The following is a 57,671-nucleotide window of genomic DNA, read 5'->3' as shown; positions in this document are numbered from 1 at the left end:
GGTCGACCAAGAGTCGCCTTACGTGGGCCGTTTCGCCTGCGGCTGGCATCGGCTAACCAGGCCGAACCCCGCGAGGGAGTCGGCCCGGCGCAACCACGGACCCGAACGGGTGCCATGTCTGAACGCTAGTCGCTACCGCCTCGGATGTCAGCCAGGAGATCCGCTAAACGATCACTTTGCGTGATCCCGGTTGCCATCTCACCGCCGGAAAATTCGTGGTCATATTCTGGGAATCCCCGCAACCGGAGCATCCACACCTGTGTTGAACAGGCAAGTCGCCCCAGAGTCGGCAGGCGCTCACGTCCCGGCGACACGCCGCGCTCTTACCCAAGGTTTTACGGTCTGTGATATTCGCCAACCCGGCATCTCCGGCGTGTCGCCGCGATGGTCACCGCCGCGGACGGCTCCGCTCCGGCGGCGCGCAGCGCCCTGGCCGCCTCCGCCAGCGTCGTCCCCGTCGTGACGATGTCGTCCACCAGGACCACGTCGGCGGCCTCCAGACAGCCGTCAGACGGCCGTGGGCGCGCCGCCGCGCCCGGCACGACCTCGAACGCTCCCGACAGGTTGACGGCCCGCTCCACCGATCCCAGCCCCGCCTGGTCGGCCACGCGCCTGCTCTGCCGCAGCAGGGGCGCTAGAGCTGCGGGCCTGCCGCGCCGGCACAACTGACGGGCCGCCGCAGCGGCGACGGCGCGGACGGGGTCGTGCCCACGGCGGCGGGAGGCGGCCCGTGCGCTCGGAACGGGCACCAGCCACACCCCGCGAAACACTCCCCTGCCTGCCGCCCAGGCGGTCACACAGGCGCTCACGGAGGCCGCCAGGACCGGCACCAGCGCCGTACGGCCGCGTTCCTTGCAGGCGAGGATCATCCGGCGGGCCGCGCCGTCGTAGGCGGTGGCCGACCAGCAGTCGGGCAGGCCGGGAGGCGGCGGGTCCGGCGGCCGGGGGGCCGGCTCCCGCAGCAGCTCGGCCCGGCAGGAGCAGCAGGCGAGGGCGCCCGGCGCGCCGCATCCGGCGCAGCGCGGCGGGAGGATCAGATCGAGCAGGGCGGACGGCACGCCCTCAGCTTGCCGTCCGCCACCGACAGTTCCCCGGCTCGTCACTCCACGCCGGCTCAGCCGAGGGGATAGACGGGGTCGGTGGCGCCCTTGTCGGCGCGCGGGGTCCAGGCGTGCTTGTCCACGCTGTAGGTGAGCACCTGGCCCTCGTCGGCCGCCGCGAGCACGTGGTCAGGCACGGCCGCGATCGACTTGATCTTCGAGTCGAGCTTGATGGGGCCGTCGTTGGGGACCACACCCTCCATCACCGACCAGGTGGCCAGCTCCTGGCCGCTGCTGCCCTCGGACAGCACGAGCAGGTCGGCGGCGTCCTGCCAGGCGATGTCCTTGATCTTGCGGGCGTCGCGCGGCTCGATCAGCGTACGTACGGACTCGATCCGCGTCTGCTGGCCGTTGCGGACGATCGTGCCGATCTTCACGGAGGTGCCGAGGCCGTCGTCGACGATCGCCGCGACCCGGGCGCCGTCGCGGGAGACCCGCAGTTCGAGGATCCGTCCGTACGACAGCTCGTCGTCGACGTCCACGCGGTGGGCCCGGCCGTTCTCCGCCGTCCAGACCTGGCTCTCGTGCGGGTTCACCCTCTCGGCCGACCAGACGGCGCCGTAGCGGTCCCAGGAGGGCGGGCTCATGTCGCCGCCCGCGATCCACCGCTGCCACTGGCTGCCCGGGGTCATCGGGGCGACGTAGACGCCGTCGCCGTTGAGCAGGGCGGCCACCTGGGCCGGGAACGCGTTGGGGTTGGAGACGGCGGGCTGGGAGAACTTCCCGGTCTGCTCGCCGGCCGCGCCCGGCACCGGGGTGCCGTCGCCCTTCTCCTTGAACTGCAGCAGCCTGCCGCCCTGCATGTAGTAGGCCTGCAGGGAGCCGGTCAGCACGTTCGGGTCATAGCGGGCGTAGTCGGCGGGCCGGAACCGCCTCCCCGACTCGCCGTTCACGCGGATCTCGACGGTGCGGCCGGTGACCAGCTCGCCGAGCGTCCATACGAGCTGCGCCTTGAGCGCGTCGAGGCGGTCGGCGGGCACCGACTCCAGCTCGGAGGAGAAGTCGAGCACGACCGTGTCGCCCTCGACGGTGATCCGGTTGAGCTCCGTGCCCGGCGGGAACGCGCTGCTCACCGCGTTCCTGATGGAGGAGGTCGGCCCGGCGAGCAGGCGGCGGACCAGCGTCTCGGGCACTCCCCTGCTGGGCTCGATCGGCACCCACACCCTGTCGGCCACGAGACCGACCTCACCGGTGGCCGGCGGGTAGTACAGGTCCACCCTCCGGTACGCGCGCTGCAGGTCGTCGTACGACAGCAGGCGGCCGTCGGAGAGCACGTCGATCCGCCACTCGCCGTCCTGCTTGACCAGTGTGAACGGCTCGCCGATGGTGCCGGCGGCCGGGGTCGACCTGCCCTCGGGGTCGATGGTGGCGACCGCCGTGCCCTTCAGCGTCACCGTCGTCCGCATGGCCTTCTGGAGGTCCAGCGTGTGGTCCGACTCGATCTTGCCCTCGTAGATGCGGGTCTGCCGCCAGGGGTTCCAGCGCTTGACCGCGCCGGGGGTGAGGTACTCCCTGGCGATGGTGAGGCCGGGATCGTCGAAGGCGGCCATGGCGGCCTGGAAGCCCCTCACGATGTCCTCGGGCGGGGCGCCCTTCTTGGGCGGGGTCGCGATGAGCCGCACGTACGGCTGGCTGAGCGTGTCCTTGCCGTGGTCCTCCTGGGCGACGCGGGGGCTGCCGCTCGTGGGCACGGTGGCGCACCCCGCCCCGCCCGAGACCAGGACGAGCGCCGTCCCCACGGCCGCGGTCAGGCGGCGGACGCCGAGCCGCTCAGTCCGCCGCATCGAATGCCCCCGCGTCCACGTTCTCCCGCACCCTCGGCGCCGTCTCCGCGGGCGCGGGGGTCAGGACCGGCGTGGCGTGACCGCGCCACGTGCGCCGCATCTCGACCTCCGGGGGCACGAGCGGCAGCGGCGAGCCGCGCAGCGGGGTTCCCGCCACGCGCGGCAGCGACAGGCGGAACTGGCTGCCCTCCCCCGGCGCGCCCCACGCCTGGAGCCAGCCGCCGTGCAGCATGGCGTCCTCCCGCGAGATCGCCAGGCCGAGGCCGGTGCCGCCGATGGTCCGGGCGCGCGAGGGGTCGGCCCGCCAGAAGCGGTCGAACACCATCGTCTCCTCGCCCGGCTTGAGGCCGACCCCGTGGTCGCGTACGGCCACGGCCACCGCGTCGCGGTCGGCGCCGAGCGTGACGACGATGTCCTTGCCCTCGCCGTGCTCGATGGCGTTGAAGAGCAGGTTGCGCAGGATGCGCTCGACCCTGCGGCTGTCCACCTCGGCCATGCACGGCTCGTTGGGCAGGCGCAGCTCGAAGCGGGTGGCCTGCCGCTCGGCGAGCGCCTCGGAGTCGCCCACGGCGCGCAGGACCACGTCGCGCATGTCGACGGGGTCGAGGTCGAGGGTGGCCGCCCCGGCGTCGTAGCGGCTGATCTCCAGCAGGTCGGCGAGCATCGACTCGAAGCGTTCGAGCTGGTTCTGCATGAGCTCGGCGGCCCGCGCGGAGGCGGGGTCGAAGTCCTCGCGCCCTTCGTAGAGCAGGTCGGCGGCCATGCGGACCGTCGTCAGCGGCGTGCGCAGCTCGTGGGAGACGTCGGAGACGAACTGCCGCTGCACCTGGGAGAGCTCCTCCAGCTGGTGGATCTTCACGGCGAGGTTGGACGCCATCTCGTTGAACGAGGTCGCCAGCCGGGCGAGGTCGTCCTCCCCGCGCACCTTGAGCCGCTCCTCCAGCCGGCCTGCGGCGAGCCGTTCCGCCGCCTGGCGCGCGAGCCGTACGGGGGTGACCACCTGGCGGGTGACCAGCGAGGCGACGCCGGCCAGCAGCAGCACGAGCGCGGCTCCCGCGCCGAAGACCATCTGCTGCACCGTGAGCAGCGTCTTCTCCTCGTCGCCGAGCGGGAAGACGTGGTAGATCTCATAGGTCCCGTTCACCCGGCCGCCCACCAGCCAGGCGCTCTCGGGCTGCTTCGCGCCGATGTACCGGATCTTCACGGTCTGGGCCAGGAGCGTCTGCTCGTCGCTGTTCTGGACCTTCACCCGCATGGAGGCCGGGATGCTCGTCCAGTCGATCTGCCCGGACGCCCGGCCCTCGCCGACCGACGCGTCGTTGAAGATGACGACGTCGTAGCGGCCTCCGGAGCGGTCGGTCAGCGCCTTGGCCGCCGCGTCGACGGGGTTCAGCGTCTGCCCCTGGTCGGTGGCGTCCTGCGTGATGTCGGTCGAGTCCGCGGGCTGGGTGAGGTAGCCGCTCGCGGTCGCGATGTTCGCCCGCGACTCCTCGACCGCGGACACCTCGGTGCTGGTCAGCACCGAGGCGACGATCGACTGCATCAGGAAGACGCCGAGGACGACCACCACGGCCATCGACAGCACGAGCGTGCTGGTGACGACGCGGAGCTGGAGCGAACGCCGCCAGACGTGCCGCAGCCTGCCCGCGAGGCGGCGCGCGCGTCTGCGGACCCCGCGGGCGATCTGGCCCGGGGTCCGGCGACGGCGTTTCCTCGCAGGGACCGGCATGACGCTGACGTGCAGCTTACGCCGGGCCGGCCTTGTAGCCCACACCCCGGACCGTGACGACGATCTCGGGGTGCTCCGGGTCCTTCTCGATCTTCGCGCGCAGGCGCTGGACGTGCACGTTCACCAGACGAGTATCGGCGGCGTGCCGGTAGCCCCAGACCTGCTCCAGCAGCACCTCGCGGGTGAAGACCTGACGGGGCTTGCGGGCCAGCGCTACCAGCAGGTCGAACTCCAGCGGCGTGAGGTTGATGGTCTCCTCGGCGCGCTTGACCGAGTGACCGGCCACGTCGATCGTGATGTCGCCGATCTGCAGGATCTCGGGCGTGGGCTCGTCGGTGCGGCGCAGGCGGGCGCGCACGCGGGCCACGAGCTCCTTCGGCTTGAACGGCTTGACGATGTAGTCGTCCGCGCCGGACTCCAGCCCGAGCACCACGTCGATGGTGTCGCTCTTGGCCGTCAGCATCACGATCGGAACGCCGGACTCGGCGCGGATGCGGCGGCAGACGTCGATGCCGTCGGCACCGGGAAGCATCAGGTCGAGCAGGACGAGGTCCGGCCGGGTGTCCCTGAAGGCGTCGAGCGCCTTGTCGCCATCGGACACGAACGACGGCTCAAAGCCCTCCCCGCGCAAGACGATGCCGAGCATCTCGGCGAGAGCGGCGTCGTCGTCGACGACCAGCACGCGTCCTTTCATGGCCCCTCATTCGTACGCGTATGGGAGATTTGGGCGTTTGTCACAGTTTCCCCCGCAGGCTACCGTGGCCACCGCTTTGGTGTTACACGACCACGACAGTGGATGGAGTTTAGGCGCAGCGGACGAAGCGCGCGATGATCTGACCAGATGCGGTCACACCGGCGGGAATCCCGTGGTGCGGTCACGTTCCAAGTGTGCGCCCGCACCCCCCGTTTCGGCCATCCCCCACAGCCCTCCCGTACGACCGCTGCGGCGCGCGCGTACATCATGCCAGGATTGGGACATGACAGACGGCCCCGGCTCCACCCCCGAGCTGCCCTCCGGCTGGGCGGCCGAGCAACCTCCCCCGTACGGCGGGGCCGCCGGAGCGTCCGGGCCTTCCTGGGCCTCTCCCGGCGCCGGCACGCCGCAAGGCGCACCATATCCTTCTGCGCCCGATCCCGCTGCGCCCGATCCCGCTGCGCCCTATCCCTCCGCACCCAATCCCCCTGCGCCGTCCGCGCCGTACGCAGGGCAGTACGGGTACGGATACCGGGCGCCGGACGCGCTGCGGCCGGGCATCATCCCGCTGCGCCCGTTGACGCTCGGCGACATCCTCGACGGCACGATCAAGCTGATCCGGTCGAACCCCAAGGCCACGCTGGGCCTGTCGGCGATCGTGGCGGCGGTGACCGGAATCCCTGCCGCGATCGGGCAGGCCATCTCCTTCGGCTCGCTGAGCGATTTCATGGCCGACCCGTACGCCGACGGCATGGACGTGCCGGTCGCCGGGCTGGCCGCGCAGTACATCGGCTCGATCCTCACCTATGTGATGACGTTCGTGGGCACCACCATCCTCACGGGCGTCCTCACCCGGGTGCTCGGCCGCGCGGTGTTCGGCGGGCGCATCACGGTGGGCGAGGCGTGGCGGCTGGCGCGGGCTCGGGTGCCCGCGTTGTTCGGGCTGGTGCTGCTGCAGGGGCTCATCCTCCTGCTGCCGCTGCTGGCGGTCGTCGCGGTGCTCGTCGGCCTCGCGGCGACCGACGCGTTCGACGGCATGGGGAGCGGCGCCGCCGGAATCGGGGTCCTCCTCGGCCTGCTGTTCATCCTGGCCTACATCCCTTATCTCCTGTTCTTCTACACGCGTCTGTCGCTGGCGGCCCCCGCCGTCGTGCTGGAGGGCCGCGGGGTCACCGACGCCATGAGCCGGTCGTGGCGGCTGGTCAAGGGCGACAGCTGGCGGGTGCTCGGCATCCTGCTGCTCACCGCCATACTCGCGGCCATCATCAGCGGCGTGCTGGCGATCCCGTTCACGCTCGGCGGCTCGCTCATCGGGATGCTGAACGGCGACAGCGCGGGCGGCACCGTGATCGCGGCGCTCCTCCTGGCGGTCGGCCAGGTCGTCGCCTCCATGATCACCTATCCCTTCCAGGCGGGTGTGGCAGGGCTGCTGTACGCCGACCGGCGGATGCGGGCCGAGGCGTTCGACCTCGTGCTGCAGACGGCGGCGGCGCAGAACCAGTCGCAGGGCTGGGTCCACGCCGGGGTCGACGACCTGTGGCACCCGAGTTACGCCGCCGGGACCGCGCCGGGCTCCGGGCCCTATCACGGGGCTCCGCCATACGGGCAGTCCGGGCCGTACGGGCCATACGGCCCGCAGGCGTGACGGCCGTGCGGGCGGCGGCGCTGCTCGCCTCGCCGATCGACATCGGCCGCGAGCAGGCCGCCCGGGAGGCCGCGCGCGAGCTGTCCGGTGCGGGCTACCAGCACGAGCCGCTTTTCGACCGGCTGCAACGGGAGATCTCCCAGTTCCTCGGCGACCTCATGAGCGGCGGCGGCACGGGCGTGGGCGGCGTGACGTCGCTCGTCGTGATCGCCGTCGTCCTCGCCGTCCTGGCCGTGCTGCTCCTGTGGGCCCTGCGCCGCTTTTCGCGCGACCCGCGTACGGAGAGCGGCGCGGTGTTCGGGCAGCGTGAGCGGACGGCCGCCGAGCATCGCGCCGAGGCCGAGCGCCTGGCGGCCGAAGGGAGCTGGGCCGGGGCCATCCAGGAGCGGCTGCGCGCCATCGCCCGCGAACTGGAGGAACGCGCGATCGTCGGCCCGATGCCGGGCCGCACCGCCGTCGAGCTGGCCGAGGTCGCCGGGCAGGCGCTGCCGCCCCACGCGGCGGACCTGCGCGCGGCGGCACGATTGTTCGACGACGTGACCTACGGCGGGCTGGGCGGCACCCGGGAGGGCTACCTCTCGCTCACCGCCCTGGACGAGCGCCTGCGGTCGGCCCGGGCGAGCGTGGACGCATGACCGTCGGGATCGCCGGGACCGCCAGGACGCCGGGACGTGTGCGGCAGGCGGCCTGGGCCGCGGCGCTGGTGCTGCTCGTGCTGATCACGGCGGTGCTACCGCTGCTGCTCACCGGGACGCAGTCCGGCGGCCGCACCCTCGATCCCTCCGACACCTCGCTGGACGGCAGCGCCGCGCTCGCCCGGCTGCTCCAGACGCACGGGGTCGAGGTGGTCCGGGTGGAGACCCCCGGCGCGGCCGTGTCCGCCGCCGGGCCGTCCGCCCTGCTGCTCGTCACCGAGGCGAGCTTCCTGGACCGCGGCGACGCCGGCCGCCTCGCCGCGGCTTTCGGCGACCGGCTCGTCGTCGGCTCCGTGCCGTACCTCGACGTGCTCGCCCCCGGCGTACAGAGAGAGGGCCCCGTACGCGCCCGGTCGCGGGCCCCGGAGTGCACGCTGCCGGAGGCGGTGCGGGCCGGAGACGCCTACACCGGTGGCATGTCCTTCACCGGGCCGCGCGGGTCCACCGGCTGCTACCCCGCCGGCGACGGGCACGCCCTGGTCCGCTACACCGCGGAAGAGCACACCGTGACCGTGCTGGGCGACGCGTCGTTCATGACCAACCTGCGCCTCGCGGAGGACGGCAACGCGGCGCTCGCGCTGAACCTCGCCGGGGCGCGGCCGAGACTCGTCTGGCTCGCCGCGCCCGACGACTCCGACGAGGCGGGCGGCGGAGGGACCGGCGGGGAGGCCCGCTCGCTCGGCGACCTCATCCCCGGCGGCGTGAAGTGGGCGGTCCTCCAGCTCGTCGTGGCGGTGGCCCTGGCCGCCCTGTGGCGCGGACGCAGGCTCGGGCCCGTCGTGGCCGAGCGCCTGCCCGTGGTCGTGCGGGCCGCGGAGACCGTCGAAGGGCGCGGACGCCTCTATCGGTCCCGCCGGGCCAGGGACCGGGCGGCCCTCGCGTTGCGGGCCGCCGCGGCCGACCGGCTCGCCCCCCGCCTCGGGCTGCGCCGCACCGCGACCCCGGATGAGGTCGCCCTCGCCGCCGCCGCGCGCACCGGCCGCGACCCCGAGCCGGTGCTGACGCTGCTGTGCGGCCCGCCGCCCGGAAACGACACCGCGCTGGTGGCCCTCGCCGCTCACCTGGACACACTCGAAAGGCAGGTACGAGACTCGTGACCACACCTGAATCGGACGCGGACGCCGCCCGCGAGGCGCTCGCGGCGCTGCGGGCGGAGGTGGCCAAGGCGGTCGTGGGCCAGGACCCCGTCGTCACCGGCCTGGTCATCGCGCTGCTGTGCCGGGGTCACGTGCTGCTCGAAGGCGTGCCCGGCGTGGCCAAGACCCTGCTCGTACGCACGCTGTCGGCCACGCTCGCCCTGGACTTCAAGCGGGTGCAGTTCACCCCCGACCTGATGCCGGGCGACGTCACGGGATCGCTGGTCTACGACGCCAGGACGGCCGAGTTCGAGTTCCGCGAGGGGCCGGTATTCACCAACCTGCTGCTCGCCGACGAGATCAACCGCACGCCGCCGAAGACCCAGGCCGCCCTGCTGGAGGCCATGGAGGAGCGGCAGGTCAGCGTCGAGGGCGCGGCCCGCGCGCTGCCGGATCCCTTCATCGTCGTGGCGACCCAGAACCCCGTCGAGTACGAGGGCACCTACCAGCTCCCCGAGGCGCAGCTCGACCGGTTCCAGCTCAAGCTGACCGTGCCGCTGCCGGCACGCGAGCAGGAGATCGCCGTCCTCGAACGGCACGCGCTCGGCTTCGACCCGCGCGACCTGACGGAGATCAAGGCGGTGGCGTCCGCCGCCGACCTCGCGGCAGGGCGCCGGGCGGTCGCGCAGGTGCACGCGAGCCCCGAGGTGCTCGGCTACATCGTGGACGTCGCCCGCGCCACCCGGCAGTCGCCCTCGCTCCAGCTCGGCGTCTCGCCGCGCGGGGCGACCGCGCTGCTCGCCGCCGCGCGGGCGTGGGCATGGCTGTCGGGCCGGTCGTACGTGACGCCCGACGACGTGAAGGCCCTGGCGCGGCCCGCCCTGCGCCACCGTGTGGGGCTGCGCCCGGAGGCCGAACTGGAGGGCGCAACCCCCGACGGCATCCTGGAGGGCATCCTGGCCGCCGTCCCCGTGCCCCGGTGAGGGCCGCGTGGCGCTGACCGGACGCACGGGACTGCTCGCCGCCCTCGCCGCGATCGTCGTGCTCCTCGCCCCCGAGCCCGGCCTGGTCGTCCTGGCCGCCGCGCTCGTGCTCGCCGTGCTCGTGACGGCCGACCTGCTGCTCGCGGGCGCCGTACGCGGGCTTCGCTTCCAGCGCGACGGCGAACGAAGGGTGCGCCTGGGACAGTCGGCGACCATCGGTCTGGTCGTGGACAACCCGGGTGGGCGGCGCGTGCGGGGCGTGCTGCGCGACGCCTGGCAGCCCTCGGCCGGGGCCGAGCCCCGGCGGATGCCGCTCGACGTGCCGGCCCGTGAGCGGCGGCGCCTGGTCACGACGCTGACGCCCACCCGCAGGGGCGACCGGGAAGCCGTGGCCGTGACGGTCCGCTCGGTCGGGCCGCTGGGCCTGGCCGCGCGGCAGCGGACGTTCCACGTGCCGTGGACCGTCCGGGTGCTGCCGCCGTTCCTCAGCCGCAGGCATCTGCCGGCGCGGCTGGCCCGGCTGCGCGAGCTCGACGGACGGCACCCCGCGCTGGTGCGCGGCCAGGGCACCGAGTTCGACTCGCTGCGTGAATACGTGGTGGGCGACGACGTCCGCTCCATCGACTGGCGGGCGAGCGCCCGGCGCAGCGATGTCGTCGTACGCACCTGGCGGCCCGAGCGCGACCGCCGGGTGCTGATCGTGCTCGACACGGGCCGCACCTCGGCGGGCCGGGTCGGGGAGGCGCCGCTGCCCGGCTCCGGGCCGTCCGGGTGGCCTCGCCTGGACTGGTCGATGGACGCCGCGCTGCTGCTGGCCTCGCTCGCGGCGCGGGCCGGCGACCGCGTCGACTTCCTCGCCTACGACCGTGCCGTACGGGCCCAGGTGTCCGGTGTGTCGCGCACGGAGCTGCTGTCGTCGCTGGTGAACGCGATGGCGCCGATCGAGGCGGAGCTGGTCGAGGCCGACGCCGCGGGGATGGTGGCGGCCGTGCTGTCCAGGGCCAGGCGGCGCTGCCTGGTGGTGCTGCTGACCGACCTGAACGCCACCGCCATGGAGGAGGGCCTGCTGCCCGTGCTGCCCAGCCTGTCGTCCCGGCACATGGTCGTGGTGGCCTCGGTCGCCGACCCGCGCGTCGCCGGCATGGCGGCCGGGCGCGGCACCGCGGAGGCCGTCTACGACGCCGCGGCGGCCGAGCGGCTGCGCGGCGAACGGCGTGGGATCACCGCGGTGCTGCGCCGCCACGGCGTGGAGGTCGTGGACGCCCTGCCCGAGGACGTCGCCCCGGCGCTCGCGGACGCGTACCTGGCGCTGAAGGCCGCCGGCCGGCTCTGAGTCCTCTTAGGCGGTCGGTACTTAGGCGGTTGGCGCGAGATCGGGGGCGTGTTCGATGTCGCCCGTCTCGTTCGCGCGTTCCGCCCGGCGGCCGAAGACGACCACGTACGCGATGAACAGCGCCTCCGCGAGCGCCCCGATGGAGATGCGCGCCCAGGTCGGCAGCCCCGACGGGGTGACCCCCGCCTCGATGAGCCCGGAGACGAGCAGCACCACGACCAGGCCGAGCGCGACGCTCATCACGGCCCTGCCCTGCTCGGCCAGCGCCTCCGCGCGCCGCCTCGGGCCGGGGTCGACGGCGGTCCAGCCCAGCCGCAGCCCGGCGGCGGCCGCCAGGAAGACCGCGGTCAGCTCCAGCATGCCGTGCGGCAGGATCAGGCCCCAGAACACGTCCGCCTTGCCGTGCGCGTGCATCAGGCCGCCGAGGAGTCCCACGTTGGCCGCGTTCTGGAACAGGATGTAGGGAATGGGCAGGCCGAGCAGGATCGCCGAGACCACGACCTGCATGGACAGCCAGGCGTTGTTCAGCCACACGTGGCCGGCGAACGACACCGCCGGATTCTCCGAGTAGTAGTCGGCGAAATCGTGCTCGACGATCTGCCGGATCTCCTCCGGCGTGCCGATGAGGCTCTGCACCGTGGGATCGCGCGCCACCCACACACCCACGACGTACGCGACCGCGAGCGAGGCCACCGTGACGCCGATCCACCACCGGCGCGCCCGATAGGCCACCACGGGGAAGGACACCGTGAAGAACCGGGCGACCTCCCGCCAGGCCGGGCTGTGCGCGCCCGTGACGGCCGAGCGCGCCCTCGCCACCAGCGACGACAGACGTCCCACGAGAAGGGCGTCGGACGACCCCGACCGCACGATGGACAGGTGGGTCGCCGCCCGCTGGTAGAGCTCGACCAGCTCGTCGACCTCCGCGCCGCGCAGCCTGCGCTGTCGCCGTACGAGGTCGTCCAGCCGGTCCCAGGACGGCTTGCTCGCGGCGACGAAGGCATCGATGTCCACGGATCGGACCCTATCGACGCGACGCAGTAGGGTGCGCAGTGTGTCCGAAGTCGTGACCGGCGAGGCGGTCGTCGTAGAGGTTCGCGTCGCCCAGCTCCCCAGCCGCGCCCTGGCCTTCCTCATCGACTGGGCCGTCCAGTGGGCCGTGCTGATCCTGACCGTCGTGCTGGTCACACAGGCGTCCCTGGTGACCGACGACTCGCTGGCCACCGGCCTGTTCATCCTGTTCCTCGTGCTGGTCACGGTGGGCTATCCGGTCGCGTTCGAGACGATCAGCAGGGGCCGCTCGCTGGGCAAGCTCGCCCTCGGCCTGCGCGTGGTGAGCGACGACGGCGGGCCGGAACGCTTCCGGCAGGCGTTGTTCCGCGGGCTCGCCGGATTCCTGGAGTTCTGGACGTTCGCCGGCGCTCCCGCGCTCATCACGTCGCTCCTCAACCAGCGCGGCAAGCGCCTGGGGGACGTGTTCGCGGGGACGACCGTCATCGGGGAGCGCACGCCGCAGCAGGCCCCGCCGCCGGAGATGCCTCCGGCGCTCGCGTCGTGGGCCGCGACGCTGGAGTTGTCCGGGTTGTCCGACGACCTGGCCAACACGGCCCGGCAGTACCTGTCCCGCTGGCACCAGCTCACCCCTCAGATGCGGGACGAGATGGGGATGCGCGTGGCCGCGCAGGTCAGCGCGCGGGTGGCGCCGCCGCCCCCGCCCGGCGTTCCGCCGTACGCCTATCTGGCCGCCGTACTGGCCGAACGCAGACGCCGCGAGGAGATGCGGCTCGCCCGGGCCCGTTCCACGCCCCCGCCGTACGGTCCCCAGGGGTACGGCGCTTATGGACACGGCGTGCAGGGCCCCGGCTCTTATGGACAGGGCGCTCATGGGCACGGCGCTTATGGACCTTATGGGCAGGGCGCTCATGGGCAGGGCGGGCCGGCGCCGGCGCCGCCGACGGCGGCCGAACCGCCGCGCGGAGATGCTCCGCCGACATCGGGGGGATTTGTTCCGCCCGTTTAGGTGTAGAGCCCGATATGCGGGGCACCTGTGGTCATTGCAGGTCATGGGGCATACCTGCAGTGGGGTTGAGGCGGGCATCGCCGGTGCGTTGAGGGAGAGGCCGCACCGGAGATGCCCGCCTCCTTCCATACCTCTAGTGCCTGCTGGGCTCGCGGTACGAGCCCTGACTCTGCACGTTGAGGATGTCCATCTTCACGCTCTTAGCCTGGTTCGTACGCGGGTCGTTGATCCGCAGGACGTCGAATCCCTGGTTGAACTCGCTGCCGTAGATGTAGCCGTTGTAGTAGTAGGCCGACCAATAGCCGGCGCTCAGCGGCTCCGACCACGGGCCGCGCTCGAAGTAGCCGATCTCCTGCGGGTGCGCCGAGTCGGTGAAGTCCCAGATCGAGACGCCGCCCTGATACCAGGCCTGCACCATGATGTCGCGGCCCTTGACCGGGATCAGCGAGCCGTTGTGCGCGACGCAGTTCTCGGTGTCGTCCTGGTAGCGGCTGATCTTGAAGTAGCTCCGGAAGGTGAGTTTGTTGCCGGGGGCGATGTCATAGATGGCGTCCGCGCCACGGTTCGGGCCGATGGCCTCGTTGCAGGTGGCCGCGCCACCACCGCCGAGCTCGTCGGTGAAGACCACCTTGGTGCCTTCGTTGTTGAACGTCGCCGAGTGCCAGAAGGCGAAGTTCTCGTCGTCGCGTACGACGTCGAGGACCTTCGGGCGCTCGGGGTCGCGGATGTCCAGCAGGATGCCGTCGCCCATGCAGGCGCCCGCCGCCAGGCCCTTTTCCGGGTACGCGGTGATGTCGTGGCAGCCCGTCGTCGCGGACGTGCCGTTGGGGTAGGGCTGCCCGTCACCCGGGTTGCCGCCGTCCGGGAACAGCACCGGCGTCGCCACCACAGACGCGGCGGTGGGGTTGTTGAGCGGGACCTTGATGATGGAGATCAGGTCGTGCGGCGGCTGGCAGTCGGGGAAGGACGCCGACGGGCTGTAGGAGGAGACGTAGATGTAGACGTTCTTGCCGCTCTTGTCCGGCACGAGGGTGTGGGTGTGGGAGCCGCAGTTCGTCTCCACCGACTTGATGTACTTCGGGTTCGACTTGTCCCTGACGTCGAAGATGCGGACGCCCTCCCATGACTCCTTGACCGACGCCGACTGGGACGTGCTGGCGCACGAGTCGTCGTTGCGGGAGGAGTCGACCGACCCGAACAGCAGGTCGCCGTACACGGACATGTCCATCTGGGAGCCGGGGCAGACCACCGAGCTCTTCACCACCGGCCTCTTCGGGTTCCTGATGTCGAAGATCGTGAATCCGCCATAGTTGCCGACGTAGGCGTAGTCGCCCTGGAAGGCGATGTCGGTGTTGATGGTGCCGGCCAGGGCGGTGGGGGTCGGCACGTTCGCGACGTGGGTGACGTTCGCGCTCATCGCGATCTCGCCCGGAGCCAGCACGTCAGCGGCCTGTACGGGATTGGCGGACAGAGCCAGGACGACCGCCGCGCCCGTGACGGCAAGCGCACGACCGCTGCGGCGTAAGGTGAACAACTTGCTGTCCTCCTCCTATAAAGGGGGCATAAATAGACTGATCGTCACTTCTGACTTGATTGCTTCGCTAGCTGTCAACCTGTCAATAAAACTGGCACATGTCGCCCTTTGTCGTCCCGAACCTGCCGGGTTAGCGTCGTGATCTCGGTACGCTCCGCGGCAGGGAGGGCAGGGGTGCGAAGCGCGCAGGACAGCAGGAAGCGCTCTGCGCGGGACCGCACGTGGGACAGCGGCGGGCGCTTTACGCGGGGCGGCACAGCGTGCTTCGCCCGGGAGAGTAGGACGCGGCTCGCGCGGAAAGGTAAGGCGCGGCTTGGGCGCGTCCTGGTGGCCGGTGTCGCGCTCCTCTTCAGCGCCTGCCTTCTCACCGCCTGCGCGGAGGACGTACGGGAGAGTGCTCCCGTCTCGACCGCGCCCGTGATCGCGCCCGGCCGGCCCGGCGAGGAGGCCAGGACCCTCAGCCCTGCCGAGGCCGCCACCGCGGTCCCCTCCCCCACCGTCAACGCGGCCGACGTGCGGTACGTCCAGAACATGATCGTCCACCACCGGCAGGCGCTGGACATGGCGGCCCTGGCTCCCTCGCACGCCTCCTCCGCCAAGCTGAAGGCGCTCGCGGCCCGCATCCATGACGTACAGGAGCCGGAGATCCGCGTCATGACGTCCTGGCTCGACCGGGAACACCTCCCCCGGCCCGACCACCACGCCGATCATGAAGGCATGCCGGGCATGGCCACCCCGGAGCAGATGAAGGCGCTCAGGGCGGCCTCCGGCGCCACGTTCGACAGCCTCTTCCTCCAGATGATGGTCGCCCATCACGAAGGCGCGATCGCGATGGCCACCACGGCGCTCACCGAGGGCTCACACCTCACCGTCGAACAGTGGGCCACGGACGTGATCGCCGAACAGACCGCCGAGATCCGGCGGATGCGTGAAATGCAGGGCACCCGACCTTCCCCCACCCCCGCCCTGCACCGCGCCTGACCTGCACCCCGCCCGACCGCACGGTGCCCGAGCTAAACCGCACCTGACCTGCACCGCACTCGACCGCACGGCGCCCAACCGCACGGCGCCCGAGCTGCACCGCGCTCCACCTCACTGATCGCATTACCTCTCCGGTAATCGCCGTGCCGCGTGCAGGTGCACAAGAGTCGTGGCATGAGCACTGACACCCATGACGTCGTGGAAGAGCTGCTGCGCCGGATGGCGGAGGGCGATCACGACCGTACGGCGGCGCTGTTCGCCGAGCCCGTCGACTGGCTGCTCTCCTGGCCCGCCGAGGGGCATCCTGCTGTTCCCTGGATCCAGCCGCGCTCCAGCCGGGCCGAGGTGGCGGACCACTTCCGGTCTCTGGAGGCCCACCATGTGCCTGAACTCAACGGCACGTCGGTGACGCGAATCCTGGTCGACGGGACACACGCCGTCGTCCTCGGAGAGATCGTGCAGACGGTCCGAGCCGGGGGCACCGCCTACACCTCGCCTTTCGCGCTGCATCTGACCGTGGAAGACGGACTCATCACCCGCTATCACATTTTCGAAGACAGCCTTACTATTGCCCGCGCCCTCAGCACCCAAATCAGCCCATAAAGGGCCTTTTCTGGGACCCCAGGTGCCTTTTCTGGAACCCCAGGAAGTCGTCCAGCGAACTTGCCTCCCACTTTTCTCGCATGACACAATTAATACACGCTTTCGAAATAACGAGTGGAGGTGCGATGGAACCGTTCGATATCGATCCTGAGCGCCTTCACCGTTCGAATGGTCCTGACGACGGTGAGTGGTGGGACCGGCTGATCGCCAATCCGCCGCTGTGGTCGTCCGACGGCTCGTCCGCCCGCGATCCCTTCCCGATCATCAACGTCGACTCCCGGCAGCGCGCCGACGCACCCGTTGTCGAGAGCGTGGACGCCCCGGGCGCGGACGTCCCCGGCACGCATACCGACAGCGCAGATAGCGACGGCGCGAACGCCTCGCCTGGGGCTGCCGACGGCGCGGACGCTGCTGGCACAAACGGCACTGGCGCGAATGGCACTGGCGCGGGCGGCTCTGGCTCGGGTGCGGGTGCTTCCGAGGGTGTGGGCGGTCATGGTCGGGGCCAGCGCCGTGTGCGGTCGTCGTGGGTGGTGGTGGGGTCGGTTCGTGAGGTGGCCCAAGAGCTGGCGCTGACCCCGCTGCCCGACGACGTGGACATGTGCCTGGCCGAGGCGGAGGAGTTGCTGTTCGCCCGGGATCGGATCACCAGCGCGCTGGCCGACCGCGTCGGCCGGGTCCACCGAGCAGGTCAGGCCAGGCAGCATGGGCATGCCTCCACCCGCTGCTGGCTACGCACCGCCGCCGGGATGACGGTGGGCGGTGCGGGCCGCCTGCTCACCCTCGGCGCGGAACTGCCGCGCCTCCCTACCGTGCGGGAGAAGTTCGCTGCGGGTGAGCTGGCGGCGGGGGTGGTGGAGGCCATCTGCGCCGCTGTCGCCGGACTAACCGACGAGCAAGCCACCCTGGCGGAGCCGATCCTGGTGGACCTGGCCAGCAAAGCGGGGGCGGCGGAAGTCGCCAAAGCCGGCCGCCACCTGCGGGCGGTGCTCGACCCCGACGGGGAAGAACGGGATGAGCGGGCCGATTACGGGCGGCGGTTCCTGCGAGTCCGCCCGGGCAAGGGCGGCGGCGTGGAAGGGGAGTTCTACCTGCCGCGTGAGGCCGGCGCCCGGTTGATGACGTTGTTGCAGGCGTACGCCAAGCTGAGGGCACAGGGTGATGACCGCCCGCTGACGGTACGCCAGGCCGACGCGCTGATCGCCCTGCTGGAGCAGAAGATCGTCACCGAGCTCCTCGTCGTGGTCAGCGCCGAATCCCTCCCCACCGACCCCGACAACACCAACCCAGAAACCACCGACCCCACCGCCGACCCGGCCACCCAAGACCCCGCTGCCCCGGCCACCGAAGACACCGACCCAGCCACCCAAGACCCCGCCGACCCGGCCACCGACGACCCCGCCGACCATGTCGAGGACGCGCGGGACGCCGAGGGCTTCGAGGAAGGCCGGGAGCACACAGGCGACTTTGCTCCCGGCGAGTCCGACGACCTCGACGCGGCCGAGGCCGAGGCAGGTGCCGGTGCGGGGAGCAATGCCGATGCCGACGGAGCCGCTGACGCCTGCACCGAGAGCGCCGCCGACACCGTAGCCCCTGCGCCTGTCGAGGCCGCCGACAACGCCTCCGACGCGATGAGCGGCCCCGGTCACCCGAGCGGCGCGGACGGCCCCGACGGCTTCGACACTCCCGAGGCCGACGACACCAGCGACTACGCCCCCGACGCCACCGGAGGCACCGACGCCCCCCACCAGGCCGACGACGCCGTCTCCGACGTGATAGGCGACCCCGGTGCTGCGGGCGGCACCGACGCCCCCGACGCCGCGGACGGACTCGACAGTGCCGAGACTGAACCTGAGGCCGAGGCAGGTACCGGTGCGGGAAGCGACGCCCATGAATGCGAACCGCCCGGCACCGCAAGCACCGCCTCTCCCGACGGCGACGGAGATTCCCACACAGCACCTTCGGACACAGCACCTTCGGACACAGCGCCTTCGGAGGCGGTGCAGCCGGATCCTCCTCCCGAGGACGCCTCCGCACGTCACACCCACGCCGGGCATCGGCCTGCGGGGGACTGCCGGCATGGCCAGGGCACGCCGGGAGCGCTGGGAACGGCACTGGGATCGTCGCTGCGTGCGTCGTCGGGGATGGTGCCGCCGGGGTTGCTGCTGGCGACCGGGCAGGTGCTGCCCGTCTCCAGCGTGCACCGCCTCGCCCGCACCTCGACTCTGGTGCGGATCGTCATGAACGCCGACGGGCAGGTCCTCGACATGGGCCGAAAAGTCCGCCTGGCCACCCCCGCCCAACGCCGGGCCATCTACGCCCGGTACGCCACCTGCTGGGTCGACGGCTGCCCCCTGCCCGCGACCATGTGCCAGATCGACCACGCCGACAACTGGAGCACCGGCGGCCTCACGGACCTGAAACTCCTCGGCCCGGCCTGCCAGTTCCACAACCGCGACCGCTACCAGCACCCCGACCGCTACACCCGCCGCAACGTCGGCGAAGACCGCTGGGCCTTCACCTACCACCGCCTCGGACAAGCCCGACGACTACACGAGTAAGACGCGGGGGCACACAGGGAGCGCGACGCGGCACCGGGCAACGCGCGGGAGCCCGCACAGCCGCGAGCAAGGCGGGAGGCAGCGGGCGGGGTGGACGCGCAGACAGGCCCAGCGGCTGTGAAGTGAAGCGGGAGGCACAGAGAGAGCCTGCCGCGCAGGCAAGCCCGGCGACGCGCGGACAGGCCCGCACGGCTACGGGAAGGAGACAGGAAGCACAGAGGGGCGTGGCACGCAGGCCGCCCCGGGCGGCGCAACCGCAGGGTCCCCAGCGCGGACCGACCAGCGCGGCTGCCGAAGCGAAGCGGGGAGGCGCAGAGGGAGCGGGGCGCGCGGGCAGACCCGGGGCGGATATGGGAATGAGGCCGGAATGGAGAACTCGGGCCGACGAGGTCAGGACCCGAAGCGCCAGGAGCGGAGATACTCCTCCTGCTCGCCGGTGAGCGCGTCGATCGAGATCCCGGCGGCGGCGAGCTTCAGGCGGGCCACCTCGGCGTCGATGTCGGCCGGCACGTCATAGACACCCGGCGACAGCCGGGCGGACTCGCGGACCAGCCAGGCGACGGCGAGCGCATGAGCGGAGAACGACATGTCCATCACGGCGGCCGGGTGCCCCTCGGCGGCGGTCAGGTTGACCAGGCGCCCTTCGGCGAGCAGCAGCAGCCTGCGGCCGTCTTCCAGGACGTACTCGTCGGTGTTGGGCCGGATCCCGAAGCGCACCTCGCGCGCCATCTCCTCCAGCGCCCGTACGTCGATCTCGACGTCGAAGTGACCCGCGTTCGCGAGGATCGCGCCGTCCTTCATGACGGCCAGGTGCTCGGCGCGGATGACGTCGCGGTTGCCGGTGACGGTCACGAACACGTCGCCGATCTCGGCGGCCACGCTCATCGGCCGTACGTCGTAGCCCTGGAGGGCGGCGTCGAGTGCCTTGACCGGATCGATCTCGGTGACGACGACCCGCGCACCGAGGCCCTTGGCCCGCTCCGCGACGCCCCGGCCGCAGAAGCCGAAGCCGGCCACGACCACGGTGCGGCCCGCGAGCAGGACATTCGTGGCCCGCATGATGCCGTCGAGCGTCGACTGGCCGGTGCCATAGCGGTTGTCGAACATCCGCTTGGTCCGCGTGTCGTTCACGGCGACCATCGGGAAGCGGAGCGCGTTCTCCGAGGCCATCTGACGCAGCCGGATGATCCCGGTCGTGGTCGCCTCGCAGCCGCCGACCACGCCGTCGAGGAGCTCGATCCGCTCGGTGTGCAGGGTGTTGACCAGGTCGCATCCGTCGTCGAGCACGACGTGGGGCGCGATGTCGAGTGCCTGGTGGATGTGCCGGTAGTAGGTCGCCTTGTCCACCCCGGCGCGGGCGTGTACGGCGATGCCGTACGTCCTGAGCGCCTCGGCCACGTCGTCCTGCGTGGACAGGGGGTTGGACGCGGCCAGGGCGATGCGGGCACCGCCCTCCCGCAGCGCCCCGAGGAGCACCGCCGTCTCGGCGGTCACGTGCATGCAGGCGGCGAGGCGCAGGCCGTCGAGCGGCCGGTCGGCGCCGAACCCGGCGCCGACCGCCTGGAGGACCGGCATCGAGCGGGCCGCCCACTCGATGCGCCGCTCTCCGGCCTCCGCGATGTCCGCCGTGATGTCCGGCTGAATCACGCCGTCTGCCTCCTGACGAGGGGCGCGGGCCGGGCCCACGCCCCCGTCGTGCGAGTCGCGATCAGTAGCGGTAGTGGTCCGGCTTGTACGGGCCCTCGACGTCGACGCCGATGTACTCCGCCTGCTTCTTGCTGAGCTTGGTCAGCTTCACGCCGAGCGCGTCGAGGTGGAGGCGGGCGACCTTCTCGTCGAGGTGCTTGGGCAGCACGTAGACGCCGGTCGGGTACTCGTCGGTCTTCGTGAACAGCTCGATCTGGGCGATGACCTGGTTGGTGAACGAGTTCGACATGACGAACGACGGGTGGCCGGTGGCGCAGCCGAGGTTCATCAGGCGGCCCTCGGCGAGCACGATGATCGAGTGCCCGTCGGGGAACACCCACTCGTCGACCTGCGGCTTGATGTTGACCTTCTTGATGCCCGGGATGCGGGCCAGGCCGGCCATGTCGATCTCGTTGTCGAAGTGGCCGATGTTGGACACGATCGCCTGGTGCTTCATCTGCGACATGTGCTCGGCGCTGATGATGCCGTAGTTGCCGGTGCAGGTGACGAAGATGTCCGCGATGCCGACGACCTCCTCCAGGGTGGTGACCTGGAAGCCGTCCATGGCGGCCTGGAGCGCGCAGATCGGGTCGATCTCGGTGACGATGACCCGGGCGCCCTGGCCGCGCAGCGCGTCGGCGCAGCCCTTGCCCACGTCGCCGTAGCCGCAGACCACGGCGACCTTGCCGCCGATCAGCACGTCGGTGGCGCGGTTGAGGCCGTCGATCACCGAGTGGCGGCAGCCGTACTTGTTGTCGAACTTCGACTTGGTCACCGAGTCGTTGACGTTGATCGCCGGGAAGAGGAGCGTGCCCGACTTGTGCATCTCGTAGAGGCGGTGCACGCCGGTCGTGGTCTCCTCGGTGACGCCCTTGATGCCCTCGGCGACGCGGGTCCACCACTTGTCCGCGGAGACCGTGCGGCGGAGCGTGTCGAGGATGACCGCCCACTCTTCGGGGTCGTCCTCACCGGCGACCGGTACGGCGCCGGCCTTCTCGAACTCGACGCCCTTGTGCACGAGCAGCGTCGCGTCGCCGCCGTCGTCAAGGATCATGTTGGGGCCGGAGCCGTCGGGCCAGCGGAGGGCCTGCTCGGTGCACCACCAGTACTCCTCCAGCGTCTCGCCCTTCCAGGCGAAGACCGGAACACCGGAGGGGTTGTCCACCGTGCCGTTAGGGCCGACGACGACCGCGGCGGCGGCGTGGTCCTGGGTGGAGAAAATGTTGCAGCTCACCCAGCGGACGTCGGCGCCGAGCGCGACCAGCGTCTCGATCAGCACGGCGGTCTGGATCGTCATGTGCAGCGAGCCCATGATCTTCGCGCCGCGCAGCGGCTGCGCCGCGGCGTACTCCTTGCGGGTCGCCATGAGGCCCGGCATCTCGTGCTCCGCGAGGCGGATCTCTTTGCGGCCGAATTCCGCAAGCGAAAGGTCGGCGACCTTGAAGTCCATGAGTGTCTCCTCCGTTGTCCGTCGTTGCGAGTTTAGGCGTCGCGGACGCAGGAACGCATACGCGGGGGCACGAACCTGACACAAGAATGTGAGATTCCCCCGCTGACGGGTTCCGGAGGCACTCAGACTGTCTAGCGTGGACCCAGGAACGGGGACCGGAGGCACGATGCGCATCACCGAGGCGGCCAAGCGGCTCGGCATGTCTCCCCGGATGTTGCGCTACCGGGAGGCTCTTGGCCTGCTGCCGCCCGTACGGGACAGGGGCGCCCATCGGCGCTTCGGGCCCGACGAGCTGGAGGCGGTGCGCCAGGCGATGGAGCTGGAGCGGCGGTTCGACGTCTCACCGGCCGAGCTGGCCTTCGCGCTCCGGGCGCTGTCCGAGCCCGCGGTGGCCCAGGCCGTACGGGATCTCGGCGTGCGCATCGGGCGCATCCAGGCGCCGCGCCGGGCGCTGGACTTCGAGAAGGAGAAGGCCCTGCGACTGCTCCGGCACCGGTGAATCAGGCGCTCGGGCAGCCAGAGCTCAGGCGCCGACCACGAGGCGCAGGTCGTCGGCCCGCAGGGAGTCGGCCGTGACATACGGCTGCTCGCTGACGATGTCGGTCATCGTCAGCGGGACGTTCAGGGACGGCACCAGTTTGAGCGCCCTGACCAGCAGGTTCGGGTGCTCGGCGGTGAACTCCTGAGGCACGCCGAGAAGCTTGGCGGTCATCTTCGTGGTGCAGATCACCACGTTGCCCTCGAAGGTGAACGTGCTGCCGCTCAGCGTCGCCGGGCCCATCGTCTGCTGGGGCTGCTCCAGCACGGCCTTGTCCATGGTGAAGCGCAGCATCTTGACCGTGCCGGTCGCGGTGGGCATCTCGACCACGCCGGTGAACTTCATGCCGGTCATGGTCAGCGAGGGTGCGCGTACGGCGGCCGGCTCGGTCGCGACCCGCACCGCCCCGGGCGTCGAAGGGGCTCCCGGCTGGTCGTCCCCGTCCTCGCCGGGTGACGGCGAGGGGCTTTTCCTGCCGGTGAGCGACCCCACGGCGCCCTCCAGATCCGTGGGCAGCTTCGTGGGTAGCTTCGTAGGCAGCGCCGTGGGGAGCGCCGTGGGGAGCGCCGTGGGGAGTGTGCTGGGCAGGACACCGCCGAGGACGTCGGACAGGCCGCTGGGGACGGCACTCGGGAGGACGCCGGGCAGGAGGGAGCCACCCTGCCCGGAACCGCCCTGCCCGGAACCGCCCTGCCCGCCCGTTCCCGGATCGTCCCGCGCCAGGGCCGTCCCGGCCGCCAGGATGACGGGCAGCACGGCGATGGCCAGCGCCTTGGCCCCCGGACCCGGTCCGGTGTCCCCGCGCCCGCCGCCGTCCGGACGTACGCCACCGCCACCGTCGTCGGGGTCCTCATCGGCACCGCCGCCAGAGCCGGGGGCGTCGGGGGCGTCGGGGGCGGGATCGGCGTCGCGCTTGACCCGGGCGACCAGGATGCGCGGGCTCTCGTCCGCGGGTTCGGCGGGCCGCTGCGGCCGGGCGGCTTCCAGGCGCTCGTCGCCGCTGACCACCCGCCGCTCGGTGAAGGTGATGCCCCCGTCCGAGAGCGCGGGAGGCGCCGCGGGCGCGGCCGGAGCCGTGCCGGCCTCGGTGGTCTCCGCGGGCGTCCAGGCGACCGCGAGCGCGCCTCCGACCAGGCCGAGCAGCATGCCGATCAGGAAACCGCCCAGGTTGGCGTAGACGAACGAGGCGATCGAGACCAGTACGGCGACCACGCCGAGGAAGGCCCGCTGGCCGGGCTGGAGCCACACCATCAGGCCCAGGATGATCAGCACCAGCGCGATCAGATAGGTGGCGCCGACCGTGCCCGACTGGATGACGAGCGGCAGGGCCTGGGTCGCGAACGGGATGCTCAGCAGCTCCAGGCCGGCCGCGAGCACGAGCAGGCCGCCCCAGAACGGCCGCGACCGCCGCCATTTCACCGGCCGCTCCATCAGAAGCACTCGTGCCGGCCCGGCTCCACGGCGAGTTTCAGCCCCGGCAGCTTGAACGTGGCCGCGTTGACGGCCCAGGAGACCTGCCGGAAGTCCTTGATGGTGATCCCGGCGGCCTGCTGGCCGAACATGCCGGACGCGCCCTGTCCGTCCGGAAGCTGGTCGAGGGCGCTGGCGTCGCGGCCCGCCTCCAGCTTCGTGAAGACCGCGTTGCCCTCGATCTGGGTGGCGTCGACGATCATGTTCTCGGCGGTCACCGGGTCTTTGCCCGTGCCGGCGGTGATCCGGATGGTCACGGCGCCGACGGGCGACTTCACCAGCACGGTCTGGCACATGTTGGTCAGAGTGGCCTTCCGGATGCCGGAGACGGCGACCGGGATCTTCTGGCCCTTCTTGTTCTCGACCGTGCTGCCGTACTGCACGAAGCCCTGGCCCTGCAGTGTGTCCGCGGAGACCTTGAAGGTGTCACCGGAGACGACGAACGACGCCCCGATCGCCCCCTCCGCGGTCGCACCGACCAGTACGGAGGCGACCGCGAGCGCGGGCACGAAGACGAGGGCGAATCGTTTCCACCGCACGCGTCCCTGAACCACGAGTCACCTCCGGAGTCAACCAGCCGTAATGTAAGGGTAAAGTTACCGACTGGTACCACCAGCGATGAAGTGACCGTGCATCACATTTCAATCACGGTGCGCAAGGAAATCGAACCGCCCGTAACGGGCGTTATGCGCCGGTACGTTGCCCCGAGGCGGCGTCCGCCCGATAGAGGTCCGGCTCCAGGTAGATCACCCGGGCCATCGGAACCGCCTCGCGGATGCGCCGTTCGGCCTCGTCGATGCCGCGAGCCACCTCACCGGCGGTGTCGTCGTGCTCGACGGCGATCTTCGCGGCGACCAGCAGCTCCTCCGGGCCGAGATGCAGAGTGCGCAGGTGGATGACCCGGCTGACCTCGGGCGCGGCCTCCAGCGCGGCGCAGATCTTGTCCTCGACCTCGGGCGTCGCGCTCTCGCCGATCAGCAGCGACTTGGTCTCGGTGGCCAGGATGACCGCGATCACGGCGAGCAGCACGCCGATCACGAGGCTGCCCACGCCGTCCCACGCGCCGTTGCCGGTGACCACGGCCATCGTCACGCCGAACAACGCGAAGATCAGACCGAGCAGCGCGCCGAAGTCCTCCAGCAGCACCACCGGAAGCTCGGGCGCCTTCGCCCTGCGGATGAAGGCCACCCAGGAGTGGTCGCCCTTGAGGGCGCTCGACTCCTTGATGGCCGTACGGAACGAGTAGCCCTCGGCGAGGATCGCGAAGATCAGCACCGCGAAGGCCCACACCGGCGACTCCACCGGCTCCGGGTCCGCGATCTTGTGCCAGCCCTCGTAGAGGGAGAACAGGGCGCCGATCGTGAAGAGCACCACGGCCACCACGAACGCGTAGAAGTAGCGCTCCCGGCCGTAGCCGAAGGGGTGCTTGCGGGTGCTCTGCTTGGCGGCGCGCTTGCCGCCGAGCATCAGCAACGCCTGGTTGCCGGAGTCGGCCACCGAGTGGACCGACTCGGCGAGCATCGACGACGACCCGGTGAACAGGAACGCCACGAACTTCGCCACGGCGATCGCCAGATTGGCGCCGAGCGCCGCAAGGATCGCCTTGGTACCGCCACCCGCACTCACGATGGACTCCTCATTTCAAACGGCCGAGGCGATCCTATTGGGAAATCCTGGCCTGAAGTTCCCTCGCCGCGACGGCCGACGCCGGGTCGATCCCGTACCCGAGAGCGAGGTAGACACTCGCGTAGTCGCACAATCCGGCCAGTGCGGCGAACCGGTCCAGCGGGTGCGCGCCCTCGCCCAGGATCTCGGAGACCGGAATCCCCCGGTCCTCGGCCAGCCGTACGGCGGCCGTGCGCGACCTGGTCACCTGCGGGTGCTCCTCCTCGTCACGCAGCAGCAACAGGCGCAGGCGCGCGCCGTCGCCCGGCTCGTCGGCGAACGGGTCGGCGAAGATGTCCCGCCCGGCGAGGGGTCCGTCGAACGTCGTGATCTGGTTGTGGGCGGCCTCGGGCAGCTCTCCCCAGATCGCCGGATAACCGGCGTCCCCGCTCAGCCGGGCGGCCAGACCGTGGGCCGCCACCGCGGCCAGCGGCGAGGTGCCCCAGATGACCGGGAGCGTCCCGGCCAGTTCCATCGCCAGCGTCTTGCCGGGGTTGATGAACGCCTCGCTCGACGGCCGGCACCGATGGGCCAGGTCCTCCAGCCGTTTGGCCACCGACTCGAACTCGCTCTCCCCGGCCGTCACCAGCCCGAGCGAGGCCGCCGCGAGGATCGGCGGCACCATGAGCGACCACAGCGTGGCCCTCGGCTGCCCGGCCACCCCGGTCGCCCCGCCCACCTGCGCGTACGGCCCGCCGGCCCGCTCGACCAGCGCCGACAGCGGCGTGCCGGGCGCGCCCACGCCCACGAGCGCGCACCCGCGGCGTACGGCCTCGGCGGTGACGGCGACGGTCTCCTCGGTCTTGCCGGAGCGGGAGACGGCGATGACGAGATCGGCGGCGCCGACCCAGCCGGGCAGCCGGTGGCCGCGCACCGTCACCACGGGGACCGGGGCGCCGTATCGGCAGAGCGCCTCGAGCACGTCGCCCACGAGGGCGGAGACGCCCATGCCCGCCACCACGATCGCGCGGGGGCGGCCGTCACGGCCGACCCGGGCCACGCCGTTCTCCACCGCCGACCGGTAGGCCGCCCGCACCTGGGCGGCCGACGACGCCACGGAACGGAGCACGCCGGAGGGGTCGCCCTCCACCAGGTATGCCTGGTCGTCGAGCCGGTCGGGCTCGAATCGGGCCCCTCCGGCACTGCTCATGCCTTGCGTGCCTCGTCGACGAGGAGCACCGGGATGTCGTCGCGCACCGGGTAGACCAGCCCGCACGACTCGGAGGTGCACGCCAGCTCGTCCGCGTCGGGGACGGCGCGGAGCGGGGACTTGCACGCCGGGCAGGCGAGGATGTCCAGCAGCCAGTCGTCGATCTTCAACTCGTCAGCTCCTTACAACGGCGAGAACTTCGTCTCGGACTGCGGCGACCTTCTCCTCGTCGGCTGCCTCCGCGTTGAGCCGGAGCAGCGGCTCGGTGTTGGACGGACGCAGGTTGAACCACCAGTCCGGACCGCTGACGGTGAGTCCGTCCAGCTCGTCGAAGGTAACACCCTCACGGCCCGCGAAGGTCTCACGCACCCGGGCCAGGGCGCCGGCCTGGTCGTCGACCCTGCTGTTGATCTCCCCGGACGCGGCGTACCGCGAGTACTGCGACAGCACCTCCGACAGCGGCCGGTCCTGCTCGCCCAGCGCGGCGAGCACGTGCAGGGCGGCCAGCATGCCGGAGTCGGCGTACCAGAAGTCGCGGAAGTAGTAGTGGGCCGAGTGCTCTCCGCCGAAGACGGCGCCGGTGCGGGCCATCTCCGCCTTGATGAACGAGTGGCCGACGCGGGTGCGTACGGGCTTGCCGCCGTGCTCGGCGACGATCTCCGGCACGCCCTTGGAGGTGATCAGGTTGTGGATGATCGTGGCGCCGGGGTTCTTGGCCAGCTCCCTGACCGCGACCAGCGCCGTGATCGTGGACGGCGAGACGGACTCGCCCCGCTCGTCGATGACCCAGCAGCGGTCGGCGTCGCCGTCGAAGGCGATGCCGATGTCCGCGCCCTGCGAAACGACCGCCTTCTGCAGGTCGCGCAGGTTCTCCGGCTCGATCGGGTTGGCCTCGTGGTTGGGGAAGCTGCCGTCGAGCTCGAAGTAGAGCGGGGTCAGCTCGATCGGCAGGCCCTTGAAGACCTCCGGGACCGTGTAGCCGCCCATGCCGTTGCCGGCGTCCACGACCACCTTCAGCGGCCGGATGCCCGACAGGTCGACCAGCGTCTTGAGGTGGGCGGCGTAGCCCTCCAGCAGGTTGCGCCGGGTCACCGTGCCCGCGCCCGGCGTGCCGCCCAACCCGGTGTCGAGCAGTTCGGCCGCGTGGTCGCGGATCTGCAGCAGGCCGGTGTCGGTGCCCACCGGCACGGCGCCCGCCCGGCACATCTTCATGCCGTTGTATTTCGCCGGGTTGTGGCTCGCGGTGAACATGACGCCCGGCAGGCCGAGGCTGCCGCTGGCGTAGTAGAGCATGTCGGTCGAGCCGAGCCCCGCGTTGATCACGTCGGCGCCCCGGGAGGTCGCGCCCCGCGCGAACGCCTCCGCCAGCGGGCCGGACGAGGTGCGCATGTCGTGCGCCATCACCACCGATGACGCGCCGGTCAGCTCGACGAAGGCCGCTCCGACGGCCTGTGCGATCTCCTCGTCGAGCTCGTCGGGCACCACGCCCCGCACGTCGTACGCCTTGAAGATCCTGCTGAGGTCGGCCACTGCACGCCCCTAAAAGTCGTTAAGTCTTCGCACCTGAGCCTATAGCGCCCTATCGCCCACGCAGCGGGGTGTCAGCGCTCCCTGTTGGGCTGGGCGGACTTGAGCACTCTCAGGTGACCTCGGCGGCCCACCTCGACCGCCTGGCCGACGGGTTCGCCGGCGGCGGGAGCGGGGCGCGCGGCCTCGCGTACCGCGTTCGCCAGGGCCTCCAGGTCGTCCCCGCTGGGGGTGGCGGACTCGGACGGAAGGCGCACGACCTCCCATCCCCTGGGCGCGGTGAGCCGTTCCGCGTGCTCCGCGCACAGGTCGTAACAGTGTGGCTCGACGTACGTCGCCAGGGGGCCGAGGACGGCGGTCGAGTCGGCGTAGACATACGTGAGTGTGAAGACGGCAGGCTGCCTGCAGGCGGTACGGGAACAGCTGCGGACGGGGCTCACGGAGGGACCGTATCCGGTCCGCGTTCACATTGCCACCACCCCGCCGCTCTTATTGAACGTGTCGCCACAATTCCGCGATCTCTGAAGTCGACATGACGTTGTTGGGCAAAGCGGACACGAGCGGACACGAGCCGTCGGGCCCACCGCATCGGCGGGGTGGGCTCTAAGCTGACTGCGTGAGCGATCGGAGCGGTGACAGGCCGGATCGAGGGCGGCGGGTGCGCCGGCGTGACCGGCATGGCCGCGGCATGCGCGGACCCCTCGCGCCCTCGCACGTCCCCATCGCCAAGTCGCGCGGCGAGCGGTTCGACGACCTGGTGCTCGACGCGGTCGACCGGCTCAAGCCTCGGTGGGGCACCCAGCTCGCGTCGGTCGAGTTCGCGGTCGAGGAGGTGCCGCCCGCCGCGGAGCTGCTGGACGGGCCGGCGCGGCTGTCCTCCGACCCGATCCCCCTGGGACGGGCGGAGTCGGCCTCGGGGGACGAACCCGCCGCCGTGGTGCTGTATCGCCGTCCGCTGGAAGCCCGGGCCCGCGACCGCGAGCAGCTCGGCACGCTGGTCCTCGACGTGGTCGTCGAGCAGGTGGCCAGCCTGCTGGGCCTCACCCCGGAGACGATCGACCCCGGCTACGACGACCGGCACTAGCTCCTTAAGGAAGCACGGCGCCCGGGGAGTCGACGGCCGGGGGCACCAGGGCCCAGATCCTGGCCATGGCCAGCGGCTGCGCGGTCACCATCTGACCATCACCGGCCCCCTCGTCGAGGACGCGCCCGCCGTAGACGGGACCTGAACCCGGCTTCGGCCGTACGACGACGCTGAAGCCGCCCTTGCCGCCCTTCGGCGGCGCGAGCTTGAGCTCCTTGGTGCGGGCGGCGGGCAGCTTCACCTCGACCGGGTCCGGCGCCGCCCCCTTCGTCGGCACCATCTGGACCTCCACGGTGGCCGCCGCGAAGGGCGCCGACAGCACCAGCCGGGAGGTCTGCTTGCCCTCCGCGCGACCGTCCGCGACGACGCTGCCGAGGTCGATGGACGGGGCGCCGGCCGTGAAGGCGACGTCCTGCCGCATGCCCGTTCCGGTGATCTTCAGGCCGGCCACGATCGGGACGTCGGACTCCAGCACCAGCGCGGCCGGCTGGCCGCCGATCCCGGTGGACAGGTCGAGCGAGGACGCCGACCCGGCCGGCACCTCGATCGTCTCCTTGTTCTTCAGCGCGTAGGAGCCGTCCTTCAGCACGGCCTTGATCCGCACGGACGTGTCCCGCTCCCCCGGCGCGGCGACGTACAGCTCCCGCTGCCCGGCGGTGCCGGGAATGCCGGGGACGACGACGCGGGTGGCCGGGGCGGCGGCGACGGGCAGCCAGTCGACGCCCCTGCCCTCGCCCAGCACGGCCTTGACCGCGGCGGCCACCCGGCCGCTGCGGGTGCTCACCTGCAGCGCCATGATCAGCGGGGAGGGCGCGAGGTCGCGCAGCCTGATCACACGGTGCTGGCCGGGCTTGACGACGACGCCGTTGCCGCGCTCGCTCAGCACCGGGCCTTCCCCGGAGTAGACCATGAACGAGACGTTGGCCGGGGCCGCGTCGGGGTTGGCGAGGTAGAGGGTCATCTCCGCCGCGGCCGGCCCCGGCCCGATGAACCAGCTCTCCGCGCCCGGCTCGACGCACCGCACTCCGGCGAGCCCCCGCTGGGCGCCCGACGTCTCCCTGGCGGTCTGGGCGCTCTCCAGCCCGGCGGCCATGGAGCCGGTGGCGTCGACCACGAGAGGCCCGCCCCCGGCGGCGATCTCGCGCTGCCACAGCAGGCCCGGCCGGTCGATCACGGCGTCGCCCTTGCCGCCCTTCCCTCCGCTCCTGTCTCCCGGAGCCTTGATCCCCGACAGGGTGGCGCTTCCGGGGGCCTCGGGCCGTTCGGGGTCGGCCGGGGTCACCACGCTCACCCGGCTGCCGGACGGCGCGGGGCACACGGCGGTCACCGACTCCACCGGCGCCCTGACGGCCTGCGGACGCGCCTGCGCGACCGGCGCGGGCCGGCTGACGAAGGCCACGCCATACAACGCGCCCAGCGCGACCAGCACCAGGGCGAGCAGGCCGAAGCGGTTCTCGATCAGTCTCCTCACGCGGGCACCCGATCTTCCTTGGCCCGGCCTTCCTTCGCCCTGCGGCGGTTGCGCGGGGCCTCCTCGGGGGGCGCGTCGATGTAGTCGCCCTCCGGCTCCTTCGTACGGGCGCCGGGCGAGGCCAGGATCAGCACGAGCACGAGCAGCCCGCCCTGTGCCCACAGCCAGCCCCGATGCAGCGTGCCCGCGGTGGCGGGTGGCGGGGGCACGGTCACCTGACCGGCCACGCGCCACAGGCCGCCCGTCTCCGAGAGGCTCACCCTGACCAGGGCGGGCTGGGAGTCGAGCGCCCGTTGCAGGGCGGGGTCGACCGGGCCCGGCACGGTCACGAAGCGGACCCCGGACGACGCGAGCGTCTCGACGTACGTGCTGCCGCGGCCCGAGGCGAGCCCGGCGACGGCGGTCGTGAAGCGGTCGGTCACGTCGCGGGGTGATTCGAGGTCGGACTCGCCGATCAGCGGGCCCCGGCCGCGCATCAGCGTGTAGCCGACCCTGCCGTCCCTGGGACGCAGCAGGAGCGTGCCCTCGCCGGGCTCCGACTGGAGCTCGGCGAGCACCGGCACCGGGTCGCTCAGGTCGCCGCGCAGCGGGCCCTGCGCGCCTCTCATCACCCACAGCGCGGCGGCGGCGAGCGGGGTCGCGAAGGCGACCACGACGATCAGCATCGCGCCCAGGCGGCGCCACCCTCTCGCCGCCCGGAACTCGGCGATCCGGTGCGCCTGATGCGCGGCGGCCACGAGCAGGCCGGTCGCCGCGAACGCCAGCGGCACCCCCGGCCACGCCGCGATGTTCACCCGGCTGACCACGATCGCCACCAGCAGCCCGAAGAGCATGACGCCCCAGCCGATGGCGACGACCATCTGGTGCCGCCGCAGCAGCAGCGCGGCCAGCGCGACCGCGATGAGGCCCGCGGTCGCCCACACGGGCGGCACCCCCGGCCCGCCGGGGCTCAGCATGAGCAGGTGGTCGGCGCCGAGGCGGGGATCGATGAGGCGGGCGTCGTGCAGGCCGGACTCGAGCAGGATCCGGCCCGGCTCCCTGGCGATCTGCACCAGCCACGGGAACAGCAGCACGACCGGGGTGCCGAGGCCGATCACGAGCGACCGCCTGACGCCCCTGCGGATGCCGCCGAAGGACACCGCGGCGAGCCCGCCGAGGATGGCCACCAGCGCGTACACGAGCGGGACGAAGGCCGTGCCCACGGCCAGGAGCAGGCCGAAGCCCCAGGCGGCCCGCCGCGACCCGGCGATCACCCGCGTGGCGAGCGCCGCGTAGACGGGCAGCAGCACGATCACGATCGCGGTGCCGAGCCGCCCGCCCGCGATCACGCCCGTCGTGACCGGCAGCAGGGCGTAGGTGGCGGCCAGCCAGACCCGCGCGGGCGTGTACGAGATCATCCGCTTGGTCGCGGCGTACGCCGAGATCCCGGCCAGCGGCACGCAGCCGAGCAGCACCACGGCCACGGCCAGCCACGTCTTGCCCAGCGCGACCGCCGACAGCCCGGCCAGCACGGCGACGTACGGCGGCGCCCAGGTCTGCGAGCCGAGCCCGGCGGCGTGGTGGTCTTCGACGTAGAGCCGCCACAGGTCGGACGCGCTCCCGGTGACCGGCACCAGAGCGCCGCCGCCCAGGTGCCCGTCGGACGACAGGAGGGCGGGCAGCAGCGTCCTTTCGGCCGCCAGCGTGATCACCGCGAGGATCAGGCAGAGCACGACGCCGGGGCTGCTGAACACGCGCTGGACGCCGCCGGAGTCGGTCAGCAGCTCGTCGCCGTCGTCCTCCTGGCCGGGGTCCGCGGCCGCGTGGTGGCGGCCCGCCGAGTCGACCGGCCCGGCTCCGGCGAGGAAGCCCTGCACCATGTCGGCCAGCCGCCGCAGCGCGGCGCCCGGCGGGGTGAGTTTGCGGCGGATCGCGGGCCAGCCCTGTTTTCTGCCCTTCTTCCTGGCCTTGCGGGCCCGCCGCAGCCGCCAGGGGTGGCCGATGACCGAGCCGAGCGCGGCCAGCTCGTCGAGGGCGTTGGCCGGCTGCTTGGCCAGCAGGAACAGCAGGGCCCGCAGCGTCGACCCGATGACGTTGCGCAGCAGCGCTCGCACGAGCGCGCCGAACGGCACGTTGGCCATCAGGACGAACAGGCCGTTGCGCCGGTCGAGCCTGCGCGGGTGCTGCTCGCTGGTGGCGATCCTGCGCCGCCGCCGCGCCGACGCCTCGGCGTGCCAGGCCACCGCGTCGCTCACGTTGAGCACGCGGTGCCCGGCCGTACGGGCCCGCCAGCACAGGTCGAGGTCGTCGCGGAACAGCGGCAGCTCGGGGTCGAGGCCGGACAGCTCGTCCCACACGTCCCTGCGGATGAGCATGCCCGCTGTGGAGACCGACAGGACGTCGGCGATCCCGTCGTCATGCTGGCCCTGGTCGTACTCCCTGGGCTCCAGGCCGGTGTCGCGCCGTCCCGACCTGCTGACGGTCACGCCCATCTCCAGCAGCACCCGCCGGTCGAGCCAGTCGCGCAGCTTGGGGCCGAGGATGGCGGCCTTGGGATCCTGCTCGGCGGCCCACAGCAGGGCCTGCAGCGCGTGCGGGTCGGGCGCGCAGTCGTCGTGGAGCAGCCAGACCCACTCCTGCGCGGGCGCGGGCGGCAGCCGCCGCAGCACCTCGTGGACGGCCTCGCCGAACCCGGTCGACCTGGGCAGGGTCAGCACGTTGCCCTGCCCGAACGCCTCGGTCAGCAGCTTCCCGCTGCCGTCACGGCTGCCGTTGTCGACGCCGACGACACGGTCGAGAGGCCGGGTCTGCCGCAGCACCGCTGCCAGCGTCTCCTTGAGCCAGCGGGCGCCGTCGTGAGCGACGACGATCGCGGTCACCGAGTGCACGTCGAGTCCTAGGGGGGTCGTACGGCTGAGCGCCGACCACGATACGGCAACCCGGACTCACCCGATCACATCCAGGCGAAACAGGATGTCAACAGCAACCCAGACAAATGCCCGCAGACAGCCGCGTACAGACATGAGTGCGGGGCCGCGCGTCGAACGCACGACCCCGCTCACGTCGCAGTCATGGACGCCTAGACAGCCTGGCGCTTGATCTTGCGTCTTTCCCGCTCAGACAGGCCGCCCCAGATGCCGAAACGCTCATCATGCTGAAGCGCGTATTCAAGGCATTCGGCGCGTACCTCACACGAACGGCACACCTTCTTTGCTTCCCTGGTGGAACCGCCCTTTTCAGGAAAGAACGCCTCAGGATCGGTCTGCGCGCACAATGCGCGTTCCTGCCACCCAAGATCTTCACCATCGAGCGCCTGTGCCATGACCAGATCGGTCATTGCACACCTCCCTGTCGCTCGCCCGCCCACATGGAGCCCCCCATAAAAACGCCTGCCCTATACCCACCCTCGGGAAGGCGTAACAACATGTCTGTAATTACACGCGCGTGGCGCGTGTGGCGTCAAGCGGCATAACGATACCCGGGGAAAGACCTGCTCGCCCCGGTTCGTAACGCCCCGATCTACGGTCCTATCAGCGTTCGGAACCATACCAAGGGAGGTTGGGGTCGGTTCCGCGGCCTGCCTGATCAGGGGCGGAACCTTCCTCATACTTTGCCTGCGACCGATCCGGGGTGTAGATGGCCGTCGGATCGAGCGGCTCCTCCCTGCGCAGGGGGTCGCTGAGCGGGTCTCCCTGATAGCCGGAGGGGTCGAAGCGGAGCGTCTGGTCGGCGGGGCCGGGCATCGGGGGCTGGAACGGCGCGGGCTCGGACTGGGGGTGGCCGAGCGGGTTGTCGTAGTACTCCGGCATGTCCTGCGGGCCGGTGGGGTGGTCGGGCAGGGCGCCCTGCTGGTAGCTCTGCGCCTGCTGGTAGGCCTGCGCGAGCTGCTGCTCCCTCGGGTCGGCCGGGGCCTCGTACGCGGGGGGAGCGTCGAAGGCCGTGCCGCCGGCCGGGTGCTCGCCGCCCGGGCGGGCGAACGCCTGGCCCGAGTAGCCGGAGAACGGCGAGCCCTGCCCGTAGGACTGGTCCTGCCCGTACGACTGGTCCTGCCCGTACGACTGATCCTGCTCGTACGGCCTGGCCTCGGGAGCCGGGCTCGGGCTGTAGGAGGAGGGCTGGCCGTAGCCACCCGAGACGCCGGGGGCGTTGGAAGCGCCGGGGGGAGCGCTCGGGATCTGGCCGTAGCCGCCGGAGCCGGAGTCCGTCTGCTGGCCCGCGTAGCCGTACTGGTCGAACACCGGGCCCTGCGGCGGCGGGGAGTAGTCGGGCCGCTGGGGCGCCGCCGCGGCCTCGGGCTGCGCACCGTAGGCGCCGTAGTCGGAGTAGTGCGCGCCGGTCTGGACGTCCTGCAGCGACGGCCGGGGCGGCTGCTGCGAGTGAGCCGGGAGCGGGGCCGGAACGGGCGCGGGGGCGGCAGCCGGGGTGGGAGCCGGGGCCTGCGCGGGCTGCGGGAGGAACTGCGGGGGCTGCGGCGCGGTCGGGGCGGGGTTGTAGGAGGGCTGCTGCTCGTACTGCTGTTCCTGACCGAACTGCTGCTCGTACTGCTGTTCCTGGGCGTACTGCTGCTGGTGCTCCGGATACCGGTGCTCGGCGGGCGGGAGCTGGGGGTGAGCCGGCACCGGCGCGCTCTGCCCGTACGCGGGCTGGCCCTGCGGCTGATTCTGCGGCTGATTCTGCGGCTGGCCCTGCTGCGGAGTCTGGGGGGCGCTCTGCGGCGCGGCCTGGGGGACGTTCTGGACGGGCGCCTGCTGAGCGGGCATCGGGCCGGGACCCTGCTGGGGAGCGTGCGGAGTGTGCGGGTCCTGCGGGCCGTAAGCGCCCTGCGGCACCTGCGGGCCCTGCGGAGTTTGCTGGGGCGGCAGGCCCGGAGCGTACGGCTGGGGCGGGTAGGCGTCGTCGCGCCTGCCGAAGAAGTCGCCCGCCGGTTCCCTGGCGGGCTGGAGCGCCGACGCCGTGCTCAGCGCGTACAGCGCGCCGAAGACGGCGAGCGCGACCATCGGCAGTCCGGTGATCAGGTATTCGAACCGGTCGCGGAACGTGGGCAGGTCGCCCACGAGCACGCCCAGCAGGGCGATCACGCCGAAGACGATGCCGAGAGCGAGCGACCCGGCCGCGCCGAGCGCCACCAGGCGGGCCCGGGGGGTCGGCGCGCCTGCCTTGGCGACGAGCAGCACGGCGCCGAACGCGAGCGCGGCCGACACCGGGGACACGAGGGAGTAGAGGTTCGCCGCCGCACGGATGCCGAAGGTGCTGCTCACCGTCGATCCGATCAGCATGCGCGCGATGCTGACGAGGACGCTGGTGATCACCACCGCGAGCATCGTCCACGCGGCCGGCTCTCGGAGCCGGCCGGTATCGACCTTGAGCACGACTACCCCCATCGGTCCAAACGGCACTCGGGGAAGTTTTGCACATGACTGACTTAAGCGTCGTCAGACCCAGCAACCTCACAAGCCGAACACACCCTACATATCGCTGTTCGTCCCGTTCCTGGGGTGGGTGTCGGCGATCCCGTGGGCGGCCGGTGGAAGACTGGCGGCATGCGCATCGTGTCCCTCGCCGGAGGAATCGGCGGCGCCCGGTTCCTCCGAGGTCTCAAGGCGGCGGCCCCCGATTCCGAGATCACCGTGATCGGCAACACCGGCGACGACATCACTCTCTTCGGCCTGCGCGTGTGCCCGGACCTCGACACGGTCATGTACACGCTGGGCGGCGGCATCAACGAGGAACAGGGTTGGGGACGGGCAGGTGAAACGTTCACCGTCAAGGAGGAGCTCGCCGCCTACGGCATGGAACCGCAGTGGTTCGGCCTCGGCGACCGCGACTTCGCCACCCACATCATCCGCAGCCAGATGCTGGCGGCCGGTTATCCGCTCTCGCAGGTGACCGAGGCCCTGTGCGACCGCTGGCGGCCCGGGGTGCGGCTGCTGCCGATGTCCGACGACCGCACCGAGACTCACGTGGTCGTCTCCGACGAGGCGGGCAGGAGGGCCATCCACTTCCAGGAGTGGTGGGTGCGGCTGCGCGCCTCCGTGCCTGCCGAGCAGATCGTGCTCGTCGGCGCGGACGAGGCCCGGCCCGCGCCCGGTGTGCTCGACGCCATCGCGGCGGCGGACGTCGTCATCCTGCCGCCGTCGAACCCGGTCGTGAGCATCGGCACGATCCTCCAGATCCCGGGCATCCGGGCGGCCCTTGAGGACAAGACGGTCGTCGGCGTCTCCCCCATCATCGGCGGCGCGCCGGTGCGCGGCATGGCCGACGCCTGCCTCACGGCGATCGGCGTGGAGACGAGCGCCCAGGCCGTCCTGGAGCTGTACGGCTCCGCGCTGCTCGACGGGTGGCTCGTGGCCGAGGAGGACAAGGGCGTGGCGCTTGACGGCGTGGTGGTGGAGGCCCGCCCGCTCCTGATGAGCAATCCCGAGGCCACGAGGGACATCGCCGCCGCGGCCCTCACCCTGGCCCGGTCGCTGAAGTCCTGACGCAGATGGCAGAGGAGCACATGCCCCAGATCACCGTCAACGGCGTGCCCGGCCTGCCCGAGGTGCGGCCCGGCGACGACGTCGCCCTGCTCGTGGCGCAGGCCGCGCCCGACCTGCGGGACGGCGACATCCTGGTCGTCACCTCCAAGATCGTGAGCAAGGCCGAAGGCCGGATCAGGCAGAGCGCCAGCGATACAACACAGCGCGACAGCCGTACGGCCGCGATCGAGGAGGAGACCGCGCGCGTGGTCGCGCGGCGCGGGGACACGGTCATCGCGCAGACGCGGCACGGCTTCGTGATGGCCGCGGCCGGGGTCGACGCCTCCAACACCTCTCCCGGCACCGTGCTGCTGCTGCCCGAGGACCCGGACGCCTCGGCGGGCCGCATCCGCCGGGGGCTGCGCGAGCGGCTCGGCGTGCGGGTCGGTGTGATCGTCTCCGACACCTTCGGCCGGCCCTGGCGGCACGGCCTGACCGACGTCGCCATCGGCGCGTCCGGCGTACGGCCGCTTGAGGACCTGCGTGGCGGCACCGACGGCTACGGCAACCCGCTCAACGCGACCGTCACGGCGCTGGTCGACGAGATCGCGGCGGCGGGCGACCTGGCGAAGGGCAAGCTGTCGGGCGTCCCGGTGGCCGTCGTGCGCGGGCTGGGCGGCCTGGTGACCGACGACGACGGCCCGGGCGGGCGGGTGCTCGTCCGCCCCGCCGACGAGGACATGTTCCGGTTCGGCTCGGCCGACGTCGTCTTCGCCCGCCGCACGATCCGCGAGTTCTCCGACGCCGAGGTGGACCCGGCGGCCGTACGGCGGGCCGTGGCGGCGGCCATCGCCGCGCCCGCCCCGCACCACACCACGCCGTGGCGGTTCGTGCTGCTGGAGACCCCGCGGGCGCGTACGGAGCTGCTCGACGCGATGCGCGACGCCTGGATCGAGGACCTGCGCTCCGACGGCTTCTCCGAGGAGTCGATCGCCAAGCGGATCCGGCGCGGCGACGTGCTGCGCAACGCGCCCTACCTGGCGGTGCCGTGCCTGGTGATGGACGGCTCGCACACCTACAGGGACGACCGCAGGAACGCCGCCGAGCGGGAGATGTTCGTGGTGGCCACCGGCGCCGGCGTGCAGAACTTCCTGGTCCAGCTCGCCGTGCAGGGGCTGGGCTCGGCGTGGGTGTCGTCCACGATGTTCTGCCGCGACGTGGTGCGCAAGGTGCTCGGCCTGCCGCAGAACTGGGACCCCATGGGCGCCGTGGCCATCGGCCATCCCGCCGCGCCGCCGAAGGACCGGCCGCCGCGCGACCCGGCCGACTTCTACGTCGTCAGGTGACCGGCGAACAGGTGGGGTGACACAGCCGCCGGGCCAGCGCCGACAGGAACACGTCGATGATCTGGCCCGGCTCCTGGGCCACGTAGAGCTGGCCGTTGGTGGCCGAGACGATCTCGCCGAGCGCCCGCCGGTCGGCGGCCTTGCCGAACGCGACCACGATGATCTGCACCGGCCTGTCCGGATCCCACTCCTTGCGGAGCTTTCCGACGAGGTCCCGCCGCGACACGCCCTTGCCGTCGTCCACGCCCGCGGTGAGCACCAGCAGGGCGTTGCTCATCTGCGGGTCGTAGCCCTTCGACACCGCACGGAAGCCCGCGTCGATCGCGTCGTACAGCGAGCCGGTCCGGCCGGCGCGCGCCCTGATGCCGTCGGCCACCCGGAACAGGGCGGTCTTGCGGATCTCCTCCTGGCCGTCGTCGGGCTTGCCGATCGGGCCGAGACCGACGAGCTCGCGGTGGTCCGCGCCGCCTTCCAGGTCGCGGGCGAACTCCCACAGGCCCATGTGGGTCTCGTTCGGGAAAAGCTGCAGGCCGAGCTTGGCCGCCTCGACCGCGACGTCCAGCCGGGTCTTCCCGCCGTGCCCGCTGATCGGTTGGGCGTTCTCCTCGGACACGTCGGCGAGCACGAGGAGACGGCTCGGCGGGGCGAGCCGGCTCCACGCCTCCAGCGCCTCGTCGATCACCTGGGCCGTGATCGACGGCCGCGGGCGCGGCACCTCGGTCGAGATGCCCGCGCCGGTGTCGAACGGCGGCTGCCCGTCGGCGCCCCGGAACCCGGCCTTCCGTACGGCCTCCTGCGTCGCCGCCGACCGCAGCCAGGCCGCGAACAGCCGCGAGGCCGCCGCCCGGCCGGGGTCGGCGGCCGTCACGACGTACGGATAGTCGAGGTTGATCGTGCCCTCCTTGGGCTGGAGGGCGACCACGGGCTCGGCGCCGCTCTCGCGGTTGTGCGCCCACACCGACTGCTCGGGGACGATCACCACGGGACGCGACCAGAAGCCGGGGGCGTCCACCGCGCCGAGCATGCTGCGGTAGTCGGGGGCCGACCCCGACTGCGCCATCCGCACGAACGCCGTGAGGTCGCGGTCGGCCCTCTCCCCCGAGCCCACGATGTCACGGGCCGCCGCGACGGTCGCGATGCCCGCCCCCGACACCGACGGGTCGGGGATGCGCACGATGTCGGGCTCGTGCTCGGTGGGCTGGAGGCGTCCCCGCACCGTGGCGGGGAAGACCATGTCCCAGCTCATGGCCGTCCCCCCGGCGGCGAACCGCTCGGCGAGCGAGCGCCGGGTGGCGAAGACCAGCGGGGAGGTCGCGACCACGGTCTCGTCGGCGGCGATGTCCTGCCCGCCCTGCGCGCGGGCCAGCCGCACCCAGACGGACGAGTCGGCGATCCATCCGTCCGGGCGGTCGGGCAGCACACCGGCCCGGTCGCCGATCAGCGTGCGGAGCACCGGCGCCGGGGGCTGCTCGGCCACCTGGACCTGGACGCACCGCCCGTCCACTCCCGCGCCGGAGGCGTTGAACCGCTCGGCCGCGTCCATGACCGGCCGCGCGACGTCCACGGCCGCCGCGACGCTCACGAGGATCGGGTCGCGGGCGGAACACGTTCCCGTCGAGCGCGTGAGGAAAACGGCGATCCCCGCCACGACGATCGCCACGGCCGCCAGGGCCGCGGCCCCGCCCTTCCATCTGGCCTGCCTGCGCCGCCGCTCGACGGCGAAGGCGGCGCGGTGACGACCGGACGGCACGGTGCGGGGTCCCTTCCCAGGCTCATCGACGGCACTGCGATTCTGCCCGCCCACCCCGCGTACGGCGCAAGAGCGAATTAGAACTCGTTATATACAGCGCGTCCAATTACTCGGACCGGGAGGCGGGTGAGATCGTGAGCAGCGGCCTGCGGACCGACTGGCACACCCCGTCGCTGCGCAGGGCCGCCTCGGCCCGCTCCTCGCTCGGCGTGCCGTACGACGTGGTGCGCTGGCGCAGCGGACGGCCGGTCGGCGCGACCATGGCCGCGATCTCGCTGATCGTCTTGTAGGAGCCGTTCTCCGAGCCGGCCATCCGGCTGATCGTCTCCTCCATGAGCGTGCCGCCGAGGTCGTTCACTCCTCCGGCGAGCACGTCACGGCACAGGTCGTCGCGCAGCTTCACCCAGGAGCACTGGATGTTGCGGATCGCGCCGTGCAGCATGATCCGCGCCAGCGCGTGGACGGCCCGGTTCTCCCGCGCGGTCGGCCCCGGCCGGGCGATCCCCGCCAGGTAGATCGGGGCGCTGTGGTGCACGAACGGCAGCAGCACGAACTCGCTGAACCCGCCCGTCTCCTCCTGGATCGTCCGGATGAGCCGGATGTGGCGCACCCAGTGCTCGTGGGTGTCCACGTGGCCGTACATCATGGTCGAGGTCGTCGGGATGCCGACCCGGTGGGCCGTGGTGATGACCTCGATCCACTCCCGGGTGGGCAGCTTGCCCTTGGTCAGCACCCACCGCACGTCGTCGTCGAGGATCTCGGCGGCCGTGCCGGGCAGCGAGTCGACCCCCGCCTCCCGCGCCGCGATCAGCCACTCCTCGACCGACAGGTTCGTACGGCTCGCGCCGTTGACGACCTCCATCGGCGAGAACGCGTGCACGTGGATCTCGGGGCAGCGTTCCTTGACCGCGCGGGCGATGTCGAAGTAGGCCGTGCCGGGCAGGTCGGGGTGGATGCCGCCCTGCATGCACACCTCGGTCGCCCCGGCCTCCCACGCCTCCTGGGCCCGGTCGGCGACCTCGCTCAGCGACAGCGTGTAGGCGTCGGCGTCGGTGCGCCGCTGGGCGAACGCGCAGAACCGGCAGCCGGTGTAGCAGACGTTGGTGAAGTTGATGTTGCGGTTGACGACGTAGGTGACGTCGTCACCCACGGCCTCGCGGCGCAGCCCGTCGGCGATCCGGCACAGCTCGTCGAGACCGGCGTCGTCGGCGCCCGCCCCCGACTGGTCACCGGCGAGGTCGAGCAGCGTCAGCGCCTGCTCCTCGGTCAGCCGCGCCGGGTCGGCCTCCGCCTGCCGCAGCGCCTCCCGCACGTCCGCCCGGACCGTGCGGCTCCGGGCGTCCGGCAGGCGTTCGCGCAGCGCGTCCCAGTCGCCGTACACGCTGTCGAAGTCGGCACGGCGGTCGCCCGTACGGCCCTCGGCGTCGACGGCGGTGTGCAGGTCGGCCCGCCCTCCGGTGACGAGGCCACCATCGGGCTCCTGCCAGGGACGGCCCCGGAGCACCGCGTCCTCCCGGGCGAGCCCGGTGGCGGGGTCGGCCAGCGCCGCGACGTGCTCGGTGAGGCGGGGGTCGAGCCACGGCTCCCCCGCGAGCACATACTCGGGATAGATCGTGAGGCGCTCGCGCAGCGTGAACCCGGCGCCGGCGGTGCGCGCCGCCAGGTCGTCGATCTGCGGCCAGGGGCGTTCGGGATTGACGTGGTCGGGCGTGAGCGGCGACACCCCGCCCCAGTCGTCGATGCCCGCCCGCAGCATCAGCGCGTACTCCTCGCCGATCAGGTTGGGCGGCGCCTGCACGCGGACCTTCGGGCCGAGCACGAGCCGGGTCACCGCGATCGTCGCGGCCAGCTCGTGCAGGTCGGCGTCGGGCATCCCGCGCATGGCCGTGTCGGGCTTGGCGCGGAAGTTCTGGACGATGACCTCCTGGATGCCGCCGTACTCCCTGGCGACGCGGCGGATCGCGAAGATCGACTCGGCCCGCTCCTCGATCGTCTCGCCGATGCCGATCAGCAGGCCCGTCGTGAACGGCACGCTGGAGCGGCCCGCGTCCTCCAGCACGCGCAGCCGTACGGCGGGGTCCTTGTCGGGAGAGCCGTAGTGGGCCTCGCCCTTCTCGGTGAACAGCCGCCGCGAGGTGGTCTCCAGCATCATGCCCATCGACGGCGCGACCGGCTTGAGCCGCTGCAGGTCCTTCCAGGTCAGCACGCCGGGGTTGAGGTGGGGCAGCAGCCCGGTCTCCTCCAGCACCCGGATCGCCATCGCCCGGACGTACGACAGCGTGTCGTCGTATCCGTGGGCGTCGAGCCACTCGCGCGCCTGGTGCCAGCGGTCCTCCGGCCGGTCGCCGAGCGTGAACAGCGCCTCCTTGCAGCCCATCGCCGCGCCCTGGCGGGCGATGTCCAGCACCTCGTCCGGGGACAGGAAGGCGGCGGGCAGCTTGTGGGGCGCGGTGGCGAACGTGCAGTAGCCGCACCTGTCCCGGCACAGCCGGGTCAGCGGGATGAACACCTTGCGGCTGTAGGTGATGACACCGGGCCGGCCGGCGGCCTCCAGCCCCGCGTCCCTGACCCGCGAGGCGTGCGCGAGCAGGGCGTCCAGGTCGTCGCCGCGGGCGCGCAGCAGGATCGCCGCCTCCGCGAGGTCGAGGGCCTTGCCGTCCCTGGCCCGCGCGAGTGCCCGGCGGGTGCCGCTGTCGGAGCTGACGTTCGGGAGTCGCTTCGCCGTCATACGCGCACCCTATGAGGCGTGGGTCCGTCCGGCGCACTCAGCCCCCGGCCGCACGTACGGGAGAAGTCACGGGAGAAGTCATGGCGCAGCCGCGCCGGGGAGTTTGCGGCCGGAGGGTATGAGCGCTGGAGCGAGATCGATGAACGGGCGGGGAATAGATGGCCGTTATCAGGGTGGATGGCGCGTTTTGTCTGGTTGTGGCGTTCGTCGTCGGGTTGTCGGCGCCGCTCGCCGGCACGGCGTTCGGGGCTGTGCAGGCGGGGCACGGCCACGGATCGGGCAAGGGCAAGGGCCACGCCAAGCAGGTCACGGACGGCCGCAACACGGCCAACACGCCCGCGATCGCCAGCGGCCCCCTGCAGATCTCCAGGGGCAGGCGCAACGTGAACGCCGCCGCCGGCAACAACGCCATCGCGTTCACCGGCCTCCAGCAGGTGACGAGCGTCAGCGTCTTCACCGACACCCTCAGCGGCAGGTGCGTGGACGGGATCGACGACTGCGGGATCAACCAGAACGTGAACGCACGTCGTCAGAAGGCCCGGTAGTCCCGCGCGGCCATGCGCGGGCCACGGGCCGGCGGCCTGACGCCGCTGAGCTCGATCAGCCTCACCACGCGGTGGCGGTGTCCCCGGAACGGTTCCAGCAGGTCGAGCATGCCGTCGTCGTCGGTCTTCTGCCCGGTCAGCGCGTAGCCGACGATGCCCGGCAGGTGGAAGTCGCCCACGCTCGGGGCGTCGGGATCGCCGTGGGCCCGCTGGCGCACCTCTGCGGAGGTCCACACGCCGATGCCCGGCAGCGCCCGCAGCAGGCGGTCCGCCTCCTCCGATGACGCCGCCGTGGTCGTGCCCTCTAATTTCCCGGCGTGCCGGGCCGCGTTGACGATCGTCCTGGCCCGTACGGCCTCCGCGCCCGCCCGATGCCAGTCCCACGACGGGATCTCCCGCCACACCTCCGGCGGCGGGATGACGTACATGCCCTCGGGGGCCGGGCCCGGGGCCGGCTCGCCATAACGGCGCAGCAGGAAGCGCCAGGCCCGCCACGCCTCCCTGCCGACCACCTTCTGTTCGAGCACGGCGGGCGCGAGCGCCTCGAAGACCCGCAGGGAGCGCCCCACCCGCAGCCCGGCGGCGCGGCTCGCGAGGCCCGCGACGAACGCGGCGGCGCGGGCCTGCCGGGGGTCGCCCGCGCGGGTGAGCCGCGCGAGCAGGGCGGCGAAGCCCTCGATGTCGTCCTCGGCGCCGAGCAGCGACGGCAGCGTCTCCAGCAGCCAGCCCGCCCCCGGCCCCCACGCCTGCGCGTGAACCTCGCCGCGGCTCGCCGTCACGCGCAGGGTGCCGGGCCCTTCCGGGGTGCGCGAGGTGCGCCAGATCGCCCCGTCCGGCGTACGCCGCCAGGCCGGGTCGCCTCCCCCGCGCCGGTGCGGCGACAGCGTCAACGCGACGTCGAGCTGCGCGGACGGGCGCCAGCGCCGCTCGCTTCGCCGTCCGGTGGAGGCCGCGGGGATCATGTCACACGTCGCTGGAGAAGCGGACGGCGCACTCGGGCAGGTTCACCCCGGGCCAGACGCGCATGCCGGAGGTGAGCTCGTTGCCGGGGCCGATGTGCGCGCCGTCGCCGACGACGACCTCGCGCAGCACCGCGCCGGAGGCGACGCGGGCGCCGACGCCGACGACCGAGTTCACGACGGTCGCGCCGGACGCGACGTGGCAGCCCTCGGACAGCACACTGCCGCGCACGCTCGCGCCGGCCTCGACCCTGGCCCGCGGGCCGACGACCGTGCCGCAGGTGACCTTGGCCTCGGGCGACACGACGGCCCCGTCCAGCAGGAGGCACTCGCCCACCGGGCCCGGCAGCGCGGGCGAGGCGAGCTTGCCCAGCACCAGGTCGGCCGAGCCCTGCACGAACGCCGCCGGGGTGCCCACGTCGAGCCAGTAGGACGTGTCGGCGTAGCCCAGCACCAGCTCGCCGGCCGCGATCAGGCCGGGGAAGGTCTCCCGCTCGACCGACACCACCTGGCCCTCGGGGATCGCGTCGATGACCGAGCGCTGGAACACGTAGCAGCCGGCGTTGATCCGGTTCGTCACGGGATTGGGGGTCTTCTCCAGGAAGGCGCTGACCCGGCCGTCGTCGTCGGTCGGCACGCAGCCGAACCGCGACGGGTCGTCCACCTCTGTGAGGTGGAGGGTCACCGCGGCCCCCCGTGAGACGTGCAGGTCCACCTGCTCCGCGATGTCGTGGCCCGACAGGATGTCGCCGTTCAGCACGAGCACCGGCGCGTCGGGCGGGCAGGTCAGCGCCCGCGCGGCGTTGCGGATCGCGCCGCCGGTGCCGAGCGGGGTGTCCTCGGTCATGTAGACGATCTCCAGGCCGAAGCCCGACCCGTCGCCGAACGCCTCGCCGAACATCGACGCGCGATAGGACGTCGCGAAGACCACGCGGCGCACTCCGTAGGCCCGCGCCTTCGCCAGTTGGTGCGCGAGGAAGGGCACCCCCGCCGTCGGAAGCAGCGGCTTGGGCGTGCTGAGCGTCAGCGGCCGCAGACGCGTGCCCTGGCCGCCCACGAGAAGGATCGCCTCGAGACCGTCAGGCGACCGCACAGAACTCTCCCTCACAGCCGCGAGGGTAGCCTAGGTAGGCCGTCCGCATGGCTCGCCGACGCCGACCGTTGCGCGGACGTTTCATGACACTGGCACGATCTCCGGCCGCCGCGCGAAACTTTCATGATCCATCGTTTTGGTCAGCCCTCGACCGCCCGTTGGTAGGCGAGCAGATGCGCCTCCGCCGAGTGCCGCCACGTGAACTCGCGCGAGCGGGTGACGCCCGCCCGCGCCAGCGAGGCGCGCCGCTCCGGCGACTCCAGCAGGGCGCGCAGCGCCCGCGCGATGCTGTCGGCGTCGGGTTCGGTGTAGGCCACGGCGTCGCCGCCCACCTCGGGCAGCGAGGCGCGGTGGGTGGTCAGCACGGGCGCCCCGCACGCCATCGCCTCCAGCACGGGCAGCCCGAACCCCTCGCCTCGCGACGGGGAGGCGACCACGAGCGCCCCGCCGAGGAAGCCCGGCAGGTCGGCGAAGGGCAGGAAGCCGGGACGCACGACCTTCACCCGGGGCGGCAGCGCGGCCACGGCGGCGTCGACCTCCTCGTCCCAGGCGGGGCCGCCGGCCAGCACGAGCGCGGGCGGCGAGGACAGGTGGGCGACCGCCCGGCCGAACCCGGTCACCAGGTTGGGCACGTTCTTGCGCGGCTCCAGCGCGCCCAGATAGGCGACGTACGGCCGGCCGTGCAGGCCGATGCGCCCGGCCACCCGGCGTACGTCCTGCGGCGTGGGCGGGTGGAACAACGCGGGGTCCACACCGTGATAGGCGACGTCGATCCGGGTGGGGTCGGCGGCCAGCACCCGCACCAGCTCGTCCATGGTGGCCTTGGAGGGCACGATCACCCGGCTGGCGTGGCGTACGGCGGTGCGGGTGGCCGACCGGAAGAAGGAGGCTCTGACGGGGTCGTGCTGGTCGGGGTCGGTGAACGAGGTGACGTCGTGCACGGTGGCCACGGTGGGCAGGCCGGCGCTCAGCGGGATCGAGTAGTAGGGAGCGTGGATCACCTGGGCGCCCGCGTGCCGGGCGAGGACCGGCAGCCCGGTCTGCTCCCAGGCCAGCCGCTTGTTCCGGTTCGTGATCGCGGGCGGTCCTGACAGGATCCGCGCCGAGGGGGCGAGGGCGGCATAGCGCTCGGCGTCCGCGCGCTGGCAGACCACGGCGAGGTCCGCGCCCGCCTCGTGCAGGGCCGCGACCAGTCCATCGACATACCTGATCAGGGCGCCGCGATCGGCGGGGACCGCGGCGGCGTCGACGAGCACCCGGGGTGTCAAATGAATCGCTCCCCTCACTGGGCCCGCACCGGGCCGGGAGGATCGCTCCCCTGCCCGCGCGGTCCCGCTGGTTCCGGCGGTGTTCCGGCAGTGCTTCAGCAGGGCCGGGGGCCCACGCCACGAACTGACGCCTTCCCCCGCGTCCCTGCTTGTCACTCTATTTCCGGCGTCCCCCAAAACGTGAGGGATATCACATGAGGATCATGTCCGCGCGCGGCCGACCCGCGCCGATTCCACGGATTCAGGCCCGGGTTACGGGTTCCTCCCGCGTACGGACCACGCGCCGGGAGGCCAGACCGGCGACGCCGGCGCACACGAGGTCGCCGACGGACACGATGAGCCGGGAGCACAGCGCGGCGGCGATGGCAGCGGGCCGGTCGAGCACCGGGGCGAGCGCGGCCACCATCGCGACCTCCCGCACACCCGCGCCCGCCGGGGCGATCACGAACACGAACCCCAGGCACCAGGCGAGCGCGAACGCGCCGAAGCTCAGGATCACGGCCGAGGGCCCGCCCGCCCCGAGGCCGTGCACGACGAGCGCCAGGTGCACGCCGTACGCCGCCCAGCCCACCAGGGCCCAGCCGCACGAGACGAGCACGCCGCGCCGGGTGAGCGGCCGTTCGAGCGGCGGGCGGCGCAGCACGCGCAGCCCGAACGCGATGACGCCGTTGACCACCTTCGGATGCAGGGCGGCGGCGACCACCGGCACGAGCAGCAGCAGCCAGGCGTATCTCATCACCGACTGCCCGGCGAGCACCGGCAGCGTGACGACGGCGACCAGCAACCCGGTGCCGAGATAGATCGGATAGGTCAGGAAGAAGGCGGCGGCGCTGCGCGGCCGGGGGATGCCGTGGTCGCGGCCCATCTCCATCTGCGCGAGCATCGGCCACACCGACCCGGGGATGTACTTGCCGAGCTGGCCCACGAAGAAGATCTTGGACGCGTCGGTGAACGCCAGCGGGGAGCCCAGGTCGGTCAGCAGCGCCCGCCACATGAGCATCCCCGACAGCAGCGCACCGAGCACCGCCACCAGCGAGCCGGTCAGCTCCACCCATGACAGGCGGGCGAACCCGTCCGCCACGGCGGTCCACTGGCTCGCCACCGCCCAGACGCCGAACCCCAGCGCCACGAGCAGGAACAGCGCGCGTACGGCCTTGCGGCGGGTCATCGGGACGTGCGGACCGGCTCGGGCGACTGCGGGAGCGGCGCGCCGAGGGGACGGCGGGGCGTCTTGGTCGCGACCCACAGATAGGTGGGGACGACCGGCAGCAGCGCCCGCAGGGCCGGGCGCGGCGTCCGCTCCAGCGTGGCCTTGGCGGCGCGGCCGACCGCGCCGGGGAACAGCTCGCCCCCGGCGAACCGCTCGGGCGCGGCCAGCACCGGGAACGTGTAGTCCCACACGTGGAAGTCCGCCAGCATCCGCCGCAGCCCGGGCCGGGTGCGGAAGCGCTCGTAGTAGTGGTCGGCCCGGCCGAACGCCCGCACGTAGCGATCGGCGGCGGCGGGCGGCAGGTAGGACAGGAAGGGCAGCTTGTAGTGCGGCTCCATGATCCCGAGCCGGTTGCCCAGGCCGAGATAGAGCACGCCGTCGTCGGACAGCACCCGGTGCATGTCGGCGATCACGGCGTCGGGGTCCACCACGTGCTCGTAGATGTGGTTGAAGACCAGCACGTCGATCGACCCGTCCGGGAACGGCAGGCGGGAGCCGTCCGCGCAGACGAACCCGACCCGCCCGCCGAAACGGTCGGACGCCTTGCGCAGACCAGGCACATCGATGTCGAGCCCGAGCGTGCGGCGCGCGCCCGCGGCGGCGAGCTCGTCGGCGATGAACCCGGCCGAGCACCCGACGTCGCCGACGGTCAGCCCCGACAGCACCTCACCGGGCTTGGCCGTGTCTCTGCCCAGGAAGTGCGCGAGCACCGCGATGATCTTCGCGGCCTTGCGCCTGCGCTTGTCCTCGTCGAGCATCGCGGCCTGGAACTCGGAGTATTCGAGCTGGGCCGCGCGTTCCGCGCTCATCCTCGCCCCCCGCTCACTCTCGTCCTCCGCTCACCCTGGTCGTCCGCTCACCCTGGTCGTCACGCTGCCCAACAGTACCCGTGCCCGCGCCGCCCCCGTCTCCCGATCGGCCCACCCTGTGGACAACCCGGCGCGGCGGACCTACCCACGAGTAGCTTCAGGCTTTACCCTGGGGCGCGTGCCGCGCCTGCTGAACCGCCTGCGCTCCAGCCCGCTGCTGCGGGTGCTGCTGGCCCTGGTCGCGCTCGCCTTCCTGGCGTACGGCCTGGCCCGCAACTGGACGGAGACCTCGGCCGCCCTGTCGCGGCTGTCATGGTGGTCGCTCGGGGGCTCGTTCCTTGCCGTGCTCGCCGGGCTCGGATTCATGCTGGTCGCCTGGCGCGACATCCTCGCCGGGCTCGGCTCGCCCCTGCCGCTGCGCGTGGCCGCACGGGTGCTGTTCGTCGGCCAGCTCGGCAAGTACATCCCCGGCTCGGTCTGGGCGTTCGCCGCGATGATCGAGCTGGCCCGCGACCACGGCGCGCCGCCGCGGCGGACGTTCAGCGCCACCGCCCTCGGCCTGGTGACCTCCCTGGGCTGCGCGCTCGCCCTCGCCGCGGCCACGCTGCCGGGGCAGATCGCCAGACAGGCGTGGTGGCTGCTCGCGCTGGTCCCGCTCATCCTCGTCGGCCTCCACCCCCGGGTGATGACCTGGGGGCTCAACCTCGCCCTGCGCGTCGCCCGCAGGGAGCCGCTCGACAGGGTGCTCAGCGGCGCGCAGATGGCCAAGGCCGCCGCCTGGACGATGGCCGGCTGGCTCGTCTACGGCGTGCACCTGTGGGTGCTCGTCGGCGGGATGCGGCCCGCCGGCCCGTCCCTCTACGCCGTCGCCGCCGGGGCGTACGCGCTGGCCTGGGCCACGGGCATCCTCACGGTCGTGGTCCCCGCCGGGATCGGCGTGCGGGAGGGCGCGATGGTCGTGGCGCTGGCGCCGGTGCTCGACACGCCCCGGGCACTGGCCGTCGCCGTGGTGTCGCGTGTGATGTTCACCGCCGGCGACGCCGTCTGGGCCGGGCTCGGCTTCCTGCTCGCCCGCGGCCGCGCCGTCCCGGCCGCTCAGCTCTCCGACGCCGCCAGCAACGTGTCGAGGTAGACGGCCCAGTGCGGCTCGGGATCGACGGGCGCCACACCCGCCCGCAGCCGCTCCGGCGTCCCGGGCTCGTAGAACCGCTTGATCGCCTCGGCCAGCGGGCCGGCCGAGCCCGGCTCGACCAGGAGGCCGTCCACGTCGTCGCGTACGTTGTCGGGCAGCGCCCCGACCCGGGTGGCGATCACCGGCACGCCGTGCTCGTGACCGAGCCACACGTTCTGGCTCGCGGTCGCCGACCGATAGGGCAGCACGAGCGCGTCGGCCTCGGCGAACAGCCCGGGCACGTCTTCGGCCGCCACGTATCCCGGCCGGATCTCCACCCGATCGGCCAGGCCGAGCCGGGCGATCAGGGCACGGGTGTCCTCCAGGCCGCCCCAGAACTCGCCCGCGACCGTCAGCCGTACGCCGGGCACCTGCGCGAGGGCCTCAAGCAGCAGGTCGAGCCCCTTGTAGGGCCGCACGATGCCGAAGAACAGCAGCCTGCCCGAGGGCTGTCGGCCCGCGGCCTCCCGCGCGCCGCGCGCGGGCAGGTGCGGTGCGAGTGCGGCCACCCGCACCGGCGCGCCGGTGAGCGCGCGGGCGAGGTCCGCCTGCTGCTCCGAGTGCGCGAGCACGCCGTCCACCCGGCGCAGCAGCGCCGTCATCAGCGGCCTGTCGTACGGCTTGCTCTCGTGCGGCAGCACGTTGTGACACAGCGCCACAACGCGCGCCTCGCGGCACGACGCCACCACGCGCGCCCGGCGGCGCAGGCCGTACAGGATGCCGAGATAGGCGGGCACCTGCACCGGACTGAGCACGGCGAACACGACGAGGTCGGCCGCGCGCAGCCGCCGCCCGCAGGCCACCCAGCCGTCCGGCCGCCGCCAGTCGAGGTCGCGGCGGGTGTCCGGGTAGGGCTCGCCCTCGGGGCTGTCGATCGTCTGCTGCCCGGGGTAGAGGAACGAGGGATACTGTGCCCGCCACGACTCGATGACCACGTCGTGGCCCCGCGCCCGCAGCCGGTGGGCCAGCTCGGTCGTGTGCTGCGCCCCGCCGCCCTTGTACGGATATGTCGGGCCGACGATCGCGATCCTCACACATCACCCCGGGATCGGACGATCAGGTCGGCCAGCAGGGCCACCGACCCGATCAGCATGCCGGAGATGAAGATCACGATGGCGTTGCTGGTGAGGTAGAAGCCGTAGCGGATCACGTCGTACAGGCCCTTGACGAACCCGATGCCGACCAGCCAGAGCGCGGGCGGCATGAGCACCTTGAGCGGGTTGAAGTACATGACCATCCGCAGCACCTGCAGGATGTAGCGGTAGGCGTCGGAGACGAAGTTGAACTTCGACTTCCCGGCCCGCTTCGAATACTCGATCGGCAGGTAGAAGACGTCGTGCTGGTTCGACATGAACGCCAGCGTGATCGTCGTGACGCAGGAGAAGCCGGGGGGCAGCAGCCGCAGGTAGGGCTTGGCGACCGACTTGCGGAAGGCCCGCAGGCCCGAGTTGAGGTCGGGGATCTTCTGCCCGGCCAGCCGCTCGGCCACCTTGCGGATGAACCACTTCGCCGGCACCCGCAGGATCTTGTGCGAGCCCTCCTCGGTGGTGCGCGCGCCCACGACCTGGTCGATCGTCGGGTCCTTGTCCAGGATCTGGACCAGCTCGGGGATGCGCTCGTTCGGGTAGCTCATGTCGGCGTCGGTCCACACGACGATCTCGCCGCGGGCCTCCTGGCTGCCGATCCTGCGTACGGTGCCGGAACCGCCGTTGCGGTGGAACGCCCTGATCCGCATGTGCGGGAAGCGCGGTGCGGCCTGTTCCAAGCGCGCGAGCGTCTGGTCGGTGGAGCAGTCGTCCACGGCCAGCAGTTCGTAGGTGTACCCGCTGGCGTCCATGGCCGCGCAGATGCGCTCCACCTCGTCGATGACGTGGTCCTGCTCGTTGTAACACGGCAGGACAATCGTGACGTACGGGGTTTCTGCGGGAGTCACGGCGCTTCCAGAGGTCTCGGGCGAGGTCACGTCCGGCTAGGGTACTCTGCCCCGGCACATCGCGGTCTCACTTCCCGGACGCCTCCTGCCGGTCAGGTGGGCACGGTCATCCAGACGTTGACGGTGAGCGACCAGGTGCCGTTCGGCGGGTCGACCAGCGAGCGTTCGTCCTGCCGGGTGCGCAGGCTCATCACCCGTCGCGCCGGGCCGTACGCCATGAGCTGCTCGGGCTCGGCGGCGAGCAGCACGGGCACGCGGCCCGTACGGCGGACGGCCTCGGCCAGGCGCAGCACGTCGGCCTGCAGCGGCACGTCGGACTTCTGGGGATAGACCACCCGGGCCGTCGGGAGCCCGCACTGGCCGCGGATGACCTGCGTCAGCCGGTCGCCGGTGACCCGTTCGACGATGAGCACCGAGGCGTTCGCCGGGATCGCCCGGCACAGGCCCGCCACCGCGGCGGCCTCCCCCCGGTTGACCGGCGTGAACGCGGTGCCGATCGACGTGATCGCGGGCGGGATCACCATCAGCAGCGCCCCGGCCGCGACGGCGACCCGCGACCGTGCCGGGCTGGACCAGCTCGTACGCGCCGGCCGTTCCGTAAGCCAGTGCAGCCCCCAGACGGCGAGCAGCACCAGGCCGGGGATGACGACCGGCACCAGCCTGCGCGAGGCGAAGGGGTGGTCGGGAGTGATCGCGGGACGCCAGAGCGTCGTCACCGCCGTCCACCCGATCACGGCCAGCGGCAGCAGCCAGCCGAACTCCTTCGTCAGGCCGCTCTTCATCAGGCGGCGCACGAGCACGGCCGCCGCCAGGGTGGCCAGCACGACGGCGGGAATCCCGACGTACCAGAAGACCCAGTCGAGGGAGTGCTCGTAGTAGAGCCGGGACGAGTCCTTCGCGAGGCCGTTGGCGATCTGCGTCTTCTCGATGAAGTCGGCCGTGAGCCGGTCCTCGGGCGTGACCGCGTGACGGCGCACGGTCTGCACCCAGGGCCGCACGGCGAAGCCGATCATGACCAGCACCACCAGGGCCGCGGCGGCGTCCGGCAGCCATCTCACCCTGGGGAGGCGGCGCGCGCGGACGGCGATCCAGGGCGCGAGAGCCGTGCCGGCGGCCGTGAGCACCACGACGACGGCGCAGATCGCGAGCAGGGGGACGAGCGAGCCCGACAGATATTCCAAATACGGCCGGGCGAGGACATAGCCGCCGATGAACCCCCACAGCGCGCCCACGACCAGGCCGGTCAGCAGGGGCACGCCCAGCCGTCCCTCGGGATAGGGCCTCTCGCGGGGAATCCGCCGCAGCGCGATGAGCAGCCCGGCGAAGGCGAGCACGGGCAGCACGTCGCGCAGGCCGTCGATGCGCACCAGCAGCGCCAGCCCGAACGACAGCCCCGCGAGCACGGCGGACGGGAAACCCGCCCCGGGCAGCGCCGCGCCGAGCCGGGCGCGGGCGTCGAGCAGCAGGTTCATCCCGCCGAACAGCAGAATCAGCGATGGGATCTCGCTGAACGTCGTCCGCGACGTGTAGAGGATCGGCAGGCTGATCGCGAACACGAGCGCGGCGAGGGGCGCCCAGCGCGTGCCCACGAGCCGCGCGGCGGTCCCGGCGACGGTGAGCACCGCGAGCGCGCCCAGCACGGGCGGCACGAGCAGCAGGCCGGGGACGCCGCCCAGCCAGTGGCCGATCGCGTAGGTCATCGGCGGCCCGGCCATGAACTGGGGGACGATCCCGTCGCCCGTCATGTAGACGCCCATGCTGTCGAAGCGGAGCGCGGGATCGGGGCCGCCGAAGTCGCCCACCGGGATCGGCAGCGACCCGTGCCGGGCGAGCCAGACGGCGTACTGCGCGTAGGTCGACGGGTCGCGCCGGACGATCAGCTGCTCGCCGTGCAGGAGCCCGTTGAACACTCCCGATCCGAGCGCCACGGCGAACGTGGCGGCCGTGGCCCACCGGTGCGGCGCGGCGGTGGTCCCGGGCAGGCGGCGCAGGCCGCACACGCACAGCAGGAGGGCGGCGGCGCCGCCGAGCAGCGCCATGGGCAGCGGCCGGAACCACCCGAGCAGCAGCAGCGGCAGCCCGGCGAGCAGCCATCCGCTCAGCGCGAGCGCGGGCACGACGGAGACGGCCGCGAGCGTCCTGCCCGCCGCCTCCCGCTCGGACGGCAGCCGTGTGCGGCCGGATCTGTTCACTGGGATGCCCCCGAGATTAGCGGCCCCCACGCCTTCACCGGGAAGATCGTCCGCTGCGCGCGTCGCGATTTCCACAGGCGCGTGCTCGGCTCGCACGGGGGGTCGTACGGAGCCGGTAGCGTACGCCGGGAGGCAGGCAGGGGGGCCATATGAGGGTGTCGGACGGCCGGGGCTCGGCGCCCTGGCCCGGGTGGGACGGGCCGCGGCACGCGCGTCCCGAGCCTGCTCTGTCCGGCGAGCCGCCGTCCCGGAGACCGATGAGCCGGGCACCGATGAGCCGGGGACCGATGAGCAGGGCTCGCGCGCGTGCGACGCGAACGGAGCTACGCGGGTGGGCGCGCAGGCACCGGTGGTTCCTCGTGGTCTTCGGGCTGGGGACGCTGCTGCGGCTGGTGACCATGCTCGGCTACCGGCCCGCGCTGTGGTTCCCCGACTCCTACACCTACGTCGTGACGGCCATGCGGCCGAGGCCCGACCTCGTCCGCCCCGCGGGCTACTCGATGTTTCTGAGGCTGCTGGAGCCGTTCCACAGCTTCGCCCTGGTCGTGACCGTGCAACACGTGCTGGGGCTGCTCGTCGGCGTGATGGTCTACGTGACCGTCCTGCGGCGCGGCGGCCCCCGGTGGGCGGCCGTCCTGGCCTGCGTCCCGGTGCTGCTCGACGCCTACCAGATCGAGCTGGAGCACCTGCTCGTCTCCGACACGCTGTTCACGTTCCTGGTCGTGGGTGCGGTGTGCCTGGCCATGCGCCGCACCCTGACGCCGCGCTCTGCCGCCGCGCTCGGCCTCGTGCTGGCCGCCGCCACGCTGACCAGGACCGTCGGGCTGCCGCTGATCGCCGTCTTCGCGCTGCTCCTGCTCGCGTACGGCGTGCGCCGCGCGGCCGACGGCGCCCGCCCGGGAAGGGTGGTGGCCCGGCTCACCGTGCCGTTCCTGGTGGCCGCGCTGCTGCCGATCGCGGGTTACGCGGGCTGGTTCTACGCGACCTACCAGCGCGTCGGGCTGGTCGGCTCCAACGGCGTCTTCCTCTATGCCCGCACGATGGCGTTCGCCGACTGTTCGGTGATGAAGCCGCCGCCCGACCTCGCCGTATTGTGCGATCCCCGGCCTCCGGCGTCCCGGCCGGCGTCCCAGGAGTACATCTGGAACGCCGAGTCCCCGCTCGTCCGGTTGCCCGGCATCACGTTCACCAAGGAGACCGACACCCTGGCCGGTCGGTTCGCCTCGCTCGCGATCCGCAGCCAGCCGCTCGACTACCTGCGTGGCATGCTGACCGAGCTCGGCAGGTCGTTCACGCTCGGCCGCCCCGTCTATCCGGACCCGGAGACGTACGGGTACTACGAGTTTCCGGCGACCGTGCCGCCGTCGCCAGGCAGGCACCCCGCGCTCGTCGGCAAGGAGTTCGCGCAGCGTTACGAGCAGGGGTCCATCACGGTGGACGTCGTCGAGCCGTTCGCCGGGGTGATGCGGGCCTATCAGGGCGTCGTACGGCTGCCAGGAACGGCCCTGCTGGTGATCCTCCTGGTGCCCCCGGCCGCCTGGGCCGTACGGGCGCGGTGGTGGCGCGGCGCGGCGCGGGCCCGATGGCAGCCGGGGGCGGCGCGGACGCGACGGCCGGCCGCACACCGCGCACATTCGAACGGCGCGCACTCGAACGGCGCGCACTCGAACGGCGCGCACTCGAACGGCGCGCACTCGAACGGCACGCACTCGAACGGCGCGCACTCGAACGGCGCGCACTCGAACGGGGCCGGCCTGGACGGAGCCCGCCCGGACGCGGCAGCCGCGAGCAGGGCCGCCACGAGCAGGGCCGTCGCAGGCCGGGCCCGCTCGAACGGGTCCGCGTCGAACTGGGGCGTCGCCTGGGCGACCGCCTGGGCCCTGCTGCTCGTTCCGCCCGCCACGGCCCAGTTCGACTACCGCTACGTCCTGCCCGTGGTGCCGCTCGCGTGTCTGGCCGCCGCCCTGTCCGTCCGGGCCTCCCAGACCGGACATGACCGGCTGAGCTGACCAAACAGCGGCTGAAACATCAAATCCCGGTAAAGGGAAACTCAATGTCATACCCAGAATGTCGGTGTTTAGTATGCTCTGCCCCTGGATCAGGGGGACGTGGCACGGCGTGATCGCGGCCCGGATCCTCCCAATCGCGGCGCCCGCAGACGCTCCAGTGACCTAACCTCGGAGCGCCACGTGATCGCCAGGCAAGGAGGACAAGTGCGCGAGCGAACCAGTAATCCTGCCGGCCTCTCGCCCACTAGTCCGGCCGCCCGACCAGGCCGTACGGCCGCCTGCCGGGCGGGCCTGCGATGAGCGAGCACAGGCGCGTCGGCGCGCGTTCCGGCCGTCCGCCGGCTCCGGCCGACCAGAGGGTCTGGGGTCCCCGGGAAGACGGCGCGTACGACGACGCCTTCGAGGCTCCCCGCGGACGCAGGGGGGCTCCCGGGCCCGCCGGATACGCCGACATGCCGGTGGCCGCCGGCCCCGCGGGCTACGCGGAGATGCCGGGGAGACGAGGCCGGCAGCGACCGCCCGAAGACGACTACCCGCCCGATTACCCACCGGAGGCGTACGACGCGGGAGGACGCCGCAGAGGCGGGCGGCGCGCCGAGCCGCCCGAGCCCTTCTTCGAGCCCGGTGATCCTCTCTACGAGGATGAGGAGCCGCCGCGGCGGCGCGGTCGCAGGCGTGGCGGCGACGATGACGGCCTCGGCCCGGCCCCCACCGCCGCGAGCCGAGCCTCCGGAGGCGGCGGGGATCTCCCCCCGGACGACAGGCCATCCCGCCGGCGCGGAGGCGGCGGGGGCGGCGGCCGGTCCGGCCTGGGGATCGGCGGCTGGATCAGCGTGGTGCTCACGTGTGTGATGGTCATCGGCACGCTGACGGCCTACAAGGTCTATCGGAGCACGATCGGCCTGATCAACAGAGGCGCGTCCACCGACGACCTCGACAAGAACCGTCCCGTCAACGAGACCGGCGCGATCAACGTGCTGCTCGTGGGCTCCGACACCCGCGCGGGTGACAACAAGAAGTACGGCCAGCACCTGGTCAACGACGGCGAGCGCACCGACACGATCATGCTGCTGCACGTGTCGCCCAACCGCGACGGCGCGACGCTGCTGAGCTTCCCCCGCGACTCCATGGTGATGATCCCCGCCTGCTACAACAAGAACAAGACGCTCGTCCCGGCGCACCTCGGCATGATCAACTCCGCGTTCTCCGACGGCGGGATGATCTGCACGCGCCGCACGATCGAGACCCTCACCGGGATCCGCATCCACCACTACGTGAAGGTCGACTTCACCGGCTTCAAGAACATCGTGAACGCGCTCGGCGGCATCGAGATCTGCCTGCCGCAGGCCGTCAACGACAAGAAGGCGAAGCTCCAGCTCCCGGCCGGCAGGCAGATCGTGAAGGGCGAGGCGGCGCTCGGCTACGTGCGGCTGCGCTACGGC

The 57,671-nt window shown here is 72.2% G+C and carries 46 protein-coding genes; 17 read left to right on the top strand and 29 right to left on the bottom strand.

Translation table 11 applies throughout. The annotated features are described in order from the left end of the window. Positions 1–335 precede the first annotated feature (335 nt). Genes HCK04_RS15915 through mtrA form a run of 4 tightly spaced genes read right to left on the bottom strand, consistent with a single transcriptional unit; the run spans position 336 to position 5,307 of the window. A complete protein-coding gene (locus HCK04_RS15915; RefSeq protein ID WP_142648109.1) occupies positions 336–1,058 on the bottom strand; it encodes a phosphoribosyltransferase family protein in 723 nt (240 codons plus the stop codon). A gap of 56 nt (positions 1,059–1,114) precedes the next feature. Further along, the gene (locus HCK04_RS15910; RefSeq protein ID WP_142648108.1) at positions 1,115–2,884 is read right to left on the bottom strand and encodes an LpqB family beta-propeller domain-containing protein; all 1,770 of its coding nucleotides are present in this window, start codon (positions 2,882–2,884) and stop codon (positions 1,115–1,117) included. Next, positions 2,871–4,613, bottom strand: coding sequence for an MtrAB system histidine kinase MtrB (gene mtrB / locus HCK04_RS15905; RefSeq protein ID WP_142648107.1), 1,743 nt, complete (start codon positions 4,611–4,613; stop codon positions 2,871–2,873). The genes HCK04_RS15910 and mtrB overlap by 14 nt, the downstream gene beginning before the upstream one ends. 16 nt (positions 4,614–4,629) lie before the next feature. Next, a complete protein-coding gene (gene mtrA / locus HCK04_RS15900; RefSeq protein ID WP_036327899.1) occupies positions 4,630–5,307 on the bottom strand; it encodes an MtrAB system response regulator MtrA in 678 nt (225 codons plus the stop codon). 283 nt (positions 5,308–5,590) lie between these two features. Between mtrA and HCK04_RS15895 the strand changes: the two genes are divergently transcribed. From HCK04_RS15895 to HCK04_RS15875, 5 genes are read left to right on the top strand one after another with little or no spacing between them, the layout of a single operon-like run. Next, complete coding sequence (locus HCK04_RS15895) at positions 5,591–6,952, top strand: glycerophosphoryl diester phosphodiesterase membrane domain-containing protein (RefSeq protein WP_205830307.1); 1,362 nt, start codon at positions 5,591–5,593, stop codon at positions 6,950–6,952. Further along, positions 6,949–7,587: a DUF4129 domain-containing protein gene (locus HCK04_RS15890; RefSeq protein ID WP_260617283.1), complete on the top strand. Its 639-nt coding sequence runs from the start codon at positions 6,949–6,951 to the stop codon at positions 7,585–7,587. The genes HCK04_RS15895 and HCK04_RS15890 overlap by 4 nt, the downstream gene beginning before the upstream one ends. After that, a complete protein-coding gene (locus HCK04_RS15885; protein WP_142648106.1) occupies positions 7,584–8,744 on the top strand; it encodes a DUF4350 domain-containing protein in 1,161 nt (386 codons plus the stop codon). Before HCK04_RS15890 ends, HCK04_RS15885 begins: the two co-directional genes overlap by 4 nt. Next, complete coding sequence (locus HCK04_RS15880) at positions 8,741–9,706, top strand: MoxR family ATPase (protein ID WP_142648105.1); 966 nt, start codon at positions 8,741–8,743, stop codon at positions 9,704–9,706. Before HCK04_RS15885 ends, HCK04_RS15880 begins: the two co-directional genes overlap by 4 nt. Positions 9,707–9,713: 7 nt before the next feature. Next, positions 9,714–11,039, top strand: a complete 1,326-nt coding sequence (locus HCK04_RS15875) for a DUF58 domain-containing protein (protein ID WP_142648104.1) — start codon at positions 9,714–9,716, stop codon at positions 11,037–11,039. A 21-nt stretch (positions 11,040–11,060) separates the two neighbouring features. Here the strand turns inward: HCK04_RS15875 and HCK04_RS15870 are convergent, their stop codons facing one another. After that, entirely contained in the window at positions 11,061–12,053 is a 993-nt protein-coding gene (locus HCK04_RS15870; protein ID WP_142648103.1) for a stage II sporulation protein M, read from the bottom strand. Positions 12,054–12,093: 40 nt separating this feature from the next. Here HCK04_RS15870 and HCK04_RS15865 point away from each other — a divergent pair, with 40 nt between their 5' ends. Further along, complete coding sequence (locus tag HCK04_RS15865; RefSeq protein ID WP_205830349.1) at positions 12,094–13,059, top strand: RDD family protein; 966 nt, start codon at positions 12,094–12,096, stop codon at positions 13,057–13,059. A 133-nt stretch (positions 13,060–13,192) separates the two neighbouring features. Here the strand turns inward: HCK04_RS15865 and HCK04_RS15860 are convergent, their stop codons facing one another. Next, positions 13,193–14,593 carry a hypothetical protein gene (locus HCK04_RS15860; protein ID WP_240971469.1) on the bottom strand — a complete coding sequence of 467 codons (1,401 nt, stop codon included), beginning with the start codon at positions 14,591–14,593 and terminating at the stop codon, positions 13,193–13,195. Positions 14,594–14,920: 327 nt separating this feature from the next. On the opposite strand from HCK04_RS15860, the gene HCK04_RS15855 reads away from it, so the two are divergent. From HCK04_RS15855 to HCK04_RS15845, 3 genes are all read left to right on the top strand, one after another. After that, positions 14,921–15,574 (top strand): DUF305 domain-containing protein, encoded by a 654-nt coding sequence (locus tag HCK04_RS15855; RefSeq protein WP_260617282.1) that lies wholly within the window; start codon positions 14,921–14,923, stop codon positions 15,572–15,574. Between the two features lie 174 nt (positions 15,575–15,748). Then, positions 15,749–16,177 carry a nuclear transport factor 2 family protein gene (locus tag HCK04_RS15850; RefSeq protein ID WP_142648101.1) on the top strand — a complete coding sequence of 143 codons (429 nt, stop codon included), beginning with the start codon at positions 15,749–15,751 and terminating at the stop codon, positions 16,175–16,177. A 554-nt stretch (positions 16,178–16,731) separates the two neighbouring features. Next, the gene (locus tag HCK04_RS15845; protein WP_142648100.1) at positions 16,732–18,738 is read left to right on the top strand and encodes a DUF222 domain-containing protein; all 2,007 of its coding nucleotides are present in this window, start codon (positions 16,732–16,734) and stop codon (positions 18,736–18,738) included. A 390-nt stretch (positions 18,739–19,128) separates the two neighbouring features. Here the strand turns inward: HCK04_RS15845 and HCK04_RS15840 are convergent, their stop codons facing one another. Both HCK04_RS15840 and ahcY read right to left on the bottom strand, forming a co-directional pair. After that, the gene (locus tag HCK04_RS15840; RefSeq protein WP_142648099.1) at positions 19,129–20,385 is read right to left on the bottom strand and encodes an adenosylhomocysteinase; all 1,257 of its coding nucleotides are present in this window, start codon (positions 20,383–20,385) and stop codon (positions 19,129–19,131) included. Positions 20,386–20,446: 61 nt separating this feature from the next. Next, entirely contained in the window at positions 20,447–21,874 is a 1,428-nt protein-coding gene (gene ahcY, locus HCK04_RS15835; protein ID WP_147944041.1) for an adenosylhomocysteinase, read from the bottom strand. 166 nt (positions 21,875–22,040) lie between these two features. Between ahcY and HCK04_RS15830 the strand changes: the two genes are divergently transcribed. Next, a complete protein-coding gene (locus tag HCK04_RS15830) occupies positions 22,041–22,373 on the top strand; it encodes a MerR family transcriptional regulator (protein WP_142622861.1) in 333 nt (110 codons plus the stop codon). Positions 22,374–22,397: 24 nt separating this feature from the next. Here HCK04_RS15830 and HCK04_RS15825 read toward each other — a convergent pair whose 3' ends face one another. From HCK04_RS15825 to HCK04_RS15795, 7 genes are all read right to left on the bottom strand, one after another. Continuing rightward, positions 22,398–23,831, bottom strand: a complete 1,434-nt coding sequence (locus tag HCK04_RS15825; protein ID WP_142648098.1) for a DUF6114 domain-containing protein — start codon at positions 23,829–23,831, stop codon at positions 22,398–22,400. Between the two features lie 11 nt (positions 23,832–23,842). Beyond that, complete coding sequence (locus tag HCK04_RS15820) at positions 23,843–24,421, bottom strand: DUF6230 family protein (protein ID WP_205830305.1); 579 nt, start codon at positions 24,419–24,421, stop codon at positions 23,843–23,845. A gap of 145 nt (positions 24,422–24,566) precedes the next feature. Next, entirely contained in the window at positions 24,567–25,508 is a 942-nt protein-coding gene (locus HCK04_RS15815; RefSeq protein ID WP_142648096.1) for a cation diffusion facilitator family transporter, read from the bottom strand. A 34-nt stretch (positions 25,509–25,542) separates the two neighbouring features. Beyond that, on the bottom strand, positions 25,543–26,697 hold the full coding sequence (locus HCK04_RS15810; RefSeq protein WP_142648095.1) for an SIS domain-containing protein: 1,155 nt from the start codon (positions 26,695–26,697) through the stop codon (positions 25,543–25,545). Then, positions 26,694–26,867, bottom strand: coding sequence for a Trm112 family protein (locus HCK04_RS15805; protein ID WP_076432865.1), 174 nt, complete (start codon positions 26,865–26,867; stop codon positions 26,694–26,696). Before HCK04_RS15805 ends, HCK04_RS15810 begins: the two co-directional genes overlap by 4 nt. Before the next feature lie 4 nt (positions 26,868–26,871). Further along, positions 26,872–28,227 carry a phosphomannomutase/phosphoglucomutase gene (locus tag HCK04_RS15800; RefSeq protein ID WP_142648094.1) on the bottom strand — a complete coding sequence of 452 codons (1,356 nt, stop codon included), beginning with the start codon at positions 28,225–28,227 and terminating at the stop codon, positions 26,872–26,874. Between the two features lie 71 nt (positions 28,228–28,298). After that, complete coding sequence (locus tag HCK04_RS15795; protein ID WP_142622849.1) at positions 28,299–28,664, bottom strand: DUF3499 domain-containing protein; 366 nt, start codon at positions 28,662–28,664, stop codon at positions 28,299–28,301. A gap of 248 nt (positions 28,665–28,912) precedes the next feature. On the opposite strand from HCK04_RS15795, the gene HCK04_RS15790 reads away from it, so the two are divergent. Beyond that, positions 28,913–29,308: a metallopeptidase family protein gene (locus tag HCK04_RS15790; protein ID WP_168065971.1), complete on the top strand. Its 396-nt coding sequence runs from the start codon at positions 28,913–28,915 to the stop codon at positions 29,306–29,308. Between the two features lie 4 nt (positions 29,309–29,312). On the opposite strand, the gene HCK04_RS15785 is transcribed toward HCK04_RS15790, so the two are convergent. The 4 genes from HCK04_RS15785 to HCK04_RS15770 all read right to left on the bottom strand — a co-directional run bounded on the left by HCK04_RS15785 (position 29,313) and on the right by HCK04_RS15770 (position 36,127). Next, positions 29,313–30,779, bottom strand: coding sequence for a DUF5719 family protein (locus tag HCK04_RS15785; protein WP_142648092.1), 1,467 nt, complete (start codon positions 30,777–30,779; stop codon positions 29,313–29,315). After that, on the bottom strand, positions 30,776–33,646 hold the full coding sequence (locus HCK04_RS15780; protein WP_142648091.1) for a glycosyltransferase family 2 protein: 2,871 nt from the start codon (positions 33,644–33,646) through the stop codon (positions 30,776–30,778). Before HCK04_RS15780 ends, HCK04_RS15785 begins: the two co-directional genes overlap by 4 nt. Before the next feature lie 191 nt (positions 33,647–33,837). Then, entirely contained in the window at positions 33,838–34,095 is a 258-nt protein-coding gene (locus HCK04_RS15775; RefSeq protein ID WP_079313297.1) for a WhiB family transcriptional regulator, read from the bottom strand. Between the two features lie 193 nt (positions 34,096–34,288). Beyond that, on the bottom strand, positions 34,289–36,127 hold the full coding sequence (locus tag HCK04_RS15770; RefSeq protein ID WP_168065969.1) for a hypothetical protein: 1,839 nt from the start codon (positions 36,125–36,127) through the stop codon (positions 34,289–34,291). A 171-nt stretch (positions 36,128–36,298) separates the two neighbouring features. Here HCK04_RS15770 and cofD point away from each other — a divergent pair, with 171 nt between their 5' ends. After that, positions 36,299–37,237, top strand: coding sequence for a 2-phospho-L-lactate transferase (gene cofD, locus HCK04_RS15765; protein ID WP_142648090.1), 939 nt, complete (start codon positions 36,299–36,301; stop codon positions 37,235–37,237). A 20-nt stretch (positions 37,238–37,257) separates the two neighbouring features. Next, a complete protein-coding gene (locus HCK04_RS15760; protein ID WP_142648089.1) occupies positions 37,258–38,562 on the top strand; it encodes a coenzyme F420-0:L-glutamate ligase in 1,305 nt (434 codons plus the stop codon). Here HCK04_RS15760 and HCK04_RS15755 read toward each other — a convergent pair. Both HCK04_RS15755 and HCK04_RS15750 read right to left on the bottom strand, forming a co-directional pair. Next, positions 38,555–40,312 carry a substrate-binding domain-containing protein gene (locus HCK04_RS15755; protein WP_142648088.1) on the bottom strand — a complete coding sequence of 586 codons (1,758 nt, stop codon included), beginning with the start codon at positions 40,310–40,312 and terminating at the stop codon, positions 38,555–38,557. The two genes, HCK04_RS15760 and HCK04_RS15755, sit on opposite strands and share 8 nt — an antisense overlap. Before the next feature lie 106 nt (positions 40,313–40,418). Beyond that, entirely contained in the window at positions 40,419–43,040 is a 2,622-nt protein-coding gene (locus HCK04_RS15750) for a bifunctional FO biosynthesis protein CofGH (protein ID WP_142648087.1), read from the bottom strand. Positions 43,041–43,237: 197 nt separating this feature from the next. Between HCK04_RS15750 and HCK04_RS15745 the strand changes: the two genes are divergently transcribed. Further along, complete coding sequence (locus HCK04_RS15745) at positions 43,238–43,585, top strand: hypothetical protein (RefSeq protein ID WP_142648086.1); 348 nt, start codon at positions 43,238–43,240, stop codon at positions 43,583–43,585. Here the strand turns inward: HCK04_RS15745 and HCK04_RS15740 are convergent. The 5 genes from HCK04_RS15740 to HCK04_RS15720 form a co-directional block, all read right to left on the bottom strand. Next, positions 43,570–44,547, bottom strand: a complete 978-nt coding sequence (locus HCK04_RS15740; RefSeq protein ID WP_142648085.1) for a DNA-3-methyladenine glycosylase 2 family protein — start codon at positions 44,545–44,547, stop codon at positions 43,570–43,572. The two genes, HCK04_RS15745 and HCK04_RS15740, sit on opposite strands and share 16 nt — an antisense overlap. A gap of 1 nt (position 44,548) precedes the next feature. Next, on the bottom strand, positions 44,549–45,637 hold the full coding sequence (locus HCK04_RS15735; protein ID WP_142648084.1) for an NDP-sugar synthase: 1,089 nt from the start codon (positions 45,635–45,637) through the stop codon (positions 44,549–44,551). 140 nt (positions 45,638–45,777) lie between these two features. Then, positions 45,778–46,905: a glycosyltransferase family 1 protein gene (locus HCK04_RS15730; protein ID WP_142648083.1), complete on the bottom strand. Its 1,128-nt coding sequence runs from the start codon at positions 46,903–46,905 to the stop codon at positions 45,778–45,780. A 241-nt stretch (positions 46,906–47,146) separates the two neighbouring features. After that, on the bottom strand, positions 47,147–48,073 hold the full coding sequence (locus HCK04_RS15725; protein ID WP_142648082.1) for a lysylphosphatidylglycerol synthase domain-containing protein: 927 nt from the start codon (positions 48,071–48,073) through the stop codon (positions 47,147–47,149). After that, on the bottom strand, positions 48,070–48,924 hold the full coding sequence (locus HCK04_RS15720; protein WP_142648081.1) for a class I SAM-dependent methyltransferase: 855 nt from the start codon (positions 48,922–48,924) through the stop codon (positions 48,070–48,072). The genes HCK04_RS15725 and HCK04_RS15720 overlap by 4 nt, the downstream gene beginning before the upstream one ends. Before the next feature lie 178 nt (positions 48,925–49,102). Between HCK04_RS15720 and HCK04_RS15715 the strand changes: the two genes are divergently transcribed. Further along, complete coding sequence (locus tag HCK04_RS15715) at positions 49,103–50,056, top strand: lysylphosphatidylglycerol synthase domain-containing protein (RefSeq protein ID WP_312845742.1); 954 nt, start codon at positions 49,103–49,105, stop codon at positions 50,054–50,056. Here the strand turns inward: HCK04_RS15715 and HCK04_RS15710 are convergent. From HCK04_RS15710 to HCK04_RS15700, 3 genes are all read right to left on the bottom strand, one after another. Continuing rightward, positions 50,020–51,129, bottom strand: coding sequence for a glycosyltransferase family 4 protein (locus tag HCK04_RS15710; protein ID WP_142648080.1), 1,110 nt, complete (start codon positions 51,127–51,129; stop codon positions 50,020–50,022). The genes HCK04_RS15715 and HCK04_RS15710 overlap by 37 nt on opposite strands. Then, on the bottom strand, positions 51,126–52,058 hold the full coding sequence (locus HCK04_RS15705; protein WP_260617281.1) for a glycosyltransferase family 2 protein: 933 nt from the start codon (positions 52,056–52,058) through the stop codon (positions 51,126–51,128). The genes HCK04_RS15710 and HCK04_RS15705 overlap by 4 nt, the downstream gene beginning before the upstream one ends. Before the next feature lie 62 nt (positions 52,059–52,120). Further along, positions 52,121–54,220, bottom strand: a complete 2,100-nt coding sequence (locus HCK04_RS15700; protein WP_260617280.1) for a hypothetical protein — start codon at positions 54,218–54,220, stop codon at positions 52,121–52,123. A gap of 287 nt (positions 54,221–54,507) precedes the next feature. Here HCK04_RS15700 and HCK04_RS15695 point away from each other — a divergent pair, with 287 nt between their 5' ends. Continuing rightward, positions 54,508–56,229: a hypothetical protein gene (locus tag HCK04_RS15695; protein WP_205830304.1), complete on the top strand. Its 1,722-nt coding sequence runs from the start codon at positions 54,508–54,510 to the stop codon at positions 56,227–56,229. 296 nt (positions 56,230–56,525) lie between these two features. Continuing rightward, positions 56,526–57,671, top strand: a 1,146-nt coding sequence (locus HCK04_RS15685) for an LCP family protein (RefSeq protein WP_240971467.1), incomplete at its 3' end; no start/stop codon positions are given.

The organism is Microbispora sp. CL1-1, from assembly GCF_012034195.1.
In the GTDB taxonomy this organism is placed as follows: Bacteria; Actinomycetota; Actinomycetes; order Streptosporangiales; family Streptosporangiaceae; genus Microbispora.
This window is presented reverse-complemented; position numbering and strand designations above follow the sequence as displayed.

Excerpts from the sequence above, each read along its gene's own strand:
- HCK04_RS15895 (WP_205830307.1), top strand. The coding sequence starts at position 5,591 with ATGACAGACGGCCCCGGCTCCACCCCCGAGCTGCCCTCCGGCTGGGCG.
- mtrB (WP_142648107.1), bottom strand. The coding sequence starts at position 4,613 with ATGCCGGTCCCTGCGAGGAAACGCCGTCGCCGGACCCCGGGCCAGATC.
- HCK04_RS15830 (WP_142622861.1), top strand. The coding sequence starts at position 22,041 with ATGCGCATCACCGAGGCGGCCAAGCGGCTCGGCATGTCTCCCCGGATG.
- HCK04_RS15740 (WP_142648085.1), bottom strand. The coding sequence starts at position 44,547 with ATGATCCCCGCGGCCTCCACCGGACGGCGAAGCGAGCGGCGCTGGCGC.
- HCK04_RS15885 (WP_142648106.1), top strand. The coding sequence starts at position 7,584 with ATGACCGTCGGGATCGCCGGGACCGCCAGGACGCCGGGACGTGTGCGG.
- HCK04_RS15910 (WP_142648108.1), bottom strand. The coding sequence starts at position 2,884 with ATGCGGCGGACTGAGCGGCTCGGCGTCCGCCGCCTGACCGCGGCCGTG.
- mtrA (WP_036327899.1), bottom strand. The coding sequence starts at position 5,307 with ATGAAAGGACGCGTGCTGGTCGTCGACGACGACGCCGCTCTCGCCGAG.
- HCK04_RS15850 (WP_142648101.1), top strand. The coding sequence starts at position 15,749 with ATGAGCACTGACACCCATGACGTCGTGGAAGAGCTGCTGCGCCGGATG.
- HCK04_RS15810 (WP_142648095.1), bottom strand. The coding sequence starts at position 26,697 with ATGAGCAGTGCCGGAGGGGCCCGATTCGAGCCCGACCGGCTCGACGAC.
- cofD (WP_142648090.1), top strand. The coding sequence starts at position 36,299 with ATGCGCATCGTGTCCCTCGCCGGAGGAATCGGCGGCGCCCGGTTCCTC.
- HCK04_RS15790 (WP_168065971.1), top strand. The coding sequence starts at position 28,913 with ATGCGCGGACCCCTCGCGCCCTCGCACGTCCCCATCGCCAAGTCGCGC.
- HCK04_RS15720 (WP_142648081.1), bottom strand. The coding sequence starts at position 48,924 with ATGAGCGCGGAACGCGCGGCCCAGCTCGAATACTCCGAGTTCCAGGCC.
- HCK04_RS15725 (WP_142648082.1), bottom strand. The coding sequence starts at position 48,073 with ATGACCCGCCGCAAGGCCGTACGCGCGCTGTTCCTGCTCGTGGCGCTG.
- ahcY (WP_147944041.1), bottom strand. The coding sequence starts at position 21,874 with ATGGACTTCAAGGTCGCCGACCTTTCGCTTGCGGAATTCGGCCGCAAA.
- HCK04_RS15775 (WP_079313297.1), bottom strand. The coding sequence starts at position 34,095 with ATGACCGATCTGGTCATGGCACAGGCGCTCGATGGTGAAGATCTTGGG.
- HCK04_RS15760 (WP_142648089.1), top strand. The coding sequence starts at position 37,258 with ATGCCCCAGATCACCGTCAACGGCGTGCCCGGCCTGCCCGAGGTGCGG.
- HCK04_RS15750 (WP_142648087.1), bottom strand. The coding sequence starts at position 43,040 with ATGACGGCGAAGCGACTCCCGAACGTCAGCTCCGACAGCGGCACCCGC.
- HCK04_RS15695 (WP_205830304.1), top strand. The coding sequence starts at position 54,508 with ATGAGCAGGGCTCGCGCGCGTGCGACGCGAACGGAGCTACGCGGGTGG.